This is a genomic window from Dermacoccus sp. MPR-E5, assembly GCF_058809565.1.
In genome coordinates, this window is sequence record NZ_JBXASS010000013.1 from 1 (window position 1) to 57,671 (window position 57,671).

The 57,671-nt window shown below is 70.2% G+C and carries 45 protein-coding genes, 1 pseudogene and 1 riboswitch (1 of these 47 running past the window's edge); of the genes and pseudogenes, 33 read left to right on the forward strand and 13 right to left on the reverse strand.

Features of this window, described 5'->3' with window-relative positions:
• The 11 genes from AC1RS9_RS10820 to AC1RS9_RS10870 all read left to right on the forward strand — a co-directional run.
• Positions 1 to 803: rod shape-determining protein (locus AC1RS9_RS10820; RefSeq protein WP_492921462.1), on the forward strand; the 803-nt coding region annotated here is incomplete at its 5' end.
• Positions 804 to 949: 146 nt separating this feature from the next.
• Complete coding sequence (gene mreC / locus AC1RS9_RS10825; protein ID WP_062257513.1) at positions 950 to 1,708, forward strand: rod shape-determining protein MreC; 759 nt, start codon at positions 950 to 952, stop codon at positions 1,706 to 1,708.
• Positions 1,705 to 2,268: a hypothetical protein gene (locus AC1RS9_RS10830; protein WP_062257515.1), complete on the forward strand. Its 564-nt coding sequence runs from the start codon at positions 1,705 to 1,707 to the stop codon at positions 2,266 to 2,268. Before mreC ends, AC1RS9_RS10830 begins: the two co-directional genes overlap by 4 nt.
• Positions 2,265 to 4,433 carry a penicillin-binding transpeptidase domain-containing protein gene (locus AC1RS9_RS10835; protein ID WP_492921464.1) on the forward strand — a complete coding sequence of 723 codons (2,169 nt, stop codon included), beginning with the start codon at positions 2,265 to 2,267 and terminating at the stop codon, positions 4,431 to 4,433. Before AC1RS9_RS10830 ends, AC1RS9_RS10835 begins: the two co-directional genes overlap by 4 nt.
• Positions 4,408 to 4,839, forward strand: coding sequence for a hypothetical protein (locus AC1RS9_RS10840; protein WP_062257519.1), 432 nt, complete (start codon positions 4,408 to 4,410; stop codon positions 4,837 to 4,839). The genes AC1RS9_RS10835 and AC1RS9_RS10840 overlap by 26 nt, the downstream gene beginning before the upstream one ends.
• A 181-nt stretch (positions 4,840 to 5,020) precedes the next feature.
• Positions 5,021 to 5,290, forward strand: coding sequence for a 30S ribosomal protein S15 (gene rpsO, locus AC1RS9_RS10845; protein WP_006946370.1), 270 nt, complete (start codon positions 5,021 to 5,023; stop codon positions 5,288 to 5,290).
• A 170-nt stretch (positions 5,291 to 5,460) separates the two neighbouring features.
• Positions 5,461 to 7,941 carry a polyribonucleotide nucleotidyltransferase gene (locus AC1RS9_RS10850; protein WP_492921467.1) on the forward strand — a complete coding sequence of 827 codons (2,481 nt, stop codon included), beginning with the start codon at positions 5,461 to 5,463 and terminating at the stop codon, positions 7,939 to 7,941.
• 135 nt (positions 7,942 to 8,076) lie between these two features.
• Positions 8,077 to 9,183, forward strand: a complete 1,107-nt coding sequence (locus AC1RS9_RS10855) for a YihY/virulence factor BrkB family protein (protein ID WP_006946358.1) — start codon at positions 8,077 to 8,079, stop codon at positions 9,181 to 9,183.
• 41 nt (positions 9,184 to 9,224) lie between these two features.
• Positions 9,225 to 10,967 (forward strand): alkaline phosphatase D family protein, encoded by a 1,743-nt coding sequence (locus AC1RS9_RS10860; RefSeq protein WP_115297073.1) that lies wholly within the window; start codon positions 9,225 to 9,227, stop codon positions 10,965 to 10,967.
• Between the two features lie 10 nt (positions 10,968 to 10,977).
• Positions 10,978 to 11,724 (forward strand): 4-hydroxy-tetrahydrodipicolinate reductase, encoded by a 747-nt coding sequence (gene dapB, locus AC1RS9_RS10865; protein WP_006946352.1) that lies wholly within the window; start codon positions 10,978 to 10,980, stop codon positions 11,722 to 11,724.
• Between the two features lie 155 nt (positions 11,725 to 11,879).
• On the forward strand, positions 11,880 to 12,557 hold the full coding sequence (locus AC1RS9_RS10870; protein WP_074046024.1) for a DedA family protein: 678 nt from the start codon (positions 11,880 to 11,882) through the stop codon (positions 12,555 to 12,557).
• Here AC1RS9_RS10870 and AC1RS9_RS10875 read toward each other — a convergent pair.
• From AC1RS9_RS10875 to AC1RS9_RS10885, 3 genes are read right to left on the reverse strand one after another with little or no spacing between them, the layout of a single operon-like run.
• Positions 12,544 to 13,263 carry a LutC/YkgG family protein gene (locus AC1RS9_RS10875; protein ID WP_115296382.1) on the reverse strand — a complete coding sequence of 240 codons (720 nt, stop codon included), beginning with the start codon at positions 13,261 to 13,263 and terminating at the stop codon, positions 12,544 to 12,546. The two genes, AC1RS9_RS10870 and AC1RS9_RS10875, sit on opposite strands and share 14 nt — an antisense overlap.
• Positions 13,260 to 14,900, reverse strand: a complete 1,641-nt coding sequence (locus AC1RS9_RS10880) for a LutB/LldF family L-lactate oxidation iron-sulfur protein (RefSeq protein WP_313490004.1) — start codon at positions 14,898 to 14,900, stop codon at positions 13,260 to 13,262. Before AC1RS9_RS10880 ends, AC1RS9_RS10875 begins: the two co-directional genes overlap by 4 nt.
• A complete protein-coding gene (locus AC1RS9_RS10885) occupies positions 14,897 to 15,694 on the reverse strand; it encodes a (Fe-S)-binding protein (protein ID WP_492921470.1) in 798 nt (265 codons plus the stop codon). Before AC1RS9_RS10885 ends, AC1RS9_RS10880 begins: the two co-directional genes overlap by 4 nt.
• Before the next feature lie 60 nt (positions 15,695 to 15,754).
• Here AC1RS9_RS10885 and AC1RS9_RS10890 point away from each other — a divergent pair, with 60 nt between their 5' ends.
• A complete protein-coding gene (locus tag AC1RS9_RS10890) occupies positions 15,755 to 16,651 on the forward strand; it encodes a FadR/GntR family transcriptional regulator (protein WP_083607271.1) in 897 nt (298 codons plus the stop codon).
• A 110-nt stretch (positions 16,652 to 16,761) separates the two neighbouring features.
• Here AC1RS9_RS10890 and trhA read toward each other — a convergent pair whose 3' ends face one another.
• Both trhA and AC1RS9_RS10900 read right to left on the reverse strand, forming a co-directional pair.
• On the reverse strand, positions 16,762 to 17,586 hold the full coding sequence (gene trhA, locus AC1RS9_RS10895; protein ID WP_074046021.1) for a PAQR family membrane homeostasis protein TrhA: 825 nt from the start codon (positions 17,584 to 17,586) through the stop codon (positions 16,762 to 16,764).
• A complete protein-coding gene (locus AC1RS9_RS10900; RefSeq protein ID WP_074046020.1) occupies positions 17,583 to 18,731 on the reverse strand; it encodes a PucR-like N-terminal domain-containing protein in 1,149 nt (382 codons plus the stop codon). The genes trhA and AC1RS9_RS10900 overlap by 4 nt, the downstream gene beginning before the upstream one ends.
• An 85-nt stretch (positions 18,732 to 18,816) precedes the next feature.
• Between AC1RS9_RS10900 and AC1RS9_RS10905 the strand changes: the two genes are divergently transcribed.
• From AC1RS9_RS10905 to AC1RS9_RS10920, 4 genes and pseudogenes are all read left to right on the forward strand, one after another.
• Entirely contained in the window at positions 18,817 to 19,965 is a 1,149-nt protein-coding gene (locus AC1RS9_RS10905) for a ferredoxin reductase (protein WP_006946368.1), read from the forward strand.
• 147 nt (positions 19,966 to 20,112) lie between these two features.
• Positions 20,113 to 21,276, forward strand: a complete 1,164-nt coding sequence (locus AC1RS9_RS10910; RefSeq protein ID WP_040014897.1) for a fatty acid desaturase family protein — start codon at positions 20,113 to 20,115, stop codon at positions 21,274 to 21,276.
• A gap of 75 nt (positions 21,277 to 21,351) precedes the next feature.
• Positions 21,352 to 21,441, forward strand: a pseudogene (locus AC1RS9_RS10915) (FitA-like ribbon-helix-helix domain-containing protein); the annotation flags it as partial.
• A gap of 113 nt (positions 21,442 to 21,554) precedes the next feature.
• The gene (locus AC1RS9_RS10920) at positions 21,555 to 21,677 is read left to right on the forward strand and encodes a PIN domain-containing protein (RefSeq protein WP_143181531.1); all 123 of its coding nucleotides are present in this window, start codon (positions 21,555 to 21,557) and stop codon (positions 21,675 to 21,677) included.
• A 48-nt stretch (positions 21,678 to 21,725) separates the two neighbouring features.
• Here AC1RS9_RS10920 and AC1RS9_RS10925 read toward each other — a convergent pair whose 3' ends face one another.
• The 4 genes from AC1RS9_RS10925 to AC1RS9_RS10940 are packed head-to-tail and all read right to left on the reverse strand — an operon-like array spanning position 21,726 to position 24,221.
• Positions 21,726 to 22,031 carry an AzlD domain-containing protein gene (locus tag AC1RS9_RS10925; RefSeq protein WP_006946360.1) on the reverse strand — a complete coding sequence of 102 codons (306 nt, stop codon included), beginning with the start codon at positions 22,029 to 22,031 and terminating at the stop codon, positions 21,726 to 21,728.
• Positions 22,028 to 22,936, reverse strand: a complete 909-nt coding sequence (locus AC1RS9_RS10930; RefSeq protein WP_492921474.1) for an AzlC family ABC transporter permease — start codon at positions 22,934 to 22,936, stop codon at positions 22,028 to 22,030. Before AC1RS9_RS10930 ends, AC1RS9_RS10925 begins: the two co-directional genes overlap by 4 nt.
• Entirely contained in the window at positions 22,933 to 23,430 is a 498-nt protein-coding gene (locus tag AC1RS9_RS10935) for a dihydrofolate reductase (RefSeq protein ID WP_492921476.1), read from the reverse strand. The genes AC1RS9_RS10930 and AC1RS9_RS10935 overlap by 4 nt, the downstream gene beginning before the upstream one ends.
• Positions 23,427 to 24,221 (reverse strand): thymidylate synthase, encoded by a 795-nt coding sequence (locus AC1RS9_RS10940; RefSeq protein ID WP_115296376.1) that lies wholly within the window; start codon positions 24,219 to 24,221, stop codon positions 23,427 to 23,429. Before AC1RS9_RS10940 ends, AC1RS9_RS10935 begins: the two co-directional genes overlap by 4 nt.
• A gap of 130 nt (positions 24,222 to 24,351) precedes the next feature.
• On the opposite strand from AC1RS9_RS10940, the gene dapA reads away from it, so the two are divergent.
• Together dapA and AC1RS9_RS10950 are read left to right on the forward strand one after the other, a co-directional pair.
• Positions 24,352 to 25,242, forward strand: a complete 891-nt coding sequence (dapA, locus tag AC1RS9_RS10945; RefSeq protein WP_074040532.1) for a 4-hydroxy-tetrahydrodipicolinate synthase — start codon at positions 24,352 to 24,354, stop codon at positions 25,240 to 25,242.
• Positions 25,242 to 26,921, forward strand: coding sequence for a ribonuclease J (locus AC1RS9_RS10950; RefSeq protein WP_040014892.1), 1,680 nt, complete (start codon positions 25,242 to 25,244; stop codon positions 26,919 to 26,921). Before dapA ends, AC1RS9_RS10950 begins: the two co-directional genes overlap by 1 nt.
• A gap of 282 nt (positions 26,922 to 27,203) precedes the next feature.
• Here the strand turns inward: AC1RS9_RS10950 and AC1RS9_RS10955 are convergent, their stop codons facing one another.
• On the reverse strand, positions 27,204 to 28,778 hold the full coding sequence (locus AC1RS9_RS10955) for an aminotransferase class V-fold PLP-dependent enzyme (protein ID WP_115296374.1): 1,575 nt from the start codon (positions 28,776 to 28,778) through the stop codon (positions 27,204 to 27,206).
• 43 nt (positions 28,779 to 28,821) lie between these two features.
• A riboswitch (SAM riboswitch) is annotated at positions 28,822 to 28,936 on the reverse strand.
• 319 nt (positions 28,937 to 29,255) lie between these two features.
• On the opposite strand from AC1RS9_RS10955, the gene AC1RS9_RS10960 reads away from it, so the two are divergent.
• Entirely contained in the window at positions 29,256 to 32,483 is a 3,228-nt protein-coding gene (locus tag AC1RS9_RS10960) for an FtsK/SpoIIIE family DNA translocase (RefSeq protein WP_492921479.1), read from the forward strand.
• 266 nt (positions 32,484 to 32,749) lie between these two features.
• Here AC1RS9_RS10960 and AC1RS9_RS10965 read toward each other — a convergent pair whose 3' ends face one another.
• Positions 32,750 to 34,507: a TlpA family protein disulfide reductase gene (locus AC1RS9_RS10965; protein WP_492921481.1), complete on the reverse strand. Its 1,758-nt coding sequence runs from the start codon at positions 34,505 to 34,507 to the stop codon at positions 32,750 to 32,752.
• A 68-nt stretch (positions 34,508 to 34,575) separates the two neighbouring features.
• Between AC1RS9_RS10965 and rimO the strand changes: the two genes are divergently transcribed.
• The 4 genes from rimO to AC1RS9_RS10985 all read left to right on the forward strand — a co-directional run bounded on the left by rimO (position 34,576) and on the right by AC1RS9_RS10985 (position 37,692).
• Entirely contained in the window at positions 34,576 to 36,057 is a 1,482-nt protein-coding gene (gene rimO / locus AC1RS9_RS10970; RefSeq protein ID WP_492921483.1) for a 30S ribosomal protein S12 methylthiotransferase RimO, read from the forward strand.
• 1 nt (position 36,058) lies between these two features.
• Positions 36,059 to 36,751 carry a CDP-diacylglycerol--glycerol-3-phosphate 3-phosphatidyltransferase gene (gene pgsA / locus AC1RS9_RS10975; protein WP_492921485.1) on the forward strand — a complete coding sequence of 231 codons (693 nt, stop codon included), beginning with the start codon at positions 36,059 to 36,061 and terminating at the stop codon, positions 36,749 to 36,751.
• Positions 36,748 to 37,248, forward strand: coding sequence for a CinA family protein (locus AC1RS9_RS10980; protein ID WP_131940801.1), 501 nt, complete (start codon positions 36,748 to 36,750; stop codon positions 37,246 to 37,248). The genes pgsA and AC1RS9_RS10980 overlap by 4 nt, the downstream gene beginning before the upstream one ends.
• A gap of 150 nt (positions 37,249 to 37,398) precedes the next feature.
• Positions 37,399 to 37,692 carry a helix-turn-helix domain-containing protein gene (locus AC1RS9_RS10985; RefSeq protein ID WP_038567666.1) on the forward strand — a complete coding sequence of 98 codons (294 nt, stop codon included), beginning with the start codon at positions 37,399 to 37,401 and terminating at the stop codon, positions 37,690 to 37,692.
• A 49-nt stretch (positions 37,693 to 37,741) separates the two neighbouring features.
• On the opposite strand, the gene AC1RS9_RS10990 is transcribed toward AC1RS9_RS10985, so the two are convergent.
• Positions 37,742 to 43,135, reverse strand: coding sequence for a DEAD/DEAH box helicase (locus AC1RS9_RS10990; protein ID WP_492921488.1), 5,394 nt, complete (start codon positions 43,133 to 43,135; stop codon positions 37,742 to 37,744).
• A 98-nt stretch (positions 43,136 to 43,233) separates the two neighbouring features.
• On the opposite strand from AC1RS9_RS10990, the gene AC1RS9_RS10995 reads away from it, so the two are divergent.
• The 7 genes from AC1RS9_RS10995 (at position 43,234) to dapF (ending at position 50,727) form a co-directional block, all read left to right on the forward strand.
• Entirely contained in the window at positions 43,234 to 43,467 is a 234-nt protein-coding gene (locus tag AC1RS9_RS10995) for a DUF3046 domain-containing protein (protein ID WP_038567672.1), read from the forward strand.
• A 405-nt stretch (positions 43,468 to 43,872) separates the two neighbouring features.
• Positions 43,873 to 44,898: a recombinase RecA gene (recA, locus tag AC1RS9_RS11000; protein WP_369815079.1), complete on the forward strand. Its 1,026-nt coding sequence runs from the start codon at positions 43,873 to 43,875 to the stop codon at positions 44,896 to 44,898.
• Between the two features lie 81 nt (positions 44,899 to 44,979).
• Positions 44,980 to 45,900, forward strand: a complete 921-nt coding sequence (locus AC1RS9_RS11005) for a regulatory protein RecX (protein WP_241725568.1) — start codon at positions 44,980 to 44,982, stop codon at positions 45,898 to 45,900.
• A 69-nt stretch (positions 45,901 to 45,969) separates the two neighbouring features.
• Entirely contained in the window at positions 45,970 to 47,502 is a 1,533-nt protein-coding gene (gene miaB, locus AC1RS9_RS11010) for a tRNA (N6-isopentenyl adenosine(37)-C2)-methylthiotransferase MiaB (protein ID WP_241725569.1), read from the forward strand.
• A 46-nt stretch (positions 47,503 to 47,548) separates the two neighbouring features.
• The gene (locus tag AC1RS9_RS11015) at positions 47,549 to 48,877 is read left to right on the forward strand and encodes an MFS transporter (RefSeq protein WP_241725570.1); all 1,329 of its coding nucleotides are present in this window, start codon (positions 47,549 to 47,551) and stop codon (positions 48,875 to 48,877) included.
• The gene (gene miaA / locus AC1RS9_RS11020; RefSeq protein WP_051805768.1) at positions 48,865 to 49,842 is read left to right on the forward strand and encodes a tRNA (adenosine(37)-N6)-dimethylallyltransferase MiaA; all 978 of its coding nucleotides are present in this window, start codon (positions 48,865 to 48,867) and stop codon (positions 49,840 to 49,842) included. Before AC1RS9_RS11015 ends, miaA begins: the two co-directional genes overlap by 13 nt.
• Before the next feature lie 12 nt (positions 49,843 to 49,854).
• Positions 49,855 to 50,727, forward strand: a complete 873-nt coding sequence (gene dapF / locus AC1RS9_RS11025) for a diaminopimelate epimerase (protein ID WP_038567677.1) — start codon at positions 49,855 to 49,857, stop codon at positions 50,725 to 50,727.
• A gap of 23 nt (positions 50,728 to 50,750) precedes the next feature.
• Here the strand turns inward: dapF and AC1RS9_RS11030 are convergent, their stop codons facing one another.
• The gene (locus AC1RS9_RS11030) at positions 50,751 to 51,416 is read right to left on the reverse strand and encodes a class I SAM-dependent methyltransferase (RefSeq protein ID WP_038567680.1); all 666 of its coding nucleotides are present in this window, start codon (positions 51,414 to 51,416) and stop codon (positions 50,751 to 50,753) included.
• A 173-nt stretch (positions 51,417 to 51,589) separates the two neighbouring features.
• Between AC1RS9_RS11030 and hflX the strand changes: the two genes are divergently transcribed.
• The 3 genes from hflX to AC1RS9_RS11045 all read left to right on the forward strand — a co-directional run.
• The gene (gene hflX, locus AC1RS9_RS11035; protein WP_338812999.1) at positions 51,590 to 53,116 is read left to right on the forward strand and encodes a GTPase HflX; all 1,527 of its coding nucleotides are present in this window, start codon (positions 51,590 to 51,592) and stop codon (positions 53,114 to 53,116) included.
• Positions 53,117 to 53,269: 153 nt separating this feature from the next.
• A complete protein-coding gene (locus AC1RS9_RS11040) occupies positions 53,270 to 56,002 on the forward strand; it encodes an MGH1-like glycoside hydrolase domain-containing protein (protein WP_492921493.1) in 2,733 nt (910 codons plus the stop codon).
• A gap of 117 nt (positions 56,003 to 56,119) precedes the next feature.
• Positions 56,120 to 57,671: the 5' portion of an ATP-dependent DNA helicase gene (locus tag AC1RS9_RS11045; protein ID WP_492921495.1), read on the forward strand. 806 nt of this gene lie beyond the right edge of the window; 1,552 of the gene's 2,358 nt are visible here — the first part of the coding sequence; it begins with the start codon at positions 56,120 to 56,122; the stop codon falls past the right edge of the window.

A 57,671-nucleotide genomic window follows, 5' to 3' on the forward strand; every position in this document is an offset into this window, starting at 1 on the left:
CCGGCGCGTCGAAGCCGGTGAGCATCATGTCCTTGACGATGACGATCTCGAGCGGGTCGTCCGCGTTCTTCATCCGCCCACGCGTCGTCGTCTGCGTCCCCTCGGAGGTGACCGGCGTCGAACGCCGCGCCCTCGAGGACGCCGCGATGCGCGCCGGCGCGCGCCACGTCGACGTCATCGAAGAAGCCGTCGCCGCCGCAGTCGGCGCCGGGCTCAACGTGCAGGCCACGCAGGCGTCGATGGTCGTCGACATCGGCGGCGGCACGAGCGACGTCGCCGTCACGAGCCTCGGCGGGGTCGTGCGCTCACGCTCCGTCCGCCTCGGCGGCCACGAACTCGACGACGCGATCGCAGCCCACCTGAAGAACGAATACGCGCTGCTGCTCGGCGAACGCACCGCCGAACGCATCAAGCTCGACGTCGGCAGCGCCTTCCCGCTCACCGAGGAACTGACGTGCGAGGTGCGCGGACGCGACCTCATCGGTGGGCTGCCGCGCAGCGTCACCGTGACGAGCGTCGAGATCCGGCGCGCGCTGGAACCGACCCTGCTCGCGATCTGCGACACCGTCCGCGCCACCCTCGACGCATGCCCGCCGGAGCTGGCCGGCGACATCCTCGACACCGGCATCGTCCTGACCGGCGGGGGAGCGCAGCTGCGCGGGCTCGACGTGCGCCTGCACCACGAACTCGCCGTTCCCGTCCGCGTCGCCGCCGACCCGGCGAACGCCGTCGTCCTCGGCGCCGGTGCGTGCGTCGAGAACTACGACCTCATGCGTGGGCTGCTCATGCCCGTGACGCGGTGAAGAACCCGCGCCGGGCGCGAACAAGGTCGACGTCGTCACCGACGGCGAGATCCGGGCGCGGGGGGCGATCGGTTCGGCGGTCGTCGGGTGAATTCGGTGCTGCCCCGCCGCGACGCGACCCGCACCGCCGCGGCCGACTCGTCGCGGTGGCCGTGCTCGCCGTCCTGCTGCTCGCGCTCACCGCCTCACCCGCGCTGCGCGCACGGGGTCAGCACTTGACCTCGGGTGCGCTCGGTGCGATCGCCGGCTGGGTGACCCCCCGCGACGACGCGTTGCGCGAGGCGAAGGAAGCGCGCATCCGCGCCGAGGCGCGGGCCGCCGCCGTCAGCGACGCCGACCACGTCGTCGACGAGGCTTCGAAGCTGTCGCGCTCGTTCGCCGCGTCAGGACGCGACGTCGTGACAGCGCGCGTCGTCGCGTTCACGCCCGCGACGGCGGCCGGTGACGCCCGGCGCGTCCAGATCGACGCGGGCCGGGACGCCGGGCTCGAGACGGCGCAGGCCGTCGTCGCGGCCGGCGGGCTCGTCGGACGGGTCACGGCGGTCGACGAGCACGCCGCGACGGTCACGCTCATCACTGACCCGGCGAGCGTCGTCGGAGCGCGCCTCGAACCGGGCGGCACGCTGGCCCGCGTCAGCGGAGCGGCGCCCGACGGGGTGGCCGCGCGCGCCGAGGGATCCGTCAGTCTCGTTCTCGCGGCGGGCGGTTCGGCGACGAAGGGAGCCCGCGTCGTCACCGCCGGCAGCCCCCAGGGCCGGCCGTACCCGGCGGGGTTGCGCATCGGGACGGTCACCTCGATCGACCCCGACCGTGGCCGCCTGGAGCGCAGCGCCACCGTCCGCCCCGCCGTCGACCTCAGCAGCCTCGACGTCGTCGGCGTGCTGCGCCCGCGGGCGTCGCGATGACGAGCGCCGAACAGCGCGTCCTCTTCGCGCCCGAACCGCTGCGCGAGCCCGCGACGATCCTCGCGCGCCCGTCCGCGCTCGCCGCGACGCGGGCTCTGTGGACGCTCGGCGCGGGCGTCGTCGCCGTCCTGCTGCCCCCGCACCTGGGCCAATGGGTGGCGTGGCTGGGCGCGCCGCTCGCGGTGAGTGTCGTGCTCGACGCGGGGGCGCTCGCCGCGCTCGGCTGGCTGCTCGCCGGGCTCGTGCTCTCCGTCGTGCTGCCGCCCGGCGGCGTCGACATCGTCGCGCATGCGGCGGCGATCATCGCGACCGTGCTCGTCCTGCGACGCCTGCGGGTGGCCGCGACGGTGAGTGCCTGGTCGGCTGCGGCGCTAGCCGCTGTCGCCGTCCTCGTGCACGACCTGACGCTCGTCGCGCTCGCCGCGGCCCAGAGCGGACGCGTCGGCGTCGCCGTCCTGCCGCTGCTCGTGCGTGTGGTAGTCGGCGGCGTCATCGGCCTCGCCGTCGTCGGGCGCTGGAACCGCTGGGCTGCGCGTGAACGAGCGCGAGGCCGGGCATGAGGCGGCTCGCGCGGCTCCGTCGTCGCGTCGGCTCGAGGCCGGAGCGACGTGCCTCTCGTGGCCATGCCGAGCCCGGGCGCCGCCGTCAGGCCAGCCGGCCACGAACCGGTTCGCGTGCCGCGGGTGGCCGACGCGCCACGCTGGGGCCGTTTCTCCTGCCGGAACGCATCGGTTCTCGGCGAGGTACGGGTGGCACCTCGGCGGCCCAACGGCGCCTCGCGATCTACCTCGTCCTGACGTTCGTCGCCGCGATCGTGCTCGTCGGACGCCTGGCCCAACTGCAGCTCGTCGACGCTCGGGCGAGCCGCGCGGCCGCCGATGCGATGACGACGCGGGCCGTCGTCGTCCCCGCCGTGCGCGGACGCATCCTTGCCGCGGACGGCAGTGTGCTCGTCGGCAACGGCTCCACGACGACGCTGACGATCACGCCCGACCAACTGCGCCGTCCGGAGAACGCGCATCGCATCCTGAGCCGCGTCGCGCACGCCATCGACCGCCCCGTCGCCGACCTCGAACGGCGCACCGCGACCTGCGGCACGAAAGGCGCCGCGCCGGCACCGGTGTGTTTCTCCGGTCAGCCGTTCGAGCCCGTGCCGATCGCCTCGGACGTCCCGACGGAGGCCGTCAGCGGCATCCTCGAACAGCCGGAGCGCTACCCGGGCGTCGCGGCGACGACCCGCCCCACACGCACGTACGGCCCGAGCGGCAGCTCGCTCGCGCAGGTGCTCGGCTATCTCACGACGACGACGGCGGACGACGTCACCGCCGCGCGCGAGGCCGGCCGCGAAGCTCCCGCGACGACGGCGCTGCTCGGGCGCGCGGGCCTGGAGCAGCAGTACGACACGCAACTGCGCGGCCGCGACGGACGCCGCGTCGTGAGCATCACGCCGACGGGGGAGGCCGAGCGCGTCGTGGCGGACGAGGCGCCGACGAACGGCGCCGATGTGCGCACGAGCCTCGACCCCGGGCTGCAGAAGTCCGCGGCCGACGCGCTCACGAAGGGGATCGCCGCGGCCCGTAAGGGCGGGTCGAAGGCCGATTCGGGTTCCGTCGTCGTCATGGATGCCGATTCGGGTCAGGTGGCGGCGCTGACGAACCAGCCCACCTACGACCCGAGCGTCTGGAACGGCGGCATCACCCAGGCCGAGTGGGACACGTTGACGCGCGGCGGCTCCGACCCGCTCTCGAACCGTGCGGTGACGGTGGCAGGGCCGCCGGCGTCGACGTTCAAGGCGGTGTCGCTGTTCGGGGCGGCCGCGGCTGGTGTCGACCCGAAGGGGACGTACGACTGCCCGAGTTCGCTGCGCATCGGCAACCGCACGTTCACCAACTTCGAGTCGGAGGCGCACGGTCGCATCGACATCCCGACGGCCCTCGAGGTTTCCTGCGACACCGTCTTCTACCGCTGGGCCTACCGCAGCTGGCTCGACGCAGGCGGGGCGAAAGCCTCCGTCGACGCACCCGACGCGTTCGCCGCAGCCGCCCGCACGTTCGGCTTCGGTGCCCGCACCGGCGTCGACCTGCCCGGCGAGGCGAGCGGCGCCGTCACCGACCGGGCGCAGAAGCGACGCGACTGGGAGGCGACGCGCGCCCAGAGCTGCGAGCGCGCGAAGCGCGGCTACCCCGAGGTCACGGACAAGGCGCGGGCGGCTTACCTGAAGCAGGTGGCGCAGGAGAACTGCACGAGCGGGTACGTGCTGCACGCCGGTGACGCGGTCAACCTCGCGATCGGTCAAGGCGACGTCAGCGCAACGCCACTGCAGATGGCGGCGACGTACGCCGCGGTGGCGACGGGCGGCACACGCGTGACGCCGACGCTCGTGCCCAACGCGACGTCCGCGCAGACGGAGACCACGAGCCTGCACCTCGACCCCGCGATGCTGGCCGTCGAGCGCGACGGTCTCGCCCGCGTCCTGCGCTCGGGGACGGCGTCGGACGCCTTCGCCGGGTTCGACCTCGCCCGCTTCCCGATCAGCGGCAAGACCGGCACCGCCGAGGTGTACGGCAAGCAGGCGACCGCGTGGTTCGCCTCTTACATGCCCGAGCCAGTCGCGGGGCACCGCTACGTCGTCGTCGTGCGCGTCGACCAGGGCGGCGAGGGCGGACGCGTGGCGGCACCCATCGGGCGCGCTGTGTGGGATGCCATCGCACGTCGGGGCGCCTGAGGCGGGCGCGGGGTTCGGTTTCGCGCTCGGCGCGACGAGCATGTTCGCCTCGGCGATCCTGACGGCCGGCATCGGCCCGTGGCTGCCTTACCAGATGCTCGGTGCGAGCTGGGTCGCGCTCGGTGCCGGCCTGTTGCCGTGGCGGCGCGGGCTGCGCTGGCCCGCCGAGCTCGCGCTGCTGTGCGGCTACACGGCGTTCGCGTCACTCGCGTACGGCTTCGTCCTCAACATGTCGTTCTGGCCGTTCTCGACGACCGGCGACCCCGGCATCAGCCCCGTCCCGGGGCGCAGCTTGCGACAAACCTCGCGCACTTCGTCGCGTTCAGCCTCGCCACGTCGCTGGGCTGGGATCTGGGGCGCGTCATCACGAACGTCGCCCTCGTCCTGGCCGTCGGCCGGCCCGTGATGACGGCGCTGCGACGCGCGTCGCGCCGGGCCGCGTTCGAGGCCCGGGGCGAGTTCGTCGATTAGGCCGCCACCTCCTGCCGCTGATAGCCTGAACGAAGCCGTAGACCGGCCGCGGATCGAGAGCGCCCCAGTGAACAGGCCTGGGAGCACCGCGCAGCGAGAGTTCAAAGGAGTCAGGTATGCCCCTGGACGTTGAAACGAAGAAGAAGATCATCGCCGAGTACGGCACGTCCGAAGGCGACACCGGCTCGCCCGAGGTTCAGATCGCCCTGCTGACGCAGCGCATCAAGGACCTGACGGAGCACTCGCGCACGCACAAGCACGACCACCACAGCCGTCGTGGTCTGCTCCTGCTCGTCGGTCAGCGCAAGCGCATGCTGCGTTACCTCGAGTCGGTCGACATCGAGCGTTACCGCTCGCTGATCAAGCGTCTCGGCCTGCGCCGTTGATCGCATTGATCACCATGATCTGACGCCGAGTGGCGGTCATCCCTGAAAGGGTGGCCGCCTCTCGGTGTTTTCGAGGCACGCGCCGCGTCGCCTCGAAGCAGCAAGAAACGGGCCGCGCACAACGACGATGCGCGTCCCGAGACGAAGATGAAACAAGAAGGAGGCCCCACATGGAGGGTCCCGAGATCCAGTTCGCCGAAGCCGTCATCGACAACGGCTCGTTCGGCACCCGCACCGTCCGCTTCGAGACGGGCCGCCTGGCCAAGCAGGCCAATGGCGCCGTCATGGCGTACCTCGACGACGACACGTGCCTGCTGTCGACGACGACGGCCAGCAAGCAGCCGAAGGAGCACTTCGACTTCTTCCCGCTGACGGTCGATGTCGAGGAGCGCAGCTACGCCGCCGGCAAGATCCCCGGCTCGTTCTTCCGCCGCGAGGGTCGCCCCTCGACGGACGCCATCCTCACCTGCCGTCTCATCGACCGCCCGCTGCGCCCGGCCTTCAAGAAGGGTCTGCGCAACGAGGTCCAGGTCGTCATCACCGTGCTCGCGCAGAACCCGGACGTGCAGTACGACGTCCTCGCGATCAACGGTGCGTCCGCGTCGACGCAGATCTCCGGTCTGCCGTTCACGGGCCCGATCGGTGGCGTCCGCGTCTCCCTCATCGACGGCCAGTGGGTCGCCTTCCCGAACTTCTCCGACATCGAGCGCTCGGCGTTCGACATGGTCGTCGCCGGCCGCATCGTGGGTGATGATGTCGCCATCATGATGGTCGAGGCGGAGTCGACGGAGTCGACGTGGAACCTCGTGAAGAACGGCACACAGGCCCCGACCGAAGAGGTCGTCGCCGAGGGCCTCGAGGCCGCGAAGAAGTTCATCCGCGTCCTGTGCGAGGCCCAGATGGAGCTCGCGAAGCAGGCGGCCAAGGAGGTCCAGGACTTCCCGGTCTTCCTCGACTACCAGGACGACGTGTACGAGGCCGTCGCGAAGGACGGCACCGACCAGACGGCCGCCGCGATGACGATCGCGGGCAAGGCCGAGCGCGAGAGCAAGCTCGACGAGATCAAGGACGCGCTCAAGGCCGAGCTGGCCGGCGAGGGCAAGCCGTTCGAGGGCCGCGAGTCCGAGGTCTCCGCCGCGTTCCGCTCGCTGCAGAAGCAGCTCGTGCGCGAGCGCATCCTGCGCGACAAGGTCCGTATCGACGGCCGCGGCCTCGCCGACATCCGCGCGCTCTCGGCCGAGGTCGAGGTGCTGCCGCGCGTGCACGGTTCCGCGATCTTCGAGCGCGGCGAGACGCAGATCATGGGCGTCACGACGCTCAACATGCTGCGCATGGAGCAGCAGATCGACTCGCTGTCGCCGACGACGCGCAAGCGTTACATGCACCACTACAACTTCCCGCCGTTCTCGACGGGTGAGACGGGTCGCGTCGGTTCGCCGAAGCGTCGCGAGATCGGCCACGGCGCGCTCGCCGAGCGTGCGCTCATGCCGGTGCTGCCGACGCGTGAGGAGTTCCCGTACGCCATCCGTCAGGTCTCCGAGGCACTCGGCTCGAACGGTTCGACGTCGATGGGTTCGGTCTGCGCCTCGACGCTGTCGCTGCTCAACGCCGGTGTGCCGCTGCGCGCGCCCGTCGCCGGTATCGCGATGGGTCTCGTCTCCGCCGAGATCGACGGTGAGACGCAGTACGCCGCGCTCACCGACATCCTCGGCGCCGAGGACGCGTTCGGGGACATGGACTTCAAGGTCGCCGGTACGCGCGAGTTCGTCACGGCCATCCAGCTCGACACGAAGCTCGACGGCATCCCCGCGCAGGTGCTCGCCGGCGCGCTGACGCAGGCCCGCGACGCGCGTCTGCACATCCTCGACGTCATGAACGAGGCGATCGACGCTCCCGACGAGATGTCGCCGTTCGCTCCGCGCGTGCTCGCCGTCAAGATCCCCGTCGACAAGATCGGTGAGGTCATCGGCCCGAAGGGCAAGATGATCAACCAGATCCAGGAGGACACCGGCGCCGACCTGTCGATCGAGGACGACGGCACGGTCTACATCGGTGCGACGGACGGCCCGAGCGCCGAGGCTGCGCGCAACGCCGTCAACGCCATCGCGAACCCGCAGATGCCGGAGGTCGGCGAGCGCTTCCTCGGCACCGTCGTCAAGACGACGACGTTCGGCGCGTTCGTCTCGCTCCTGCCGGGCAAGGACGGCCTGCTGCACATCTCCGAGGTGCGCAAGCTCATCGGCGGCAAGCGCATCGACGCCGTCGAGGACGTCCTCAAGATCGGCCGGAAGGTCCAGGTCGAGCTCAAGGAGATCGACCCGCGCGGCAAGCTGTCGCTCGGTGTCGTCGAGGAGGCCAAGGCCGACGACGCGCCCGAGGCGCCGAACGAGACGACGCCGGCCGCTCCGGCCGACGTCGACGCCGACAGCGCTGACGCCGCCGCGAAGATCGCCGACGCTGCGGGCCACATGGACTCCGGTCACGCGAGCGATGAGGACGGCGAGCGCAAGCCGCGTCAGCGTCGTCGTGGCGGCCGTGGCCGTGGCCGCGGCAACGACGCTGCCGAGGGCCGCGGTGACGCCGCGTCCGACCAGCTCGTCGACGCCGGTGACGACGACCAGGCGGCATCCGCGACGTCCGAGGACGCCTGAGCCGCTCACGTGAGGGAGCGCGCCCACCGTTGAGGTGAGCTGCTCCGTCCGACGAACCCGCCCCCGATCCGCGACCCGCGGCTCGGGGGCGGGTTCGTCATCTCACCCGTGTGGGGCGCATGGGATGATGCGCAGGTGAACTCAGTGGAGCGTGCCGACGGGTTCCAGCGTCGACATCCGGCGCTGGGCTACCCGATCGGTGTCATCTACAAGTTCGTCGACGACCAGGGCGCCTACCTCGCGGCGCTGATCACGTACTACGGGTTCCTGTCGATCTTTCCGCTCCTGCTGTTGCTGCAGTCGGTTCTCGGCTTCGTCATCGACGGTGACGACCGGTTGCGTCAGCAGATCCTCGACTCGGTGCTCGCGCAGATCCCGGTGCTCGGGCCGTCGCTGCACTCCGCGTCGATCGAGTCGCTGACGGGCAGCGTGTCGGCCATCGTCATCGGCGCGATCGTGGCGCTCTACGGTGGCCTCGGTGTGGCGCAGGCGATCCAGCACACGAGCAACCACTGCTGGGCGGTGCCGCGCAACAGCCGCCCGAACCCGATCCTCATGCGCGTGCGCAGTGGCGCCATCATCATGTTCCTCGGGGCGGCGCTCATCGCCATCGGCATCCTGCCGACGCTGTGGAAGCCGTTGCAGAGCTGGGCGTGGTTGCTCAACGTCGTGTTCGGCACGGGCATCTTCCTGCTGCTCATGAAGATGACGAACGCGCGCGGAGAGGGCTGGGGGCGTCTCGCGCCGGGCGCGTTCTTCATCAGTTTCGCCTGGCAGTTCTTCGTCGCGAACAGCACGACCTTCACGAACATCTTCGGGGCCCGTTCGACAGGCACGTACGGCACCTATGGCGGCATCCTGACGCTGCTGCTCGCCAGTTACCTCATGTCGTTGTCGTTCGTCATCGGCACCGAGATCAACGTCGTGCTGCACAAGCATCTGTACCCGCGTTCCCTCATGACACAGTTCACCGACGACGTCGAGCTGACGCTCGCCGACCAGCAGGCGTACGCGGGGCAGGCGCAGATGCAACGGTTCAAGAACTACGAATCCATCGACGTGGTCTTCGACAAGGACGGCGACGGTCTCGCCGATCAGCCCTCGGATCTCGACGTGCGATGGAAGGACGCGGTGCGGGCCCACGACGACTGGTTGCAGACTCGCCACCCGATGCGCCCGAGCGGCATGTGGGGCCTGAACGCCGAGAACGAGGATCGCAGCAGCGCGGACGGGAGCGAATGATGGGGGAGCAGACCATGGTGACGAACGAGAATGACACGGTGATGCAGACCAGCGACGAGCCGATCGTCCTGGGGCCGATGGTGCGCTACACCAGTGAATGCGAAGCGTCGATGTGGGTCGAGACCCGCGACGCCGGGGAGGTCGCCGTCATCACCGACGGTGGGCGCTGGAGCGCGCGCACGTTCGGCGCGCACGGGCATCACTACGCCCTCGTGATCCTGGACGGTCTCGAGCCGGGGCAGACGTACGGCTACCGCGTCGAGGTGAACGGCGAACAGGCGTGGCCCCTGGCGGACTCGCCGTTCCCCGACCCGTTCTTCAAGACGCTGCTGCACTCACGCCCCACGAAGATGGCGTTCGGCAGCTGCCGCACGAGCGAACCGCACGATGCGAAGAGCAACCGCAAGAACGGCATCGACTCGCTGCGCGCCGTCGCGCACGAGATCGCCCGCGACCCTCACGACGAGCGGTGGCCCGACCTCGTCGTGCTGCTCGGCGACCAGGTCTACGCCGACGAGACGTCGGAGGCGATGCAGGAGTACATCGAGGCGCGCCGCGGGCTCGACGCGCCGCCCGGCGAGGAGCTCAAGGACTACGTCGAGTACGCGCACCTGTACCGCCTCGCCTACAGCGAACCGGCGGTGAGGTGGCTGCTGTCGACGCTGCCGAGCGCGATGATCTTCGACGACCACGACGTGCGTGACGACTGGAACACGTCGCAGACGTGGCACGAGAAGATGAACGCGACGCCCTGGTGGCACGAGCGCATCGTCGGCGCACTCGGGTCGTACTGGGTCTATCAGCACTGTGGCAACCTCTCGCCCGAGGCGCTCGCCGATGACGAGCTGTGGCAGCTCATCACGTCGCACACCGGGGACGACGAGCTCGACATCACCGCCGCCGTCGACGCGTTTGCCGAGCGGGTTGACGAGGACCCGACGACGTACCGCTTCTCCTACACCCGTGATCTGGGCGAGTCGAAGCTCATCGTCGTCGACTCGCGGGCGGCGCGCGACCTACGTCCCGATCACCGCGCGATGCTCGACGCGGACGAACTGCGCTGGCTCGATGACGAGTTGCGCGGCGACGTCGAGCACCTGTTCATCGGCACCTCGCTGCCGTTCTTCATGCCCGAGGGCCTGCACATGCTCGAGGCGCTCGACGAGGCCGCGGCCGAGGGGACGTGGGGCCGTCCGGCGGCGTTCTTGGGGGAGAAGCTGCGTCAGGTCGTCGACCTCGAGCACTGGGCGGCGTTCAGCGACACGTTCTTCAAGGTCAGCGACATGCTGTTCGAGGTCGCGCGTGGTGAGCGTGGCCGAGCGCCGAGGACGATCACGTTCCTGTCGGGCGACATCCACAACTCGTTCCTGTCGGAGGTCAACGGCGGCGAGGAGCTGACGTCGCGCATCTTCCAGGCCGTCTGCTCGCCGATCCGTAACCCGCTGCCGCGCCACGTGCGCGCGCTGCAGGCGATGATCGGCAAGGGCCTCGCGTTCCCGCTGCGCGCCGTCGTCGAGCGCACGAGCGTGCGCACGCCGTCGTTCCGCTGGCGCACGACGCACGGGCCGTGGTTCGACAACAACCTCGCAGTCGTCGAGGTGACGGGCGACGGTCTCGACTTCCGCTGGCTGACCGGCGAGATCCGCGACGGCGACCTCGAGCACCCGCACACGCGGGTCGTCAGCGACATCCGCATCGAGGGTGACGGTGAGTCGAAGCGTCTCGACACGTGGCAGCCACTCGGCATTCGGATCCTGACGCGCGTGGCGCACCTTCGTCGATAGGGTCGCGTCCATGAGCGAGACGATCAAGGTTGCAGTCATCGGTGCCGCCGGGCGCATGGGCAGCGAGGCGGTCAAGGCCGTCGAGGCCGCGGACGACATGACGTTCGTCGGTGGCTTCGACGCCGGGGACGACCTGGGCGACCTCGGGGGTGCCGACGTCGCGATCGAGCTGACGGTGCCCGCCTCGTCCCCGACGAACGTCGCGCAGTGCATCGAGCGCGGCGTCAGCGTCGTCGTCGGCACGACGGGGTGGGACGACGCGAAGCTCGCGACGCTGCGGGCGCAGCTCGACGCGGCGCCCGGCGTCGGTGTGCTCATCGCGCCGAACTTCTCGATCGGTGCGCTGCTCATGATGAAGTTCGCCCGCGAGGCGGCGAAGTTCTACGAGAGCGTCGAGGTCGTCGAGATCCACCACCCGAACAAGGTCGACGCGCCGTCCGGCACGGCCGCGCACACGGCGCGCGCCATCGCCGAGGCACGTGAGCAGGCGGGGCTGGGGCCGGTGCCAGACGCGACGGAATCCGACCCCGACGGCGCGCGCGGCGCCCGCGTCGACGGCATCCCGGTGCACGCGATCCGCATGCGCGGGCGCGTCGCGCACCAGGAGGTGCAGTTCGGCGCCGAGGGTGAGGCCCTGACGATCCGTCACGACAGCTTCGAGCGCGTGAGCTTCATGCCGGGCGTGCTGACGGGCGTGCGCGGCGTCGTCACGACCCCGGGGCTCACGGTGGGCCTGGAAAACTTCCTCGGGCTCTGAGCTCGGATGCTCCGTCTGGGCCTGAGGTCCGCCCGGGCGGTGCGCCGACAGCGTCCGTCCGCGTGAACGTCGAAGGCCCGGACGGTCGCGCTGGCGTCGCCTGCCGGACACCTGGGCGTCAGGTCGGGGCCACGTCGCGCGGCTAGCGTTCTGGAATGCTCGATGCCGTGCTCGCGCCGCTCGAACACCTCATGACGTCGTGGTGGATCTACCCGGCGCTCTTCGGCCTGTGCACGCTCGATGCGTTCGTGCCTGTTTTTCCCAGCGAAGCCCCGCTCATCCTCGCCGGGGTGTACGCCGCGTCCGATCCGAACGGGCCGCAGCTCGTGCTCGTCGTGCTCGTGGCCACGCTGGGGGCGGCACTGGGCGATCACCTCTCCTACGGCATCGGCCGGGTCGTCGGTGCGCGCTCGCTCGGGGCGCACGGTTCGCGGCGTGCTCGCACGTTCGAGAAGGTCTCGCGCGTGCTGCACGAACGAGGGTCGTGGGCGTTGCTCGTCGTGCGCTTCATCCCGGGCGGACGCAGCGTCGGCACGATGTCGCTCGGCGCTGCACGCTACCCGCTCCTGCGGCAGTTCACGCCGTACGACCTGCTCGCGACGCTGCTGTGGGCCCTGCACGGTTGCCTCATCGGCTACATCGGCGGCCGTGCGTTCGGCGACAACCACCTCGCGGGCATCCTCACCGGCATGGGGCTCGCGATGGCGGTCGCGGCGCTGCTCGAAGGCGTGCGCCACGTCCGAACGAAACGCCGCATGACGCGCGAAAGCCACGCCGCGAGTGGTGATTCCACCCGAGACGCGGCGTCGTCCGTCGAGGTCAGTCAGTCGTGACGATGACGTGCAGGCGCCGCGGGCCGTGCACCCCTTCGACGCGGTCGAGCTCGATGTCGCTCGTCGCGCTCGGACCGGAGATCCACGTCAGCGGATGCCCCGCCTCGACGCTCGCGCGCAGGGCGCTGACGGCGGCCGGCACGTCCGCGTGGATCTGGTCGGCCCGCACGAGACAGACGTGCAGATCGGGCACGAGCGTCAGCGCACGACGCCCCTGCCCCGCAGTGTGATCGAGGACGATCGTGCCCGTCTCGGCGATGGCCGCGGCACACGTCGTGACGACCGCCTCGATGGCGTCGAGACCGTCGGGCGTGCCCGGGTCTTCGCGCGCCATCGACGCATCGACCGCGCCGACGACTGCCTCGGGCAGCCCGGCCGGCAGCAGGACGCCGTTCGCGCCCTCGAGCGCCGCGGCGACACGCGCGCCGGCGTCAGCTGCCGAGGCACGTTCGACGACCGCCTTGTAGTCCTCGGTGCGCTCGACGAACAGGTCGACGAGGTCGGGCGACCCCGCCGCGGGGGTGACGTCGGCCGCAGCACGCGAACCGTCCGCATCAGGTGACGTCGCCTGGGCGCCGGCGCTGCCCGACGACGAATCCCGCTGCGTCGTCGCCGAATCGGCCCGCTGCGACGACGTGCTCGTCACCCCGGCGTTCGCGTTGGCCGTCCGGATGCGCTGCAGGATCTCCTCGCGTGCGCTGCTCATGCCTCGTCCTCGCTGTCGCTGGTGGGGTGGGGGAGCCCGGCGTCGCGGGCGCTCGTGCCGTAGTGGCCCTCGACGTCGACTCCGGCGCGGTTCGGACGCGACCCCGCTGCGGCCTGGCCGCTCTCGTCGAGCCGGCCGCCGTCGGTGCGCGCGAACCACTCGCGGAACGTCTCGGTCGGGGGAGCGGGGATGTCACGCGCTGCGCTCCACGGCGCGAGGGGCCCGGGAATCGCGCCGAGGTAGGAGACGTCCTCACGCTTGAAGACCTTGCCGGCCACCGTCGCGAGCGTCTGCAGACGCCCCATGCGCTTGCCGGAGGCGAGCGCCCATTCGGCGCCCGCGATGGCGGTGCGCTCGAAGCTCGGGACGCGCGAGGCGGCGCGCTTCTTCTCGACGACCTGCGTGCGCAGTTCGACGAGGATCTTCGGAAAGTCGATCTTGACGGGGCACACCTCGCTGCACGCGCCGCACAGTGACGACGCGAAGGGCAGCGCCTTGTCGCGATCGGAGTCGAGGCCGCGCATCTGCGGGGTGAGGATGGCGCCGATCGGTCCGGGGTAGACGCTCGTGTAGGCGTGCCCGCCCGCGCGTTCGTAGACGGGGCAGACGTTGAGGCACGCCGAGCAGCGGATGCAGCGCAGCGCCTCGCGCCCGACGGTGTCCGACAACACGCGCGTGCGGCCGTTGTCGACGAGCACGACGTGGACGTCCTGCGGGCCGTCGGCCTCGCTCGACCCCGTCCACATCGACGTGTAGGGATTCATGCGCTCACCGGTCGACGAACGTGGCAGCAGTTCGAGCATGACGGCGAGGTCGTCCCACGTCGGCAGCACCTTCTCGATGCCGACGACGGAGATGAGCGTCTCCGGCAGCGTCAGGCACATGCGTCCGTTGCCCTCGGACTCGACGACGGTGAGCGTGCCCGTCTCCGCGACGGCGAAGTTGGCGCCCGAGATCGCGACCTTGGCGCGCAGGAACTTCTCGCGCAGGTGACGACGGGCAGCGTCGGCGAGCGCGGCGGGATCGTCGCTCAGGTTCTCGGGGGCCGGGCGGCCGACCTCGCCCATCTCGGTGCGGAAGATGTCGCGGATCTCGCTGCGGTTCTTGTGGATCGCGGGCACGAGGATGTGCGACGGGCGGTCGTGGCCGAGCTGGACGATGAGCTCGGCGAGGTCGGTCTCCCACGCGTCGATGCCCGCGGCTTCGAGGGCCTCGTTGAGCTCGATCTCCTGCGTCGCCATCGACTTGACCTTGACGACTTCCTGCGTGCCTGTCGCCTTGACGAGGTCGACGACGATGCGGTTGGCCTCCTCGGCGTCACGCGCCCAGTGGACCGTCGCGCCGGCGCGCGTCAGCGACTCCTCGAGCGTGACGAGCAGCGTGTCGAGGTCGGCGAGCACGTCGTCCTTGACGGCGGCGCCGCGCGTGCGCAGTTGCTGCCAGTCGTCGACCTCGCCGACGACCTCGGCGCGCTTGGCGCGGATCGTGCCGGTCGCGTGACGCAGGTTGGCGCGCAGTTGGGCGTCGTCGAGGGCGTGCTTCGCCTCGTGCGGGAAGGCCGGCATCCCGACGAACGTCGCGGTCGTCGTGCCGACGGGCAGACCCGCGTCGGCGGCGGTGCGGGGCTGGCAGCTCATGCGGGGTCCTGTTCGGTCGAGGCGAGCACTTCGGCGAGGTGGATGGTCTTGACGCCGGTGCGTCCGCGGTGCAGCAGACCGCCGATGTGGGCGAGGCACGAGTTGTCGCCGGCGACGACGTACTCCGCGCCCGTCTCGACGACGTGGCGCGCCTTGTCGTTTCCCATGGCGACGGAGACGTCGGGGTTCTTGACGCTGAACGTGCCCCCGAAACCGCAGCACTGCTCGGCGTCGGGCAACTCGCGCAGGTCGGCACCGGCGACCGCGCGCAGCAGCTGCAGCGGACGGTCGCCGACGCCGAGCATGCGCAAGCTGTGGCAGGTGGGGTGGTAGGTGATGCGGTGCGGGAAGTAGGCGCCGACGTCAGTGACGCCGAGCACGTCGACGAGGAATTCGGACAGTTCGAGCACCCGCGGGGCGAGCGCGTCGACCTCGCGGGCGAGGCCCTGGTCGCCGACCCGCTCGGCGATCATCTCGTGCTGCTCGCGGACGGATCCGGTGCAGGAGCCGGAGGGGGCGACGACGTAGTCGAACGCGTCGAACGTGTCGACGAACCCGCGCACGAGGCCCTTAGCGTCGTTCGCGTACCCGGTGTTGGTGAACATCTGGCCGCAGCAGGTCTGCTCGGTGGGGAACTCGACGTCGACCCCGAGGCGGCGTAGGAGCTTCACCGTCGCGATCGGCGCCTTGGGAAACATCGTGTCGTTGAAGCAGGTCGCGAAGATCGCGACGCGTGGGCGGGTGGGGGCGATCGTCACGACGGCATCCTTAATGGTCTGACCAATGTGCTGCATCTCACTCTAGAAGCATGACCCCCGACGGTCAAGAAGTCGAGGCCGCGTAGCATGCCGCCCATGACCCACCCCTGCGCGCCCGCCTCGCCCGAACCGGGCCCGCCGCCCGCAGCCGAGGAATCCGGTCTGTCGAACCCGGGGCAGCCGGCGTCGGAACCGGCCCCCGCGCCGGACGCGACGCCCGTCCAGGTCGAGACTCCGGCTGGCGCGCAGGGTGCCAACCCGGTCGCGTCACGATCGGGGCGTGCCTACGAGGGTGTCGTGCAGTGGGTCGAGGACGGCATCGTCTCGGGCCGTCTGCGTGTCGGCGACGTGCTGCCCGCCGAGCGTGACCTTGCCGCGCAACTCGCCGTCAGCCGTGCCGTGGTGCGTGAGGGCGTGCGCGCCTTGCACGCCATCGGGGTCGTCGACTCGCGCGTCGGAGCCGGTGCGGCCGGCGGCACCGTCATCACGGCCGTGCCGACAGAGGCGCTCAACCGGTTCTTGCGCATGCACGTGGCGCTCGCGCAGTTCAGCCTCCTCGACGTCGTCGACGTGCGCTGCAGCCTCGAGGGCCTGTCGGCGCGGCTGGCCGCGCGCAACGCGACCGACGCCGACCATGCGCGCCTCGCCGACCTGATCACCGCGATGCGTGACGACGACCTGCCGCCCGATGTCTTCAACGCGTGCGACACCGATTTCCACGTCGCCATCGCGCGGGCCGCGGGCAACGCGCTCGCCACCGACCTCACCGTCGCCATCCGCGAATCCATGCGCAGCCCCATCCGTCATGGCATGAACCGCGTCGACGACTGGCCGGCTGTGCGCGCGCGGTTGCGCGAGGAGCACGAGGCCATCGCCGCGGCGCTCGCGGACGGCGACGGCTCGCGCGCCGCCGATCTGCTCGACGCGCACATCCGACGCGCGAGCGAGCAACTCCTCGGGGACGGCGCGCAGGCAGCCGGCGACACCGCCTGACGGGACGACTTGCGCCGGTCGGTGCTTGCGTGGCGGAGACGAGGCCCACGGTGGCGATCCTGTGGCCCGCGCCGACGCCGAGGCGGGCAGCGCACGCGGGGAGGCCGCCGTCAGCGCGTGAGGACGATGGCCGCCGCGATGAAGTGGGCGATGAACGCGGCGACGGTGCAGGCGTGGAAGATCTCGTGGAAGCCGAACACGCGCGGCCACGGATCAGGGCGTTGGAAGCCGTAGACGACGGCCCCGAGCGTGTAGAGGATGCCGCCGGTGGCAATGAGCGTCATGACGAGCGTGCCGCCCGCGGCGTGCAACGGCCCGGCGTAGAAGATCGCGACCCAGCCGAGCGCGACGTAGATCGGCGTGTAGAGCCAACGCGGCGCATGCACCCAGAACGTGCGGAAAGCGACGCCGAGCAGCGCGCCGACCCACACGATGACGAGCAGACTCACCCGCTGCCGGCCCTCGAGCAGCGTCAGCGCGAACGGCGTGTACGTGCCGGCGATGATGAGGTAGATGTTCGAGTGGTCGAGGCGGCGCAGGATCGTGTCGGCGCGCGGGCTCCAGTATCGGCGGTGATACAGCGCCGACGTGCCGAACAGCATCGTCGCCGTAGCACCGAGGACGAGCGCCCCGACGCGCGCCGGGGTCGTGTCGGCGAGCAGGGCGAGCACGAGACAACCGATGAGGCACAGGGGCGCGAGGACGAGGTGCAGCCACCCGCGCAGCAGGGGTTTCATCGCCACCGCCAGGGCCTCGCCCGCGGGGTGCTCACCATGTTCGCCGTGCCCAGTGGACTCGCCGTGCCCGTCAGGCAGAGCCGACCGTGTGGGTTCATGGATCATCGGGTCGAGGGTCATGGCGTCGGGGTTCGTGTTGTCGGCGTTCGTCGGTTCGGCTGCTGCGGGTTGCGGACGGTCGGTTGCGGGGGTGTTCACTGCGGGGTCCTCGATCGGTCGGCGATCAGCCCGAGCGTCAGCTCCAGGCCGGTGCGGGCGTCGGTGAGCGTGTCACCGTAGTGTTCGCGCAGGGTGCCCAGGCGGTAGCGCACCGTCTGGGGGTGGACGTGGAGGGCCTCGGCGACCTCCTCGCGGCGTCCGTGGTGCAGCAGCCAGGCGAGCAGCGTCTCGGCGAGCACGGCCCGCTTGGCCTCCGAGACGTCGGCAAGCGGCGCCAGGGCGCGCTCGCGCAGCATCTGCGCGATGAGCGGGTCGGCGTCGAGGATCAGTTCGGGCAGCAGCGTGTCGGCGTCCGCCGGTTCACTCACCCGGGCGAATCGCAGCGCGCGTCGGGCGCGCGTCACCGATTCGGCGGCGCGGCTCCAGGCGAGCGTCGGCCCGAGGGCTGCTGTGGTCGTAGCGCAGGCAGCGAGGACGCGCGCGCGGTTGCCGGGTGGGAGGTCGGGCACGAGGACGAGCGGCGAGCCGTCCGGGGTGCGCGACCACAGGGCCTTCTCACCGACGGCGCTCGCGACGGCCGCCGGGGCGTCGCCCGTCAGTGCCAGCGCCGTGAGGGTGCGCGGCGGGTTCCAGTGAGCCCGTTCGGCGAGATGCTCGAGCGTGTCGGGCTGGTCGCCCGCGACGAGTGCCGCCGCCAGCTGGTCGCGTCGGCGCGCGAGCTCACGGGTGCGGGCCGTCATGGCCGCGGTGTGGCCGGCGAGGCTCTCGACGGACAACTCGTCGATGAACGCGAACGTGCCCGCAGCGAGGCTCGCGATGCTCGCGGCCGACTCGCCCTGCGCGACGGCGCGTTCGGCGAAGTGCGTCCACGCCTCGCGGGCGCCGACGCGGTAGGCCGTGAGCAGCGCGTCGCTCGAGCGCCCCGTCTCCGCCTCGCCCTGGCCGAGGCGGTAGGCGCCGGTGCGCATGGCCGTGGCGGACGTCGTGTCGCCGTCGTCACCGAGGGTGTCGAGGAAGGCCGCGAGGGCCATCGCGACGGCCGCCTCGATGTTCGCGCGCAGTGTGTCGCCGAACTCGCGGTCGTAGCCGGGCACCTCTCGGATGATGGCCTCGACGCACCCGCTGGCCGTGTTCGGCAGGTGCTCTCGCAGGGTGGCAATGGTGTCTTGCCGCAGAGTCGACATGTTCACACTCTACGAACAAATCCTGAAAAGATCATGTGAGGTCGCGGTCAAGAATTATCAGCTGTGCGCCAAATACGCTGGTCGCATGCCGCACGCTGTCTCCTCATCAACCACGATGGCCCGCTCGTCGGACGAGCGGCGGGCCTCCGCCCGCCTGAAGCATCTCGCCTGGAACGCCGTGCGCACCCTGACGACGCCGCTGCTGCCCGACGACTACCTCGACCTCGTCGACCCGCTGCGCAGCCCCCGCTACCTGCGCGCCCGCGTCGTCGACGTGCACCCCGAGACGGCGGACGCCGCGACCGTCACGCTGCAGCCGGGCCTCGGTTGGGCAGGGCACGTGCCGGGGCAGTTCATCCGCGTCGGCGTCGACGTCGACGGGGTGCGCCTGTGGCGCGCGTACTCGGTGACGTCGGGGCCGCGCGACGACGGGCGCATCACGATCACCGTCAAGTCGCTCTCCGGCGGGCTCGTCAGCTCCCACCTGCACGAGTCGTTGCGCTCCGGCCAGATCGTGCACCTCGAACAGGCGAGCGGCGAGTTCGTCTGGACGGGAGGTGTCGAGCCGACGCTGTACGTCACCGGCGGCTCCGGCATCACCCCCGTCATGGGCATGCTGCGCCACCGTCTCGCCGCCGAGGGCGAGCGTTCCGACGGCGAACGCACGCACGACATCGTCGTCGTGCACTCGGCCGGCCACCCCGAGGACGTCATCTTCGCCGACGAGCTGCGCGGGCTGCACGAGCGTGGCGCCATCACCCTCGTCGAGCGCCACACACGCCTCGAGGGCCGGCTCGAACCGGCCGAGCTCGACCATCTCGTACCCGACTGGCGCGATCGTGAGGTGTACGCGTGCGGCCCCGCCGGGATGCTGCGGATGCTGCGCGAGTTCGCCGAACTCAATGGCGTCGAGGACAAGCTGCACACCGAGAACTTCGTCGTCGAGCTCGCCGAACCGGGGGAGGGCGGCACCGCGACCATCGTCATGGGCACGACGACGCGGGAGGTCGCCGTCAGCGGCGAGACGTCGATCCTCGACGCGGCCGAGGCCGCCGACATCCTCGTGCCGAGCGGGTGCCGCATGGGCATCTGTTACGGCTGCGTGCTGCCGCTGCGTTCCGGCGCGGTGCGCGACATGCGCACCGGCGAGGTGGCGAGCGGCACTGACGGCGACGGCGTCATGGTGCAGACCTGCATCTCCTCCGCCGCCGGGGACTGCACGATCGGACGCTGAACTCGACGCCTGTGCAGGGCGCCGGCCGGGCGCGAGATCGGCTCGGGGCGCCTCACGACGAACCACGACCACGACGAACCACGACCACGACGAACCACGACCATGACGAACCGCACGACGAGAACGACGAAGAAGGATGGTTGTCGCATGACCGCACTGCAGAAGAAGGACCACAACCCGATCGCTCACCTGAGCCGCGCCGACGTCGAGCGTCTCGGTGAGGAGCTCGACGCGGTGCGTGCACGGGTGGTCGAGAGCCGGGGCGAGAAGGACGCGGCGTACATCCGTCGTGTCATCCAGGTGCAGCGTGGCCTCGAGATGGGGTCGCGGGCACTGTTGTTGTTCTCGAAGAAGAAGCCGGCGTTCGTCATCGGGACGGCGGGGCTCGCCGTGGCGAAGATCCTAGAGAACATGGAGATCGGCCACAACGTCATGCACGGCCAGTGGGATTGGATGCGCGACCCGAAGATCCACTCGAGCACGTGGGAGTGGGACAACGCCTCGCCCGCCGACCTGTGGAAGCACAGCCACAACGAGCTGCACCACACGTACACGAACGTCATCGGGCGCGACAACGACCTCGGGTTCGGCATCATGCGCGTCGACGAGGATCAGAAGTGGGTGCCGTTCTACCTCGCACAGCCGATGTGGAACTTCATCAACGCGTGCTTCTTCGAGTACGGCATCGCCGCGTACGACCTGGAGATCGGCAAGTACCTCAAGGGGCGCAAGGACAAGGACGTATTCGCCCGCGACGGTCGCAAGGTGCTGCACAAGATCCGTGAGCAGGTGACGAAGGACTACATTGCGCACCCGCTGCTCTCGGCGCTGACGGGGTCGGGCAAGCAGACGATCAAGGCGAACTTCATCGCGAACCTCACGCGCAACCTCTGGACACACTCGGTCATCATGTGCGGGCACTTCCCGAGTGGTGTCGAGACGTTCACGAAGAAGTCGATCGTCGGGGAGACGCGCGGCGACTGGTACCTGCGCCAGATGCTCGGTTCGGCGAACATCAGCGGTTCGCGGGCCATGCACATCGCGACGGGCAACCTGAGCTACCAGATCGAGCACCACATGTTCCCCGACCTGCCGAGCAACCGGTACGCGGAGATCAGCGAGCAGGTGCAGGACATCGCTCGCCGCTACGGGTTGTCCTACGTGACGGGGCCGCTGCCGAAGCAGATCGCGTCGGCCTGGTGGGCGATCATCCGCCTGTCGCTGCCGAACGAGTACGCCGCGAAGCTCGAGCGGAAGCCCCAGAACGTCACGCAGCTCGTGCAGCGGCAGGTGCAGCCCCAAGCCGCCTGAGTCTCGCCATGGGCTGACGAGCACCTCCTTGCTCGCTTTGCTGCCGAGGAGGTGCTCGTCTTGGCCACTCTGAGGATGCCAGATGTCGATGAGGTCGTCCACGAGCGCCTGCGCCGTCAGGCTGCGGAGCCTGGACGTTCCGTCGAGGCCGAGGTGCGGGCGATTCTCGCGGCAGCGACCCACGTGCCGGAGAAGAATTTCTTGCAGACGCTGCGTGAGCGCACGCGACCGCCCACGTTCTCGCGAGTGGCACGTCGGTCGGGCGGGTCATGGGAACGGTGGATGCCCAGATCGCCGGTATCGCTCTGGCCGCCGGCTCTGCACTCGCCACGCGCAACGCGAACGATTTCGTCGGGGTCGGCGGGCCGCGCCTCATCGATCCCCTCGAAAGCTCGTCCTGAGGTCTCACTCCACCAGAGGGAGCGAGACATGAATCCAGGAGCGTCGGCTCAGAACAACCGGATGATCGCGGCCGTCGCGGCCACGACGATGACGACGACGATGAATGGCGCGCGCAGAACCAGGGCGATGATCGCTGCGACGGCCGCCGCTGCGCGCGCGTCGATGACGACCCGGCCGCCGTCGCCGACGAACGCCTGGACACACACGAGGCCGGTGAGCAACGCCACCGGTAGCAGCGCGACGATGTTGGACGTCCGCTTGCCCTCGAGGTAGCGCGGCGGCACGAGATAGCCGATGAACTTGAGCACGAACGACAACGCGCTCGCGAGCAGAACCGTCGTCCATGTGCTCATGTCGTCGATCCGATCCGGCCGGCGTCGGACGGGCCACCGCGCGTCGCGCCGTCACCGGGCGCATCGGCGCGAGACGTCTCGACGCCGGGAACGTCGGCGCTCGACTCGCAGTCGGCCGAGGGGGAATCGTGCCGTGTCGAGTACCACCAGCCGACGACGACGGCCGCGACGACCGTCGCGAGAACGGGCACGCCGGCCTGCGTGAGCGGCGACAACCCGAGCGCGATGCACGCGGCGAGCGCCGCCGTCACCTTGCCCTGCAGCGTGCCGAGGCGCGGCCACAGCAGCGCCATGAAGGCGCCGACGGCGGCGGCGTCGAGGCCGTACTTCTTCGGGTCGCCCATCGCGTTGCCGGCGACTGTGCCGACGAACGTCATCGTGTTCCACATGACGTAGACGCCCAGGCCCGTCCACCAGAATCCGGTGCGTGACAACTGTTCGGTGGGGCGCCCGACCGACATGGTGGCCGACTCGTCGATCGTCACCTGCGCGGCGAGGAGGCGTCGCAGCCCGCGCGGGCGCAGGAACTGGTTGATCTGCAGACCATAGATGCCGTTGCGCACGCCGAGCAGTGACGACGTCGCGACGGCCGACGCTCCCGACCCACCGCCACCGAGCACCCCGACGACGGCGAACTGCGAACCGCCGGAGAACAACAGCAGCGACAGCGCCATCGTCTGCCAGGTCGTGAGGCCCGCAGCGATGGCGAGCGCGCCGAAGCTGACGCCGTACACGCCCGTCGCGATCGCGAGGGAGACCGAGTCCTTCTTGACGGCCGCGGCATCCTCGTGGAGGGCGTCGGGATGGTCGTGGTCGGAGTGGTCGCCAGGGGTGTGCGCCGTCCGGTGATGACGGACGTCGACGGGCGCGTCACCTCCCGACGTCTCGCGCCGGGCGTCGCTCACGAGGTGCGGCGTTCGTACATGACGAGCGTGAACCCGTCGCGCGGTGCGCGCTGCGTCTCGACCCACACGGTCGGGTCGATCGTGGGGAAGTGGGCGTCGCCCTCAGGCGCGAGGGGGATCTCGCTGATGAGCAGACGGGTGACGCGGTCCATCGTCGCGGCGTAGATCTGCGCGCCGCCGACGACGAACGCGTCCTGGCCGGCGACCTGTTCGAGGGCTTCGTCGACAGAGTGAACGACGGTGACGGACGTGTCGTCACGCGCCGGCTGTGCGGGGGCGAACTCGGGATCGTGCGTCACGACGATCGAGCGGCGCCCGGGCAGGGTGCCCATCGTCGCGAACGTCGTGCGCCCCATGATCATGGGGTGAGCCATCGTCGTCGCCTTGAAGTGCGCGAAGTCGGCGGGGATGTTCCACGCCATGTCGCCGCCCGTGCCGATGACGCCGTTCTCGGCGACAGCGGCGATGCTCGTCAGCTGGGGCGCATCGCTCATACCGCCACCTGGGCCTTGATCGCGGGGTCGGCCTCGTAACCGTCGAGGCGGATGTCGTCGAGCTCGAACGCGTCGAGCGCCGTCACGTCGGGGTTGAGCACGAGCGTCGGCAGCTGCTTCGGCGTACGTGTCAGCTGGAGGCGCGCCTGGTCGAGGTGATTGACGTAGAGGTGCGCATCGCCGAGCGTGTGGACGAAATCGCCCACCGCGAGGCCCGTGACCTGCGCGACCATGTGGGTCAGGAGGGCATACGAGGCGATGTTGAACGGGACGCCGAGGAAGACGTCACCACTGCGCTGGTAGAGCTGGCACGACAGCTTTCCGTCGGCGACGTAGAACTGGAACATCGTGTGGCACGGCGGCAGCGCCATGTCGTCGACGTCGGCGACGTTCCACGCCGAGACGATGTGACGACGGCTGTCGGGGTTCGTGCGAATCGACTCGACGACGCGCGCGATCTGGTCGATCGTCTCGCCGTTCGGCGTCGGCCACGAGCGCCACTGGTGGCCGTAGATCGGCCCGAGGTCACCGTCGGGGTCGGCCCATTCGTCCCAGATCGAGATCTTGCGCTCGTGCAGCCATGCGACGTTCGTGTCGCCGCGCAGGAACCACAGCAGTTCGCCGAAGATCGAGCGCAGGTGCAGCTTCTTCGTCGTGAGAACGGGAAACCCCTGGGACAGGTCGAAGCGCATCTGATGACCGAAGACGCTGAGCGTCCCCGTGCCCGTGCGGTCGTCCTTGCGGGTGCCCTCGTCGAGAATGCGCCTCAGCAGTGCGTGATATTGCTCCACGCGCCTCACTGTAGGACGCGCCGGTGACAAGGCGCCTGCGGCGTCCGCTTCGTGGTGGCGAGTTGGTGGTGGCGACGTCGCGCGCGGCGGGCGTCCGCACACGTGGACGCTCGTGCACTAACCTGGGCGCATGACGACGACGACACCTTTCGGGCGCATGGTCACGGCCATGGTGACGCCCATGAAACCGGACGGCTCGATCGACTACGACGGAGTGAAGAAGCTCGCCGAGCACCTCGTCGCGAACGGGCACGACGGCCTCGTCGTCAACGGCACGACGGGGGAGTCGGCGACGACGACCGACGAGGAGAACATCGAGACGGTGCGCGCCGTCGCCGACGCCGTCAAGGGCCGCACAGCGATCACCGCCGGGGTCGGTACGAACGACACCGCGCACTCGGTACGCGCCGCCAAGGCACTCGCGGACGCTGGGGCGGACGCCGTCCTCGTCGTCACGCCGTACTACAACAAGCCGACGCAGGCGGGCATCGTCGAGCACTTCAAGGCCGTCGTCGGCGCCACCGACCTGCCGGCCATGGCCTACGACATCCCCGGGCGCTCGGGGACGGCGCTCGCGAGCGACACGATCCGTCAGCTCGCGACGATCGACCAGGTGCGCGCGGTCAAGGATGCCAAGGGCGACTTCTTCGAGGCGACGAAGCTCATGGACGAGACCGACCTGCTGTGGTACTCGGGCGACGACGTCGTCAACCTCGCGTGGCTCGCGCTCGGCGCCGTCGGCGTCGTCTCCGTCGTCGGCCACGTGGCGGGCAACGAGTTCCGCGCGATGATCGACGCCGTCGACGCGGGCGACCTCGCGACGGCGCGCGCCATCCACACCAAGCTCATCCCCGCGATCGACGCGCTGATGAACACCTCCCAGGGCGCCATCATGGTGAAGGCCGCCCTCAAGGAGCAGGGCGTCATCGACTCCGACGCCATCCGCCTGCCGCTGCTGCCCGCGGACGAGGCGATGTACGCCGTCCTGCGTGACGGCCTGACGAAGGCGGGGCTGCTGTGATGGAGAGTTCGCTCGAACTCGGCCCGCCGCCCGCGCTGGCGAAGAACGGTGCGCGCGTCATCGCGCTCGGCGGTCTCGGCGAGGTCGGCCGCAACATGACGGTCGTCGAGTACGGCGGACGCCTGCTCATCATCGACTGTGGTGTCCTCTTCCCCGAGGATCACCCGGGCGTCGATCTCATCCTGCCCGACTTCGACTACCTCAAGGATCGCCTCGACGACATCGAGGCCATCGTCCTGACGCACGGTCACGAGGACCACATCGGCGCGGTGCCGTACCTGCTGCGCATGAAGAACGACATCCCGCTCATCGGCTCGACGCTGACGCTCGCGCTCATCGAGGCGAAGCTCAAGGAGCACCGCATCCGCCCGTACACGATGGCGGTGAAGGAGGGCCAGCTCGAGAAGATCGGCCCGTTCGACTGCGAGTTCGTCGCCGTCAACCACTCGATCCCCGACGCGCTCGCCGTCTTCGTCCGCACGCCCGCAGGCAACCTGCTGTGCACCGGCGACTTCAAGATGGACCAGCTTCCGCTCGACGGCCGCATCACCGACCTGCGCGCGTTCGCGCGGCTCGGTGAGGAGGGCGTCGACCTGTTCCTCACCGACTCGACGAACGCCGAGGTGCCCGGCTTCACGACGCCGGAGAAGGACATCACGCCCGCGATCGAGCGCGTCTTCGAGAAGGCGGAGCGACGCATCATCGTCGCCTGCTTCTCCTCGCACGTGCACCGCGTGCAGCAGGTGCTCGACGCCGCCGAGGCCCACGGGCGCAAGGTCGCGATGGTCGGGCGCTCGATGGTGCGCAACATGACGATCGCCGCCGACCTCGGCTACCTGAAGGTGCCCGACAACGTGCTCGTCGACATCAAGAAGCTCGAGCAGATGCCCGAGGACAAGCAGGTGCTCATCTGCACCGGCTCGCAGGGTGAGCCGATGGCGGCGCTCGCGCGCATGGCGAACCGCGACCACCGTATCGACGTGGGGGAGGGCGACACCATCCTCATGGCGAGCTCGCTCATCCCGGGCAACGAGAACGCCGTCTACGGCCTCATCAACGGCCTCATGCGTCTCGGCGCCAATGTCGTGCACAAGGGCAACGCGATGGTGCACGTCTCGGGCCACGCCTCCGCCGGCGAGCTGCTGTACTGCTACAACGTCGTCAAGCCGAAGAACGTCATGCCGATCCACGGCGAGTGGCGTCACCTCGTCGCCAACGGCAAGCTCGCCGCCGCGACGGGTGTGCCGAGCGACCAGGTGCTGCTCGCGGAGAACGGCGTCGTCGTCGACCTCGTCAACGGCAAGGCTGCCATCACGGGCGCGGTGCCGGTCGGGTACGTCTACGTCGACGGTTCGCTCGTCGGTACGACCGACGAGGACATGCTCAAGGACCGTCGCATCCTGCGTGACGAGGGCTTCGTCACCGTCATCGTCGTGCGCGACGCGAAGACGGGCGCGATCCTCGCCGGCCCCGACATCCGCACGCGCGGCTTCGCCGAGGGCGACGAGGTGTTCGACCGCGTCCGGCCGAAGATCGAGCAGGCGCTGCTCGAGGCGCGCAACAAGGGTGTCAAGGACAGTCGCCAACTGCAGCAGGTCATCCGCCGCGCAGTCGGCGGTTTCGTCGGCGGCAAGCTGCGCCGCCGACCGATGATCATCCCGGTGGTCATCGACGCCTGACGCCTCGGGGGTATGTCAGGGGGTTGTGTGAGGCGGCTGAGATCGCCTCTGGCTGCCATCTCGGATGAATGAAGGGTGCGACGCGTGTGACGCGTCCCACCCTTCGTCCGTTGGGGTGCAACGGGATTCGAAATGGACGTCGAGGTTTGTTATTGAGCGTGGTCAAAAAACTCGCATCAGCGCGCGAGCGGGCCCTTCGACAGGAGCCACCGCGTCGGCATCCCGTATCTGACGAAATGCGGCGGTGAGCCCCTCGCTGGGGCCCACCGCCGCTCGTTCTCCTCACCAGGGGCGGGGCTCTGAGAGGTCGCGTCGGTCGGTGACGGGGCTCCATCCGAGGCCCGGGGTGTGGGTGTAGTCGAAGGCGGGCCCATGGGTGACGAGAGCACGCACGGCGTCGACGAGGCGTCGTGCGTGCTCTGTCGTCGTGGCGAGACCGATCGAGGCGCGCACTGCCGTCGCGCCCTCGCCGAGGCGCGCGTCGCAGAGCAGGTGAGCGCAGAATCGCCCGTCGCGCACAGCGATGCCGTGCTCGTCTGCGAGCACCTGAGCGACGAGCGTCGGGTCGTACCCGGCGACGGTGAACGTCGTGACGCCGACGTTGTCGCTCGCATTCCGCCTTGGCGCGCCATCGTCGAGGTGAGCGTCCGCGGCATTCTGCTCGTCGAAGAGTTCGACGATCCTCACGCCGTCGATCGAGGCGAGACCGTCGCGGACGATGGCGTGGATCTTCTCCTCGCGCGCCTCGGCTTCGCCGCGCTGCGCGGACAGCGTCGAGGCTGCGGCCGCGAGCGCGATGGCCCCGACCGCGTTCGGGGTGCCGCCCTCGTGGCGTGCGGGCGCGGGCGCCCAAGCGACGTCGCCGGCGCCTGATGCATCTTCGCTGACGCGGTGGCTCGCGCCGCCGGCGCGGAAGTACGGAGGGGCGGTGTCGAGCCAGTCGCGGCGCCCGACGAGGGCTCCTGAACCGTACGGCGCGTAGGCCTTGTGGCCGGACAGAGCGACGTAGTCGATGCCCCAGGCGTCGATGTCGACGCGGCGGTGCGGGGCGAGCTGCGCGGCGTCGAGAGCCGTCCGCGCCTCATGCCGGCGGGCGACGGCGGCGAGGCGCTCGATGGGCCACACCTCGCCCGTCACGTTGCAGGCGCCGGTGATGAGGACCAACACGGGAGCATCGTTGTGGGCGCGGAATTCCGCCAGAGCGACGTCGAGGTAACCCTCAGCCTCGGCGTGAGAGTGAGGGATCGGCAGCCGCGTCGTCCGCTCGTCCGCCCACGGCAGCAGCGCCGCGTGGTGCATCGAGCGGAACACGAAGACCTGCGTCTGTTGCGGCAGACAGTGGGCCAACAGGTTGAGCGCGTCCGAGGTGTTGCGCGTGAAGACGGTGACGTCGTCCTCGCGCGCGCCCACGAACGCGGCGACCTCCTGCCGAGCCTCCTCGTACCACCGGGTCGTCAGCTGCGACGCCCGTCCCGCACCGCGATGCACCGAACCGTACGTGCGCAGGGTCGTGTCGACGGCCCGTGCGACGGCCTGCAGCGCGGGAGCCGTCGCGCCATGGTCGAAGTTCGCGTGCTCGACGACGCGCCCGTCGAGCGTCGCGACGCCGAGATCGGCGCCGATCGTGGCCAGGGAGGCATTGGCCTGCTGCGGCGCGTCCGCGCGATGATGGGTAGTTGCGGGCGTCTCGCGACGGGACCCGCCGGGGTGCGCGGGCTGGGTGTGGTGACGCTCGGGGTCCGCGACGGGAGCCCCGGGGGTTACGGCGTGAGCGGGGCGGCTCGTGTGGCTCGTGTGGCTCGCAGCGTGGCGGCGCGCGTCGGAGTCAAGGATCGAGAGAATGGCAGAACGGGGCATCGAGGCTCCTCGAGTCAGGGGCCTCGCCGTCGCCAGATGGCTCGGCCCGCGCTTGCCGACACCGGTGCTGGTGGCGGCCAGGTCGTCACCCGGAGCACCCCACCGCGGTGGAGGGTTGCCGTCCAGCAAGCCGGGGCTGTGCGCTGAAACTCATGACCTACGTGAACGCTCGCACCCGGCCCTCCGCCGCGTCCACCGACGTGCGGCCAGAGGTTCGCATCGTGAGATCAACTGTGGCATCGCGGATGGCGAGCGCCGCGCGCAAGAGTCGGCGTCTCGCGGTAGGTGTGCCCGTGGTCCCCGGGCAGCTGGCGGCGCCTCCGACAAGGGTCAGGGCGCTGTCGGATGCGAGCGCGTCAACGCGCCAGCGCATCGGGACGCGGATTCGAAGGTGTCGAGCCGACCCGCCGTCACCATTGGACCCGTGTCACGGCGTGGGTCCGCGAAAACGGCCGGAACCCCCACTAGCCTTGCGGGGTGGCGACCCGAAACAGACCAGCGAACGACAGCGTCCTCGTCGCGAAGAAGGCCTCTTCGCAGCCGCGCGCCAAGAGCTCGCGCCCGGCCGGCGCATCTGCGGCCTCGACGACGCGCGCCCGCACGACCCCGCCGAAGTCGAGCGCACCACGTTCGGGCGGCACGACGAAGAATGCACCCGCGCGCAAGACCGGCTCGTCGAGCTCGTCGCGAGGGGCTGCTGAAGCGCGTCCCTCCGCGTCCGGTCGCGCTGCTCGTGGCGCGTGGATGGGTGTTTCGCACGTCGCCGGCGGCACCGTCCGCCGCGTCGGCGCCGCCGCTTCTGACCTCGAACCCGAACACCGTCGCGACGGGCTCGGTTTCGCCCTCCTCGCCCTCGGCATCGTCGTCGCTGCGCGGGAGTGGTGGGGGCTGCCCGGCATGTTCGGGGACGTCGTCCACGCCGTCGCGGCCGGCACGTTCGGCGTCATCGCCTACGTCCTGCCCGTCGTCCTCACCGGCATGGCCATCCACATGTTCCGCCACCCGCGGGGGCACCAGCCGACCAACCGCATGACGATCGGGCTGACGATCCTCGCGCTCGGCTCGACGGGGATCGCCCACCTCGTCGGCGGGCGTCCGTCGACAGGGGATTCGACCGCGGTGCGCGGCGCAGGCGGCATCCTCGGCGTCATCACGGGAGGGCCGCTGTCTGCCGCGCTCACGGTGTGGGGCGCGGGCATCATCCTCGCGCTCGTGTCGTTCTTCGGTTTCCTCGTGCTGACGCGCACGCCCGTCAATCGCATCCCGCAGCGCATCCGCGAGGTCGAGGCGCAGATCTTCGGCCACCCCCTCGATGAACGCGACGACGAGGGCGAGCTGCTTCAGCGTGACGCCGTCGCCGACGACCTGCACGGCGCCGACATCGGCAACCGCGCGCGGGGCGGCTCGCGTCGCGGCGCGGGTGACGACGCCCGGCGCGGCGATGAGCCCTACGAGCAGGCCGCCGAGGTCGTCGGCAAGGGACCGCGCGGCAAGGGCCGTGGCACATCACGCAACCCGCTCAACCGCCGTCGCGGTGAGCAGCAGATCTACGACATCGACACGATCGACGGCGCCCCGGCGGGCGTCGATCAGACGCGAGAGATGCCCGACGGCGGCTCTGACGACGAGCGCGCCGGCGACGCGAGCGCCGCTGCGCTCGCGCGAGCCCGGGCATCGCGCTCCGGAGCGTCGCCGGCAGGGGAGGCGGCAGGTGGGGCAGCGCGCCGCTCCGCACCCATGGATTCCGTCGACGATGCCGTCGTCGACCAGGCCTCCGCACGTGCGGCGCAGGCGTCGCGCCCGGCGTCGGCACAGCGGCCGGGGGAGTCGCCGAAGGCCGCGGCGGCCCGTCAGGATGCCGGTGCCACGCGCGTCGAGCAGGCTGCGCCGGCCGCAGCCGTCCCTCAACGTCAGGTGGAGGCTCAGCCCACCGAACAGCTTCCACCTCGTGTCGAGCAGCTCGCAATGGGCGGCGACGTCACGTACACGCTGCCCGATTCGAACGTCCTCGAACAGGGGACCCCGCCCAAGGAGCGTTCCGCCGCGAACGACCGCGTCGTCGACGCGCTGACCGAGGTACTCGAGCAGTTCGGTATCGACGCCGTCGTCAGCGGGTTCACGCGCGGCCCGACGGTGACGCGCTACGAGGTCGAACTCGGCCCCGGCGTCAAGGTCGACCGTGTGACGGGGTTGAGCAAGAACATCTCGTACGCCGTCGCGAGCGCCGACGTGCGCATCCTGTCGCCGATCCCCGGCAAGAAGGCCATCGGTATCGAGATCCCGAACGCCGACAAGGAACTCGTCAGCCTCGGCGACGTGCTGCGCAGCCAGGCGGCGCGCAACAACACGCACCCGATGGTCATGGGTGTCGGCAAGGACGTCGAGGGCGGCTACGTCGTCGCGAACCTCGCGAAGATGCCGCACATGCTCGTCGCGGGTGCGACGGGCGCCGGTAAGTCGAGCTTCGTCAACTCGATGATCACGTCGTTGCTCATGCGGGCCACGCCCGAAGAGGTGCGCATGGTGCTCGTCGACCCCAAGCGCGTCGAACTGACGGCGTATGAGGGCATCCCGCACCTCATCACGCCGATCATCACGAACCCGAAGAAGGCCGCCGAGGCACTCGAGTGGGTCGTGCGCGAGATGGACGCACGCTATGACGACCTGGCCGCGTTCGGCTACAAGCACATCGATGAGTTCAACAAGGCGGTGCGCGCGGGCAAGGTGCAGCTGCCGCCCGACAGCAAGCGCAAGCTCGCGCCGTACCCCTACCTGCTCGTCGTCGTCGACGAGCTCGCCGACCTCATGCTCGTCGCGCCGCGCGACGTCGAGGCGTCGATTCAGCGCATCACGCAGCTCGCGCGTGCCGCGGGCATTCACCTCATCCTCGCGACGCAGCGCCCGTCCGTCGACGTCGTCACCGGCATCATCAAGGCCAACGTGCCGTCGCGCCTGGCGTTCGCGACGTCGTCGCTCGCCGACAGCCGCGTCGTGCTCGACCAGCCCGGTGCCGAGAAGCTGCTCGGTCAGGGTGACGCGCTGTTCCTGCCGATGGGTGCGAGCAAGCCGATGCGCGTGCAGGGCGCATGGGTCAACGAATCCGAGATCCACGCCGTCGTCGCGCACGTCAAGAGCCAGCTCGCGCCGAACTACCGCGAGGACGTCGCGCAGGTCGCGCCGAAGAAGGAGATCGACGACGACATCGGCGACGACCTCGACGTGCTGCTGCAGGCCGCCGAACTCGTCGTCACGACACAGTTCGGATCGACCTCGATGCTGCAGCGCAAGCTGCGCGTCGGATTCGCGAAGGCCGGGCGCCTCATGGACCTGCTCGAATCGCGCGCCATCGTCGGCCCGTCCGAGGGGTCGAAGGCGCGCGACGTGCTCGTCAAGCCCGACGACTTGCCGCAGACGCTCGCGTTGCTCAAGGGCGAGGACGTGCCCGATGCGTCGGGTGGCGACGGTTTCGCGGATGCTGACGAGGACGACGCCCTCGGCGGTAGGGGTTCGGGCGGCTCCGGGGGTTCCACGGGTGCACCCGGCTCGATGGGTGCGGGCGGTTCGATGGGAGCGGGGCCGATCGACCTCGTCGCGCAGTCGCAGGCCGACCTCGCCGAGCCGGGCGAGCAGTACTACGACGGGCACGACTCGTCCGATGACGACGGTTCTGAGGACGCCTGGAACCTCACGAGCAACGCCCGCTGACCCGCTCGTCCGCCCGCCGCTGACCCGCCCGCCGGCGGCTCGGGCGCGTCCTCATCTGCGATTCCCGTCCCCATCGGCGAATCACATCCACATGTGCGATTCCCGTCCACATTCGCGATTCTTGGTCACTTCCATGAAGGTGGCCAAGAATCGCCGTTGTGGACAGGAATCGCGAAGGTGGACGCCGTTCGCAGAAGAGGACGGGAATCGCGAACGTGGACGTAAATCGCCGATGGGGACGGCTGCGAGGGGACAGGACGGGTGCGTCAGGAGTGAGCCGGGCGGGCAGCGGCGACCTCGGTGAGGATGTCCTGCATCGTCGCCTCGATGGCATCGAATCCCGAGACGGGGCCGGCGATGAGTTCCTGCGTCGGGCCGACGGCGAACAGCGTCGGCGTGCCGACCCGCATCATCTGTGAGATGGCGAGCGGCTCGTCGATCATGACACGGGCCGGGTCGGTGCCGCGCTCGACGATGACGTCCGCCTGCGGCTGCGTCGTGACGACGTAGTGGATCGGCAGGGCACCGAGCTGTTCCTGCCACGCCGGCGCTGCGTCCATGACGTGCAGACACGACCCACACGACGGTGAGACGTAGAGAAAGATCGCTGGGCCCATCGCGCCAATCTGTCGCAGTGACGTCGTCGCGCCCGTCGCGTCCTCGAACATCATGAACGGCGTCGGCGTCGGCACGTAGTCGAGCAGATCATCGTCGCTCGCCTCTGAGGGGTCCGAGACGTTGTGAACGCCCGCGGCTTGAGGCGCTTGGTTGACGGAGGCGGCCGGAGATTCAGGGGCATCACCGGCGCGAGTGCCATCAGGGGCGACGGGCGTCTCAGCGGTGAGGGCGTCAACCCCGTGAGACTCGACGGCGCTCGACGCGGCGGCGTCGGCGGCCGGGGCGCCACTCGCGTGAGGCTTCGGAGGGTTCGGGGCCGCGGCGCCGGTGGCCGGGGCAACTGCGGGGTCCAATGGCGCGGCGTCCGAAACCCCCACGGTTGAGGTGTCGGCGGGGTTCTCGTTCGGCGCGGCACCGAGCTGGTCGGCGATGTCACCCATGAGAGCGATGACGTCCTTCGTGCCGCCCACCGGCCCGCCGGCGAGCTTGCCGTCGGCGCCGAGCAGCACGGCCGAGGGAGTGCCGACGCCGAACAGCCGCGCGATGGCGTACGTCTCGTCGAAGAGCAGGTCGAAGTCGTCGGCGTCGTCGAGGCCCGGCACGACCTCGCGCGGCGCCATCGGCAGCACGAGGCTCGTGCGCAGCGCCGGCATGGTGCGCTGCCAGGTGCGCGCGTGCTCGATGACGTCGATGCACGAGCCGCACGTCGGTGACACCAAGAGCAGCAGAACGGCTTCACGCGCCGCGAGATCGCGCAGGGTCACGCTCTGCCCGCCCGGCGTCGTGACGGCGGCGAAGGGGACGGGGACGCGCAGGTAGTCGTCCTCGTCGCCGCCGCCCGCGGTGGCCACCGGGCCCGAGACCGCAGAAGCCACCGAGTCGTCGCCGCGGTGGCCAGCGATGAGCCACGTCAGCAGCACCGCGCCCAACACGCCCGCGAGCCAGGCCCACTCGCCGCCGTCGAAATCACGCAGGCGCGCCAGGACGCCGTCACCACGCGCCGCGTCGAACAGCGACAGCGCCGCGAGCGCGACGAGGACGACGTTGCGTACCGCAGTGAGTCGGTCGACGAAGCCGAGGCCGAGCTTGCCGAAGCACGAGCACGTGACGGGCTCGCCGAAGCCCAGCGCGCGCACGATGACGACGAGGTAGGCGACGAACAGCAGCACGGCCGCTACGTTGACCACGGCCGCGAGCCACCCCGACGTCACGATGAGCGCGATCGCGAGCACGATCTCGGCGACCGGCAGCAGCGTCGGCACCTTCCACCGCATGAGAAATCGCGGCAGGCGCAGGCTCGTGAAGGCCTGGGCGGCGGTCTCGAGATCCGCGAGCTTCGCGACGCCGGAGACGAGGAGCACGAACGCGAGGAGGACGGCCGGGACGATCAGAGGGGCGTCATACACGCGCCAATGATAGGTCGCTCGGCGTGGGCCGAACCTTGGGCGAGGGCGGCGCCACTAGACTTTCGAGCATGACTTCCGCCCCCACCCGCAGCGTCGCCGTCATCACCCTCGGATGCGCGCGCAACGAGGTCGACTCCGAAGAGCTCGCAGGGCGTCTGTCCGCGGAGGGTTGGACGCTCGTCGACGATGCCGCAGAGGCGGACGTCGCCGTCGTCAACACGTGCGGGTTCGTCGAGCAGGCGAAGAAGGACTCGATCGACGCGCTGCTCGAGGCGAACGAACTCAAGGAATCCGGGCGGACGCAGGCCGTTGTCGCCGTCGGCTGCCTCGCCGAGCGCTACGGCAAGCAGCTCGCCGATCAGCTGCCCGAGGCCGACGCGGTGCTCGGTTTCGATTCCTACACCGACATGTCGACGCACCTGACGTCGGTGCTCAACGGCCACAAGCCCGAGGCGCACATGCCAGGCGACCGCCGCAAGCTACTGCCGATCTCGCCCGCGAAGCGGCAGGAGGGCGCCGGCGGTCTCGCGCTGCCCGGCCACGGTGCGCCGGTCAGCGAGCCGTCGGACGTCGAGGTGGCCTCGCCCGTCGCGACGCCGCGCGTCATCCGTGCCCGCCTCGACGGCCGTCCGTGGGCGCCGCTCAAGATCGCGAGCGGCTGCGACCGACGTTGCGCTTTCTGCGCGATTCCCGCGTTCCGCGGCGCGTTCATCTCGCGTCGCCCCGCCGACGTCCTCGCGGAGGCGCGCTGGCTCGGTGAGCACGACGTCAAGGAGGTCTTCCTCGTCTCGGAGAACTCGACCTCCTACGGCAAGGACCTCGGTGACCTGCGCCTGCTCGACACGATGCTGCCCGAGCTCGTCGCCGTGGACGGCATCGAACGTGTGCGCGTGTCGTACCTGCAGCCCGCGGAGATCCGGCCCGACCTGCTCGATGTCATGGCGAACACGCCTGGTATCGCGCCGTACTTCGACATCTCGTTCCAGCACGCCTCCGGCCCGTTGCTGCGCACGATGCGGCGCTTCGGCGATCGCGAGTCCTTCCTCGGCCTGCTCGACGACGTGCGGCGCCGCGTGCCGAACGCGGGCATCCGTTCGAACGTCATCGTCGGGTTCCCGGGCGAGAGTGAGAAGGACCTCGACGAACTCGAACAGTTCCTCGTCGCGGCGCGCCTCGACGTCGTCGGTGTCTTCGGCTACTCCGACGAGGACGGCACCGAGGCCGAGACCTATGCCGACAAGCTGCCGCAGGACGAGATCGACGCGCGCCTCGAGCACTTCCGCACCCTGACCGAGGAGCTCAACCTGCAGCGCGCCGAGGAGCGCATTGGGGAGCGTCTCGAGGTGCTCATCGAGGCCACCGAGTCGGACGACGAGGACGACCCCGAGGCCGCCGTTCGCCATGTCGGCCGCGCCGGGCAGCAGGGCCCGGACGTCGACGGCATGACCTACGTCGAGGCCCCCGACGGGCGCGAACTGCGCGTCGGCGACATCGTCGAGGTCGAGGTCGTCGCCACCGAAGGAATCGACCTCGTCGGGGAGCTGCGCTGACGTGGCGCATCGTGCGACTCAGGGCCACACGCCCGAGGCGACCGAGGGTGGCGTGACGGACGACGCAGCCTGCGAGCCTGCGGCCCCCGTCGACGCGCCTGCGGGCCGCGAGACCGTCAGCGACTGGAACATTGCGAACGCCTTGACGATGGGTCGCATCGCGCTCGTGCCGTTCTTCGGCTGGTTCCTCGTCGCTCGCGGCGGGCACGACGACACGTTCCGCATCATCGCGTTCGTGCTGTTCGCCGTCGCGGCGATCACCGACCGCATCGACGGCGACATCGCCCGCAAGCGTGGACTCGTCACCGACTTCGGCAAGCTGATGGACCCGATCGCCGACAAGGCCCTCACCGGCATGGCGTTCGTCGGCCTGTCACTCATCAACGTCGTGCCGTGGTGGGCGACCGTGCTCATCCTCGCGCGCGAGATCGCCGTCACCGCACTGCGATTCGTCGTCATCCGCCGCAGCCACCGCGTCATGCCGGCCAGCCGCGGCGGCAAGATCAAGACGGCGCTGCAGGCACTCGCAGCCGGCCTGTTCGTGCTGCCGCTGCCGTGGGTCGGGCACGCGCTGGCGTGGGCGATTCTCGCGGGCGCGATCGTCGTCACCGTCGTCACCGGCGTCGACTACTTCGTCCAGGCGGCGCGGCTCAACCGCCGTCATGGGGGGCGCGGGACGGAAGGGTCGGCATGAGCGTGGGAGCGTCCGAGACGGCTCAGCGGCTCGTCGAGGATTTCACCCGTCGCGGGCTGAGGTTCGCCTGCGCAGAATCGCTGACGGCGGGGCTCGTCAGCGCGGGGATCGCCGACGTCCCCGGCGCCAGCCGTGTGCTGCGCGGCGCGGCCGTCACCTATGCGACGGAGGCGAAAGCCGCCGTCCTCGGGGTGGACGACGCTCTGCTCGCCGAACGCGGAGCCGTCGATGCCGAGGTCGCCACCCAGATGGCGCGCGGTGCGCTACGTCTCTTCGAAGCCGACGTGGCCGCCGCGACGACGGGCGTTGCCGGGCCGAGCGAACAGGACGGTCAACCTGTCGGACGCTGCTACGTGGCGATCGCGGTCGTGGACCGGGAATCCGAGCCCGACGGTGTGCGTTGTCACGTTCAAGAGTTCACCTTCAGCGGTGATCGTGCGGCGATCCGTCGGGCTGCGAGCGAAGCAGCATGGCGGATGAGCCTCGACCAGGCGTGAGGGCTCGCACGATCCGTATGGAACACGCCGCCGACGAAACCGTCGTCGGCGGCCCGTCCACGGCGGCCCTCGGAGGGTTGTCACCCGTCGCCGCTACAGTGAGAGCAACCAAAACTGGCACGCACGTGCCATCGTCACCAGGAGATACGCATGATCTTGCTTCGCGAAGAGCTCGGTGACGTGCTGCGCTCCCAGCGTCAGGCGCAGGGGCGCACCCTGCGCGAGGTCTCGAAGGCGGCGCGCGTCTCGCTCGGTTACCTGAGCGAGATCGAGCGCGGCGAGAAGGAAGCCTCGTCCGAGCTGCTCGCCGCCGTCTGCGAGGCGCTCGAGCTGCCGATGTCGCAGACGCTGCACCTCGTCGCCCAGAACGTCGCGCGCGCCGAGGCTGCGCACGCACCCGTCGTCCTGCACCCCAACCGTGCGGCGGTCGCCAAGGCTGCGTGACGGCCCTCGGCTGAGCGGCGCCGTCGCGGGGAGCCCGCCGCGGTGATGCTCAGCGTCGCTTGCGGATGCCGTGCGGCCCGGCGACGAACCCCGCGTCCATCAGCGCCCTCACGATCGGCTCGTCCGAGGTGAGGGCGCTGATCCCGTTCACCGTCTTGATGCTGAGCGAGTCGACCTGGCCGCCGCTGACGAGCCCCGCCAATCGTGCGCCCACCTCCGGCCAGACGGCGTCCTCGGCCGTCCAGGTGAGGGCCGTGCGGCCGCCGCGTTCCACGTAGGCGACGAGAGCGCCGTCGGCGATGACGACGAGCGCGCCCGCCTTGCGCCCGGGACGGTGACCGGCGTGCTCGTCACGGGCAGGAGGCCACGGCAGCGCCGCACCGAACGGGTTGGCGGGGTCGCAGGCCGCGAGCACGAGACACTCGACGGGCCGCGCACCCCACGGATCGGGCTCCGGCGCGCGCGTCGCGCGCAGCGCATCGACGGCGACCGACGCCCCGAACTGCGAGGCACCGAGACCTTCGACGAAGTAGCCGCGCCGAACGAGCCCGCGCTCCTCGGCGCCGGCGAGCACCTTGTAGACGGCGGCGAATCCACCGACGACGTCCTCGTCGACGACGGCGCCGCGCGTCACGATGCCGTGGCGGGCGAGCAGCCCCTCGGCCCGCGTGAACGTGCGTTCGGTGAGATCATCCTCGGCTGCGGGCAGAAGGCGCCATCGTCCGACGGCGGTCGGAGGGGTCCTGCCGGCGGCCGCTGCGCTGGGGCGGCCGGCACGCGACGACAACGACGGCCCCCGCAGGCGGGCATACCGCGAGCCGCGCGCCGTCGACACCCGCGGCTTGTGCGCACTCGCGCCGCCGGTGAGCAGAGCGCGCACGGGCGCGAACGTGTCGCCGCTGACGTGACCGTTCCACACCGCGTCCCACAGCGCGCTCGTGAGAGCCGAGTCGTCCGCCGTTGCCAGGCGAGTGCGCAGATCGGCGAACAGGTGGCTGCCACCGACCCCGAGGGCTCGCGCCACTGCGGCGCCGATGAGGGGCGAACGCCCGTTCTGCGTCCCGGTCTGAGTGGGCGCTGCCGTCCTGTCGTCGCGGGACTCAAGGGTCGCGCCGTGCGCACCTGAGTCAGCCGTCATCGGGGCGGCGGCACCCGCCACCTCGGCGAGTTGGTCGGCGGGTGGTTCGCTCACACCCGAGCCATTGACGTCGGCATCGTCGGTGTTACCGACAACGCCAGAGGCTGCCGCGTCGGATGTCTGCGCATCTGGCTCGGCGTCAGATCGGGCGGCACCAGATCTCGCAATCTCGGACGTTGCGGCAGCGGCCGTCGACCGCTCTTCTGCGGGCGCCTCACGGCCGGGGGCGTCGAGCTCACTCGGAAGGGCGTGCGCGGCCAGCGTCAGGGGAGCGGTGTCGGGGAAGTGGAAGCTGATCCAACCGTCGTCGGCGGAGATGCTGCCGTGCCCCTGCCACAGCAGTTCACCGGCGGCGAGCAGCTCGTCGAGGTCGGAGGGGCGGTAGTTCGTCACGCGGGCCGGCAGGATGAGGCTCTCGATCGCGGACGCGGGCAGCGGCACCCCGACGAGCGGTTCGAGGGCGGCGAGCACACCGTCGGGCCCACGCAACCCCCCACCCACCTGCTGCCAGCGCGGCAGGAAACGGGCGTACTGCTCCGCGGCGACCGGTTCGATCTCCGCGCGCAATGACGCCAGCGACATGCGTCGCAGCGTGCGCAAAACGCCCGGGTCGCAGAACTCCCCGTCACGATCGCCGCCGCCGAGCGAATCGGGTAGCAGAGATCCGTGAACGAGGCGCGAGTCGTGCGCGAGCCGCGTCAGCGCACTCGTGACGACGGCGACGCCGAGGCCGTAGTGTCGCGCCGCGCGGGCCGCGGTGAACGGGGCGTGGCTCGCCGCGTACCGCAGCAGCAGATCGTCGAGCGGCGCCGTCACGGGTTCGAGATACGCCTGTGCAACGCCGGGCGGCAGCGCGACACCGAGCGCATCCCGCAGACGCGACGCGTCCTCGATCGCGCCGAGGCGCACGTCACCGCCCCAACGCACCTCGATGGCGCGCCGGGCCGCGACGAGTTCGCGCCACCACGGCTCGACGTCGCGGGCCTCGGCACCGGGAGGTGGGTCGAGCTCCGACTCATGGTTCGCGGCGCCCGACCCCACGTCGTCAGCCGTCACGTCCGTCGAGGTCGCCTCCACAGCGTCGTCGCCGGTCTCCGCCAGCTCACCTGCCGCCGTCGGCGCCGGACCGGATGACTCCGCCTGCGATACCACCGGGTCGGCCGACGATGTCGAGGCAGGCACAGCCCTTGCGGCGATCTCCTCGAGCGTCAGCGGGCCAAGGGCGCGCAGGGCATCGGCGAGATCCTCGGCATGGCGCAGACGCCGGTCGGGCGCGAGCCGCTGGGTGCGCGACTCGAACAACCGCACGACGTCGGGGTCGAGCAGGTCGGCGACGGACAGTCCGCCGGCGGACCCGAGCAGGTCGGCGAGCAACTCCGGGTCGAGCGACAACGCGGCGGCGCGCCGCTCCGCGAGCGGGGAATCGCCCTCGTAGAGGAACTGCGCGACATAGCTGAACAGCATCGCCTTGGCGTACGGGCTCGGCGACGTCGTCTGCGTGTGCACGACACGCACCTCGCGCTTGGCGATGGAACGCATGAGATTCACGAGGCCGGGCACGTCGTAGACGTCCTGCAGCACCTCACGCACCGCCTCGAGGACGATCGGGAAGCTGGGGTAGGCGCTCGCGACCTCGAGCAGCTGCGCGGCCCGCTGACGTTGCTGCCACAGCGCCTGACGCTTGCCCGGGTTACCGCGCGGCAGCAGCAGCGCACGCGCGGCGCACTCGCGGAATCGCGCCGCGAACAGGGGCGTGCCGCCGACCTGATGGGTGACGATGTCGGCCACGTCGTCCGGGTCGAGCACGATCGCCTCGATGAGCGCGTTCGTCAGGGTGTCGTCATCGCCCTCGGTCTCGAGCAGGCGGAAGACCAGCCCGTCATCGGTGTGCATGGCCTGCACCTCGACGCCGAACCGCTCCGCCATCCGGGCGCTGACGGCGAGCGCCCACGGTGCGTGCACGGACGCGCCGAAGGGGGAGTGCACGACGATGCGCCAGTCGCCCATCTCGTCGCGGAAGCGTTCGATCACGACGGTGCGGTCGGTCGGCATGTGCCCGACGGCTTCCTGTTGCTCACGCAGGTAGGTGAGCAGGTTGCGGGCGGCGAGTTCGTCGAGCCCGAGTTCGCGGGCGCGCGTGAGGGCGTCCTCGTCGCTCGTCTCGGCCATCTGCCGGGTGAACGCACCGATCGCCTCACCGAGTTCGAGGGGTCGCGACAGTGCGTCACCCTTCCAGAACGGCAACCGGGCCACCTGCCCCGGCGCGGGGGTGACGAGCACCTGATCGCGCGTGATGTCCTCGATGCGCCACGTGCTCGTGCCGAGGGTGAACACGTCGCCGATGCGGCTCTCGTAGACCATCTCCTCGTCGAGTTCGCCGACGCGGCGCCCCGGCCCGTCGCCGCCCGCGAGGAAGACGCCGTACAGGCCGCGGTCGGGGATGGTGCCGCCGGAGGTGACGGCCAGTCGTTGCGCGCCGGGGCGCGAACGCAGCACGTCGTCGCTGCGATCCCAGACGATGCGGGCGCGCAGCTCACGGAAGGTGTCGCTCGGATACAGCCCCGACAGCATGTCGAGGACGGAGTCGAGGACGCTGCCCGTCAGACCAGCGAACGACGCCGCGCGACGCAGCACCCGTTCGAGGTCATCGCGGCGCCACTCGTCCATCGCAACCATCGCGACAACCTGTTGCGCGAGAACGTCGAGGGGGTTGGCCGGAACCGCGATCGACTCGATGAGGCCGCGCCGCATGCGGTCGACGACGACGGCGGCGCTCAGCAGATCGCCGCGGTACTTGGGGAAGAGCACACCGTGGCTCGTCGCCCCGACCTGGTGACCCGCACGGCCGATGCGCTGCAGCCCGCTCGCCACGCTCGGTGGCGATTCGACCTGCACGACGAGATCGATCGCGCCCATGTCGATGCCGAGTTCCAACGAACTCGTCGCGACGACGGCGGGCAGGCGCCCCGCCTTGAGCTGGCCCTCGATCTCCGCCCGCACGTCCTTGCTCACCGACCCGTGGTGAGCGCGCGCGATGACGGCCGGCGTGCCCGCCGACGTCCCGGCACCGCCGATGAGCGCCGCAGGTGGGGTCGAGGCGCGCGCGTCATACCCAGGCATGACCTGGTCGCGGGTCGCCCGGCCATCTCCGGCGCGAGCCTCGTCAGCCCGGGCAGCGACCGTCATGGCGTCGCCGACGGGGCCTGTGGCCCACGGGTCGACAGGGGAGCTCGACGATGCCTGCGCTGGGTTGTCCGCGTCTGCGTCGATCGCGTCGTCATCGTTCAGATCGGCCTCGTCGAGGTCGATGTCGTCTGCCCCGGCTGAGCTGCCGAGCGCTTCCGCCTGCGCCGCCGCGTCGAGGCGGTCGGCCCAGATCTCGTTGAGGCGCGCCGTCAGACGCTCGGCGAGTCGCCGCGAGTTGGCGAACACGAGCGTCGAGGTGTGCGCGGCGATGAGGTCGACGATGCGTTCCTCGACGTGGGGCCAGATCGACGCCGTCCGCTCCGGGGCGTGATCGTCGAACGAGGCGTCGTCGTCCCGCGGGCTGGAGGCGAGGTCGGCCATGTCCTCGACGGGGACGACGACGTCGAGCTCCCACGTCTTCGTGATCGGCGGCGCGACCGTCGTGACGGGGCGCCCGCCGGCGAGATAGCGCTCGACCTCGCTGATCGGGCGGACGGTGGCCGACAGGCCGATGCGCTGCGCGGGGGAGTCGAGCAACTCGTCGAGTCGTTCGAGCGTGACGGCGAGGTGCGCACCACGCTTGGTGCCCGCGACGGCGTGGATCTCGTCGATGATGACGTATTGCACGCCCTTCAGCCGCTCGCGCGCGTTGCTCGTCAGAAGCAGGAACAGCGACTCCGGGGTCGTGATGAGGACATCGGCACCCTTGCTCGCGAAGTCGCGCCGCTCCTTCGGAGTCGTGTCGCCGGAACGCACCGCCACCGAGACCTCGGGCTCGCTCAGGCCGAGGCGCGTCGCCGCGTGACGGATGCCGACGAGGGGGGAGCGCAGGTTGCGTTCGACGTCGACGGCGAGGGCCTTCATCGGCGAGACGTACAGGACCCGGCAGCGGTGGTCGGCGTCGGGCTGTGCGTCGTCGCCTGCGTGCATGACCTGGTCGAGCCCCCACAGGAAGGCGCTCAGGGTCTTGCCCGAACCGGTCGGGGCGACGACAAGCGTGTGCTGCCCCTCACTGATCGCTTCCCACGCGCCCTCCTGAGCGGGGGTGGGTGCGCCGAACGTGCCCGTGAACCACTCACGGGTGGCCGGCCAGAAGCGTTCGACGACAGGGCTGTTCATGCGCCCAAGCGTGCCACGCGGCGCCGACAACCCCGTCGTTTCGCGGTTTTAGCCCCGTCAGGTTGCCCCCGCGGTGGCCCGTGGGCGAAGGTGGCGGGGTGCGAGAGAGTGAGTTCAACCGCCTCATGGCCGACGAGTTCGGCGACGCCTACGGCTCGATGGTGGCGAGCAGCCACGTCTTTGGGGCGCTCGACGGGCGCACGGCGAACGAGGCGCTCGCGGCCGGCGTCCCCGCCCGACGGGTTTGGCTGGCTGTGTGCGACGCCTTCGACATCCCCGAGGAGCGCCGCCTGGGCCGCGACCGGCCCGTCATCGACCACCCGTTCGAGTGAGGTCGTCTCGGTTCCGATGAGCCGGGCGGGTCGTCCCGGCAGTGGGTAGGGGTGAGCGAAACGGATGGCGGGTGCCGCCGTCGCGGGTCTGAGGTGGCTCGTCGACCGCACGCGGACACGCCACGCGACGATGTTCGAACGCGTGTTCTATTTCGTGTAACGTGGTCCACAGATGCGACGCCGGGGAACCCTCCTCCACAGCGTGCTTAGCCCGTGATTCCGGTGTTGTCGGTGGTCGCATCTAGCGTCTGATTTGACACGAGGTCACCCAGCACGTCGGCCTCCTCGTCGATCGCCGGTAGGCGCGACCACCCACGATTTCGAAGGAGAACGGCCATGGCCAAGGCACCCACCACCCCCAACCCGTCAGCATCGGGCGACAAGATCAAGTCGCTCGACACCGTGATGGCTCAGATCGAGAAGGCCCACGGCAAGGGCTCGATCATGCGCCTCGGCGAGGACGTGCGTCCTCCGATCGAGGTCATCCCCACCAGCTCGATCGCGCTGGACGTCGCGCTCGGCATCGGTGGCCTGCCCCGTGGCCGCGTCGTCGAGATCTACGGCCCGGAATCGTCGGGTAAGACGACGGTCGCGCTCCACGCCGTCGCCAATGCGCAAAAGGCCGGCGGCATCGCGGCCTTCATCGACGCCGAGCACGCGCTCGACCCGGAGTACGCCCGCAAGCTCGGTGTCGACACCGACTCGCTGCTCGTCAGCCAGCCCGACACGGGTGAGCAGGCGCTCGAGATCGCGGACATGCTGATCCGTTCCGGTTCGCTCGACATCATCGTCATCGACTCGGTCGCTGCGCTCGTGCCCCGCGCCGAGATCGAGGGCGAGATGGGTGACAGCCACGTCGGTCTGCAGGCGCGCCTCATGTCGCAGGCGCTGCGCAAGATCACCGGTGCGCTCAACTCGACCGGCACGACGGCGATCTTCATCAACCAGCTGCGCGAGAAGATCGGTGTCATGTTCGGCTCCCCGGAGACGACGACCGGTGGTAAGGCCCTCAAGTTCTACGCGTCCGTTCGCATCGACGTGCGCCGCATCGAGACGCTCAAGGACGGTTCGGAGCCGGTCGGCAACCGCACTCGCGCCAAGATCGTCAAGAACAAGGTGGCGCCGCCGTTCAAGCAGGCGGAGTTCGACATCCTCTACGGCCAGGGCATCTCGCGCGAGGGTGGCCTCATCGACATGGGTGTCGAGCAGGGCTTCGTCCGCAAGTCGGGTGCCTGGTACACGTACGAGGGCGACCAGTTGGGGCAAGGCAAGGAGAACGCCCGCACCTTCCTCAAGGACAACCCGCAGCTCACCGATGAACTCGAGCTCAAGATCAAGAAGAAGCTCGGCATCATCCCGGACGACGACGCGGTGCTCGAGGGCCTCGACCCGGACGCGCCCATCGACGCCGAGGTCATGGTCGACTTCTGATCGACGCCAGACGCGGCGGTGACGCCCCTGCTCCGACCGGGGATCGACGTCGCCGCGTGTGGGAGACGGTGAGCGCGACACATGCCTTCACGACCTGACGACGTCAGGCAGTCTCTGGGGCTGCCCGACTTCGTCGACCCCGTCGACGTCGGCGAGGCGAGCCTCGCCGCGTCACAGACGTGGGGCGACGAGCGACCGGCCACGGCGCGCGGCTTGTCGACCGGCGACCCTGCCGCCGGAGTCGCTCGTCCCTTCGGCTCGGTGGGCCACGAAAGCCGCTTCGCCGGTGACGACAGTGGCGACAACGCCAGTGCCCGGCCCGGCCGCGCCGGGCGCCGGCGCCAGGGCGGTTCGGCGTCCGGATACGGCCAATCATCGTTCGGTACGTCGTCCTTCGGCGCCTCGTCCTCGGGCGTAGGCGCGCGCTCAGGCGCCAAGCGCAAGGCCAAGAAGCAGCTGACGTGGGCCGAGAAAGCCGAGCGGCGCGAGAAGCGGGCAGCGGCGCGACGGGAAGCCGAGGCGATCGAGCGGGAGAAGGACCCGATCGGGTACGCGCGCGAGATCGTCCTCACGCAGCTCACGGCGATGCCGCGCAGCCGCTCGCAGCTCGCCGACAAGCTGCGTGAGAAGGAGGTGAGCGAGGACGTCATCGACGTCGTCCTCGACCGCATGGAGGACGTCGGGCTCGTCGACGACGAGGCCTATGCCGCCATGCTCGTGCGTTCGAAGCTCGCCTCCCGGGGGCTCGCCCGTCGCGCCCTGCGTCAGGAGCTCAAGCGCAAGGGTATCGACGACGACGTCGCGACCGTCGCGCTCGAACAGGTCGACGACGATGTCGAACGCGAGCAAGCTCTCGTCCTGGCGCGCAAGAAGATGGTGACGATGAGCCGGCTTGACGAGCCGACGCAGACGCGCCGCCTCGCCGGGCTGCTCGCCCGCAAGGGATACTCGGGCGAGCTCGTGTGGTCCGTCATCCGTCAGGTGCAGGAAGAAGCGTCATGAGCGAGCACGAATCAGGCCCCGTAGCGCCCCGGAACCCGATCACTCCGACCGGCGTAGACTTGGACGGCCATGGCTAAGACGTATGAGGTGCGCACCCACGGGTGCCAGATGAATGTCCACGACTCCGAGCGCATCTCGGGGCTGCTCGAACAGGCCGGTTACACCGACTTCTCGGCGCTTCCGGAGACTGAGCGCTCCGAGAACCCCGATCTCGTCGTGTTCAACACGTGCGCCGTCCGCGAGAACGCGGCGAACAAGCTCTACGGCAACCTCGGGCACCTGCGTCCGACGAAGGACGCGACGCCGGGCATGCAGATCGCCGTCGGCGGCTGCCTCGCGCAGAAGGACCGCGCGACGATCGTCGAGCGTGCGCCGTGGGTCGACGTCGTCTTCGGTACCCACAACGTCGGCTCGCTGCCCGCCCTGCTCGATCGTGCCCGTCACAACGCCGAGGCACAGGTGGAGATCCTCGAGAGCCTCGAGGTCTTCCCCTCGACGCTCCCGACGCGTCGCGACTCCGCCTATTCCGGCTGGGTGTCGATCTCCGTCGGCTGCAACAACACGTGCACGTTCTGCATCGTGCCGGCGCTGCGCGGCAAGGAGAAGGATCGTCGCCCCGGTGAGATCCTCGCCGAGGTGAAGGCTCTCGTCGCGCAGGGCGTGGTCGAGATCACGCTGCTCGGGCAGAACGTCAACACCTACGGCGTCGAGTTCGGCGATCGTCAGGCGTTCAGCAAGCTGCTGCGCGCGTGCGGCGAGATCGAGGGCCTCGAGCGGGTGCGCTTCACGAGCCCGCACCCCGCGGCGTTCACCGACGACGTCATCGACGCGATGGCGGAGACGCCGAACGTCATGCCGAGCCTGCACATGCCGCTGCAGTCGGGCAGCGACAAGGTGCTCAAGGACATGCGCCGCAGCTACCGCAGCAAGAAGTTCCTCGGCATCATCGAGAAGGTCCGCGAGAGGATGCCGGACGCCGCGATCACGACCGACATCATCGTCGGTTTCCCCGGCGAAACGGAGGAGGACTTCCAGGGCACCCTCGACGTCGTCGAGGCCTCCCGCTTCAGCTCGGCGTTCACGTTCCAGTACTCGATCCGCCCTGGCACGCCGGCCGCGACGATGGGCGACCAGATCCCCAAGGAGGTCGTCCAGGAGCGTTTCGAGCGCCTCATCGAGCTGCAGGAACGCGTCTCCTGGGCGGGCAACCGCGAGCAGGAGGGGCGCACCGTCGAGGTGCTCGTCGCGCCGAGCGAGGGCCGCAAGGACGCCGAGACGCACCGCATGTCGGGCCGGGCGCGGGACAACCGTCTCGTCCACTTCGCCGTGCCGGAGGGCGCCGAGCGTCCGCGCCCCGGTGACATGGTGACGGTCGACGTCACGTACGGCGCGCCGCACCACCTCGTCGCCGACTCCGGTCTCGACGGCGGCACGTACAGCGTGCGCCGCACCCGCGGTGGTGATGCCTGGCAGGCGTTGCAGGACGCGGCGGCCGACGGTACGCCGACCGGCGCCGCGAAGCCCGCCGTCAGCCTCGGCATGCCGTCGATCGGGCAGCCGCAGACGCCCGTCGCGACGGCGCCCGCCTGCGCCGCGAACTGAACCTCGCGCGGCAGCGACGGTGGCGCTGACCATCGAGCCGCCGCGCGTGAGGCACCCACGTCGGCTCGTCCGGCGATATCGTCATGACAGGAGCAGGATTCCCACGAGTGCGCAGCTGACGCCGCAGGCGCCGCGCGGTTATCGGCGCGGCACCAACGGCTACACCCGGATCACGACCGCGCTGTTCGCGGCGGGGATGGCGACGTTCATCTCGATGTACTCGGCGCAGGCCGTCCTGCCGCAGCTCGCTCGCGAGTTCGACGTCTCCCCGGCGACGTCGGCGCTCGCCGTCAGCGCGACGACGGGCGTGCTGGCCTTCGCGATCGTGCCGGCGAGCATCCTGTCGGAGCGGTTCGGGCGCATCCGTGTCATGGCAGCGTCGGCTCTGGTCTCCGCGCTCATCGGCCTGCTCATCCCGCTCGCGCACGATCTCGGGGTCGTGCTCGCCGGTCGCGCGCTGCAGGGTCTGACGCTCGCGGGCGTGCCGGCCGTCGCGATGGCGTACCTCGCGGAGGAGGTCGACGGGCGCGATCTGGGCGCCGCGATGGGCCGTTATATCGCGGGCACGACGATCGGTGGGCTGTCGGGGCGCCTCGTCGCGGGGCTGGCCCTCGACGTCGTCAGTTGGCGGTGGGCGATGGAGGCGGCAGCCGTCATGGCCCTCGTCTTCACGGCCGTCTTCGTGCGCCTCGCGCCGCCGAGCCGGTTCTTCGCGGCCAAACCGATCGGTGTTCGAGCATCGATGCACAACGTCGCGACGCATCTGCGCAACGCACGCGTCATGGCGCTCGTGGCGATTGCGTTCCTGCTCATGGGCGGGTTCGTGTCGCTCTACAACATCCTCGGCTTCCGTCTGCTCGACGAGCCGTTCGCGCTGCCGCAGGCGCTCGTCAGCCTCGTGTTCGTCATGTACCTGTCGGGGACGGTGACGTCGGCGTGGGCGGGGCGGCTCGCCGACCGGTTCGGCCGCGGCCGGGTGCTGCTCGCGTCGATCGCGTTCATGCTCGTCGGTCTCGCCCTCGCGTGGGTCGACTGGTTGCCCGGCGTGCTCGTCGGCATGCTCGTGTTCACGGGCGCGTTCTTCGCCGCCCATTCGAGCGCTAGCGGTTGGGTGAGCGCCATGGCCGACGAGCACCGCGCGGAGGCCAGTTCCCTCTACCTGTTCGGTTACTACACGGGCTCGTCCGTCGTCGGGGCGCTCGTCGGGCTGCCGTTCTCCCGCTCCGGCTGGGCGGGCGCGAGCCTCTTCGTCGGCGCGCTCGTCGTTCTGGCGTCGCTCATCGCGGCTTGGCTGGTCGCCGTCACGCGACGGACGCAGGCCGCGGCCACGCCGGGCGCCTCAGGACCGGCGCATCCGCCACAATGGATGCCGTGAACGGCACTCCCGCGCCCCTTGAGGTCGTCGCGCTCGTCGGCCCGACGGCGACGGGCAAAAGCGACCTGTCGCTCGACCTCGCCGAGCGTCTCGGCGGCGAGATCGTCAACGCCGACGCCTCCCAGTTCTACCGCGGCATGGACGTCGGGACGGCCAAGCTCGCGCCGCACGAGCGTCGGGGCATCCCGCATCACCAGATCGACACGCTCGACATCCTTGACGAGGCGACGATCGCTCGCTTCCAGGAGGGGGCGCGCGCCGACATCGCCGCCATCCTCGCGCGCGGCCGGCGCCCCATCGTCGTCGGCGGTTCGGGCCTGTACGTGCGCGCCGCGCTCGACGTCCTCGACATCCCGCCGACGGATCCGCTGGTGCGCGCCCACTTCGAACAACGCGCGGTGGCCGAGGGTTCCGGCGTCCTGCATCGCGAGCTGGCCGGAAAGGATCCGCAGGCAGCACGCGACATCCTCGCAAGCAACGTGCGGCGGGTCGTGCGGGCCCTCGAGGTCATCGAGATCACCGGACGTCCGTTCAGTGCGAGCGCGCCGTCCAAGACCTTCCTGCGCCCCACGATCGTCCTCGGCCTGCAGGCACACCCGGACGTCCTCGTTGCCCGCATCGAACGCCGCGTCGACCTCATGTGGGCCGCCGGCATGCTCGACGAGGTGCGCGCCCTCGACGCCCGCGGCCTGCGTCAGGGCCGCACGGCGAGCCGCGCGATCGGTTACAGCCAGGCGCTGCGCCAGCTCGACGGCGACCTCGAAGAGGCCGCAGCGAAGGCCGAGACGGCCATCGCGACGCGCCAGTTCGCCCGCCGTCAGCGCGCCTGGTTCCGGCCCGATCCGCGGCCGGTGTGGCTGCCGTTCGACGCTCCCGATCTGCTCGATCGTGCGCTCGCGGAGATCGTCGCCTACGCGCCGGAGCGGCACGGCGCGGTGGCGAAACCTGACGCCGACGCGGTGTGACACGATGAGCGCGTGACGCGCATCCACTTCACCAAGGGCCACGGCACGCAGAACGACTTCGTCCTCGTTCCTGACGAATCCGGCGAGCTCGACCTGACGCACGAGCAGGTCGCCTACCTGTGCCACCGCCACGCCGGCATCGGCGCCGATGGCGTCATCCGTGTCGTACGCACGGCGAACGTGCCCGAGGTCGCCCACCTCGCGCCGCAGGCGACGTGGTTCATGGACTACCGCAACGCTGACGGCTCGCTGGCCGAGATGTGCGGAAACGGCACGCGCGTCTTCGCCGAGTACCTGCGTTCCCGCGGTCTCGTGAGCGGTGACGAGGGGGCGCCGTTCGTGATCGCCACGCGTGCCGGGCTCAAGGAGATGGTGGCCGTGCCGCACGGCTGGGCCGTCGACCTAGGCCAGTGGCGCCTCGCCCGCGCCGAGGAGGCCGAGCGGCGGGGGATGGACTCGGTCGTCCAGGTTCACGGGTCACCGGACCCGCTGCCCGCCCTGAGCCTCGACCTCGGCAACCCGCACACCGTCGTCGCGCTGCCGCCGTCGGTGCACCTGTCGGCCCTCGACCTGAGCGACGCTCCGCACATCGACCCGCACCCCGAGTACGGCTCGAACGTCGAGTTCGTCCGCGCCGTCGAGCACGCGCACATCGGCATGCGCGTCCACGAGCGCGGCTCGGGGGAGACCCGCTCGTGCGGCACCGGCGCGGCTGCCGCGGCGCTCGCGACGTGGTGGTGGGGCGGCCAGCCAGCCGATCAGGTCGACTGGCGCGTCGACGTGCTCGGGGGCACGCTCGGCGTGCACATCAAGGGCACCGAGGTCGCGCTGTCCGGCCCCGCTGTGCTCGTCGCCGACGGCGAGATCGACCTGTCGCAGCTGTGAGGCTGCCTCTGTGACCGCTCGCGTCAGGCGTCGCTGCTGCGGCTGACGTCGTCGGACGCCGGCAGCGGCAGCGGCCCGCCGTCGTCGAGGCGTTCGATCGCGAGGATGCGGAATCCCTTGACGCTCGTCAGCCGCTCGATCGCATACGACGAGCCGAGCTGCTCGGCGAGCCACTTCTGCAGCGAGTCCGAGCCGAGGTTGCGCTGCACGACGAGATAGGCGTGCCCGCCGACGACGAGGCGCGGCAGCCATGTCAGCAACAGCTCGTGCAGCACCTTCTTGCCGACCCGGATCGGCGGGTTCGACCAGATGAGGTCGAACCGGACGTCGTCCGGCACCTGCGACGGCTGCGCGACGGTGACGTTCGAACACCCCTGCGCCGCAACGTTGTCGGCACACAGGTCGAGCGCACGACGGTTGACGTCGACGCCCCAGACCTGCGCTGACGGGGAGCGCAGCGCGAGCGTCGTCGTGATCGGGCCCCACCCGCAACCGACGTCGAGGAACGTCCCGCCCGGCGGCGGCGTCGGAGCGTGGTTGAGCAGGACGGCGGTACCGGCGTCGAGGCGATCGGGGCAGAAGACGCCGGGTGCTGTCGTCATCGAGACCGCGCGGTCGGCGAGGCGGAGCGTGAGGGTGCGCCGCTCGTCGGCGGAGGCGGGCTCGGCGCTGAAGTAGTGGTCGTTCATCAGGGCCCAGCCTACGGCGTGTCCGTGGGGCATCCGGAAGCCGCAACCAGGCAGCCACCCGAGGCGATCAGCCCCGACGACCGGCCGCTGCCTCCACGCGCGACGGGACTAAATCGGTGGCCCCGGACGTTCTCTCCTGCGACGATGCTGGTGCGGCTCTCGCTTGCGAGACAATGAACCGCACCGCAACGAACGACTATCTTCGACGTGAGGATCCAGCCCTGAACGAGCGCAACCCCGCCGACTTCCTGTCCCGCCGAGCCCAGGCTCTCGCCGACAGTGACGACGCGACCCCCACCTACGACGAGCGCGGCTTCGTCGTCGACGCCTATGACGGCGACCAGTTCGAGCGCGAAGAACGCGCGGCGCTTCGACGTGTCCACGGTCTGTCGACCGAGCTGGAGGACGTCTCCGAGGTCGAGTATCGCCAGCTGCGCCTGGAGAAGGTCGTCCTCGCGGGCGTCTGGAGCGAGGGCGGCGCCGAGGACGCGGAGAACTCGCTGCGCGAGCTCGCCGCGCTCGCCGAGACGGCCGGTTCCGAGGTGCTCGCCGGCGTCGTGCAGCGCCGGCTGCGACCCGACCCCGGCACGTGGCTCGGCAAGGGCAAGGCCGAGGAACTGAAGGAGATCGTCATCGCCGAGGGCGCCGACACCGTCATCGCCGACGGCGAGCTGGCGCCCAGCCAGCGACGCGCGCTCGAGGACGTCGTCAAGGTCAAGGTCATCGACCGCACCGCGCTCATCCTCGACATCTTCGCCCAGCACGCGAAGAGCAAGGAGGGCAAGGCCCAGGTCGAGCTCGCCCAGATGCAGTACCTGCTGCCGCGTCTTCGCGGTTGGGGTGAGTCGATGTCGCGTCAGGCCGGCGGTCAGGCCGCGGGCGGTCAGGGCATGGGTTCGCGCGGTCCGGGTGAGACGAAGATCGAACTCGACCGTCGTCGCATCAACACGCGCATGGCGAAGCTGCGCCGCGAGATCGCCGAGATGAAGACGACGCGCGACACCAAGCGCAGCGGCCGACGTCACAACAACGTGCCGAGCGTCGCCATCGCGGGGTACACGAACGCCGGCAAGAGCTCGATCCTCAACCGCCTCACCAACGCGGGCGTGCTCGTGCAGAACCAGCTGTTCGCGACGCTCGATCCGACGGTGCGTCGCGCCGAGACGGCTGACGGGCGGGCCTACACCCTCGCCGACACCGTCGGGTTCGTGCGCGACCTGCCGCACCAGCTCGTCGAGGCGTTCCGTTCGACGCTCGAGGAGGTCGCGGACGCCGACCTGCTCCTGCACGTCGTCGACGGTTCGCACCCCGACCCCGCATCTCAGATCTCCGCGGTGCGCGAGGTGCTCGCCGACGTCGATGCGAGCGACGTCAAGGAGATCATCGTCATCAACAAGGCCGATGTCGCCGACCCCGACGTCATCGATCGGCTCATGCGCCACGAGAAGTACGCGATCGCGGTGTCGGCGCGCACCGGCGCGGGCCTGCCCGAGCTGCTCCAGCTCATCGCCGACGAGCTGCCGAAGCCAGAGCGCCGTGTCGACGTCCTGCTGCCGTACGAGCGCGGCGACCTGCTCAGCCGCCTCCACGCGGACGCGGAGGTCCTCTCGATCGAGCACCGCGGCGAGGGCACCTACGTCCACGCCAAGGTGATGCCGGAGCTCGAGGGTGAACTCCAGGCGTACCTGACGAACGCCTGAAGCCACGCTGTCGCGAGTCCAGCGACGGCCGACGACGAGCCACCACTGTCACGCTCCCGTGAGGGTGGTGGCTCGTCGGCGCCCACGCGGGTGAGGTGGCTCACCTGTCAGACGGCGCGCTGGTGTGTCCCACACTTCACCTAAAATGCGGGGGTGTCATCGACTTCCCGCCCTACCGCCACCGCGGAGCACCGCCGTCTCGCCCAGGCGCCGAAGGACAGCGACCCCTGGCGGCTGTGGGGGCCGTACATGGCGTCGCGGCAGTGGGGGACGGTGCGCGAGGACTACTCGGCCGACGGCAACGCGTGGGCGTATCTGCCGTTCGACCAGGCGCACCAGCGCGCCTACCGCTGGGGCGAGGACGGCCTCGCAGGCTTGTGCGACCGGTTCGGTTTCTTCAACGTCTCCCTCGCCATGTGGAACGGCAAGGACGACCGCCTCAAGGAACGCCTGTTCGGGTTGACGAACAACGAGGGCAATCACGGCGAGGACGTCAAGGAGGTCTGGTGGCCGACGGACGCGACGCCGACGCACTCGTGGGCGAGCTGGCTCTACCGCTACCCACAGGCCAAATTCCCCTACAACCATCTGCGGGCCGAGGCGGCGCAGCGTTCGCGAACCGACGACGAGTACGAGCTGATCGACACGGGTGTCTTCACCGAGAACCGCTTCTTCGACGTCGAGGTCAAGCACGCGAAGGCGAACCCCACCGACCTGTGCCTCGAGTACACCGTCACCAACCACGGGCCCGATGCTGCACCGCTCGACCTCGTCCCGCAGGCCTGGTACCGCAACACCTGGTCGTGGGGGCGCGACGACCGGGAGCCGTCGATCTCACTCGTCGACGCGAACACCGTGCGCGCCGAGCACGGCTGGCTCGGCGACTACGAGCTGCATGCCAACGGCAGCCCGCGCATCATCTTCTGCGACAACGAGACGAACGAAGGTGCCGTCTTCGGCCACGAGTTCAACCGTCGCGAGCTGACCAAGGACGGCTTCGACGCCCGCATCGTGCACGGTGACAGCGAGGCGATCCGCCTCGACTACGGCACGAAGGTCGGGTTCTGGTACCACTTCGACGACATCGGCCCGGGCGAGAGCGTCACCGTCAGGCTGCGGATGCGCGGGGTGGGCCGTTCCACCGCGCACCATCCGAAGGGCACCGCCCACCAGGAGCCGCCGCCCGGCGATCCCGCATTCGGTGAGGGTTTCGACATCGTCATGCGCACGCGCCGCGACGAGGCCGACGAGTTCTACGACGCCGTCATCCCCACCTCCGCCTCGCCCGACGACCGGCACATCGCGCGTCGTGCCTTCGCGGGTCTGCTGTGGGGCAAGCAGCTCTACCGCTACTACGTCGACGAGTGGCTCGCCGGCGACCCGGCCGGCGAGGCGCCGCCGCTGTCGCGCGTCACCGGCCTCGACGGCCGCCCGGGGCGCAACGTCGGATGGCGGCACCTGGCGCTCGCGGACGTCATCTCGATGCCGGACGAGTGGGAGTACCCGTGGTTCGCCGCGTGGGATCTGGCGTTCCACACGGTGCCGCTCGCGCACATCGACCCCGAGTTCGCCAAGCATCAACTCGTCCTCATGTGCCGCGAGTGGGCGCAGCACCCGAACGGCCAACTGCCCGCGTACGAGTGGGCGTTCGAGGACGTCAACCCGCCCGTCCACGCCTGGGCGTGCTGGCAGGTGTACGCCATCGACGGCGGCCAGGATCAGTCCTTCCTCATCCAGGTGTTCAACAAGCTGCTGCTCAACTTCTCGTGGTGGGTCAACCGCAAGGACGCCGACGGGACGTACCTGTTCGAGGGCGGCTTCCTCGGCATGGACAACATCACACTCTTCGACCGCTCCACCGACGTGCCGCCCGGCTACAAGCTCGAACAGTCGGACGCGACGAGCTGGATGGCGTTCTTCTCCCAGTCGATGCTGCGGATGGCGCTCGAGCTCGCGCGGCGCGAGCGCGGCTACGACAACGCCGCGACGACGTTCCTGCAGTACTTCATCAACCTCGCCCGGGCGATGGACCGCACGAGCCCCGACGTCGTCTCCAGCCTGTGGAACGAGGAGGACGGCTTCTTCTACGACGCCCTGTCCGACCCGGCAGGCCACATCACGCAGCTTCGCGTGCGTTCGATGGTGGGGTTGTTGCCGCTCATGGCCGTGCTCATCGCGCCGAGCTGGGTGCAGCACGAGCTGCCCGACTTCGTCCGTGAGGTCGAGTGGATGATGGAGCGCGAGCCCGCGATGATGAAGGCGATCGCGCAGGCCGAGCACGACTCGGGCGGTGAGAAGCTGACGCTGTCGCTCATCTCCAAGCGCCGACGGGATCTGCTGCTCAAGCGATTGTTCGACGAGGAGGAGTTCCTCTCCGAATACGGCATCCGTTCGCTGTCGGCCGCCTACCGCGAGGAGTACACCGCCCAGATCGGCGGGCGGGAGATGTCGATCCACTACACGCCGGGCGAGTCCGACATCGACCTGTTCGGCGGTAACTCGAACTGGCGTGGGCCTGTGTGGTTTCCCGTCAACTTCCTCGTCGTCGACGCGCTGCGCCTCTACGCGGCCTCGACGCCTGGCGACACCGAGTACGAATACCCGACGAACTCGGGCCGGTTCATGAAGCTGTCCGACATCGTCCTCGACCTCGAGGATCGCCTGACGAACCTGTTCCGTCTCGGGCCGAACGGACGCCCGGGCGATCAGCGCGAGTACCCCGAGGGCCCGCTGTGGCACGAGCACGTGACGTTCAGCGAGTACTTCCACGGTGACACCGGCGTCGGCCTCGGCGCCGCACACCAGACGGGCTGGACCGCGCTCGTCGCACACTACATCTGCTCCGACCATGCGCCGGCGCTGCCCGGTTTACTGCCGGGGGAGTGACGTCGTCGTCCCCAGTCGTGACGGCTGTGGGCGCCGTCAGGGTGGCGGCGCAGGCTGATCCACAGCCCCGGCGCGCTCGAGTCGGTGCCGCGGTACGCGCTGGCCTAGGGTTGGGGCATGCCCGAACTGCCCTCCCTCGATGAGCTCATGTCTGCCGCCGTCAGTGGGGTGGGTGGGGTGCCGCGCCCCGGCCAGGCGAAGATGGCGCAGGCCGTCGAGCACGCCATCGAGACGGGCGAGCACCTGCTCGTCCAGGCGGGCACCGGCACCGGAAAGTCGCTCGCCTACCTCGTTCCCGCGATCCGGCACGCGTTCGACGTCAACAAGCCGGCCGTCGTCGCGACAGCGACGCTCGCGCTGCAGGCGCAGATCGTCGACCGCGACATGCCACGCCTCGCCGATGCCCTCGAGCCGCTGCTCGGGCGGCGTCCGACGTACGCGCTCGTCAAGGGCAGGCGCAACTACCTGTGCCAGCACAAGCTGACGGGCGGCTACCCCGACGACGACGCCGACACGCTGCTCGGTGTCGGCCAGGTCGACGCCGACGCGGGTCGCACGGGCCGCGAGGTCGTCCGGCTGCGCGAGTGGGCGAACGAGACCGACTCGGGGGATCGTGACGAGCTCGTGCCCGGCGTCTCGGAGAAGGCATGGCGGCAGGTGTCGGTCTCCAGCCACGAATGCCTCGGCAGCAAGTGCCCCGTCGTCGAGGAGTGCTTCGTCGAGCTGGCGCGTGCCGACGCGAAAGAGGTCGACGTCGTCGTCACGAACCATTCGTTCATGGCGATCGATGCGTTCGAGGGCCGCCAGATGCTGCCCGAGCACGACGTCGTCGTCGTCGACGAGGCGCACGAACTCGTCGATCGGGTGACGGCGACGATCACCGACGAGCTGACGACGGGCACGATCAGCGCCGCCGCGAAACGGTGCGGGCGCCTCGCCGACACCGACGACCTCAAGCGCTCGGCCGACCTGCTCAAGGACGCCCTCGAACAACACCAGGAAGGGCGGCTGCTCGGGCTGTCCGACCCGCTCGAGATGGCGATCCGCGCCATCCTCGACGCGGCACGCTCGATCGCGAGCGAGCTCAAGCCCAAGAACCCGCAGGACAACGACGGCGTGCGTCAGATGGCGCGCGCGGCGATCGACGACATCTTCTCCACCTGCGAGCGCATCCTCGAAGAACGCGAACTCGACGTGCTGTGGATCTCCCACAATGCGCGCGCGAACATCACGGCGCTGAGGGTCGCGCCGATGAGCGTCGCGATGCTCATGCGCGACAAGATCTTCGGCGAGCGGACCGTCGTCATGACGTCGGCGACCCTCGAACTGGGCGGCAGTTTCGACGCTGTCGCCGGCACGCTCGGCCTGCGCGGCACGCTCGGCCTGCGCGGCGCGGGTGGCCCGGCGTGGAACGGCCTGGACGTCGGCTCACCGTTCGACTACCCCAAGCAGGGCATCGCCTACGTCGCGCAGCACCTGCCCGCGCCGGGGCGCGACGGCATGTCCGAGCAGGCGTTCGACGAGATCGAGACGCTGATCCGCGCCGCGGGCGGGCGCACGCTCGGGCTGTTCTCCTCGATGCGCGCTGCGCAGAGCGCCGCCGAGGCGATGCGCGAACGCCTCGGCGACGACTTCCCCGTCCTGTGCCAGGGCGAGGACCAGATGGGCA

What these genes read in the sequence shown, in the direction of transcription:
- AC1RS9_RS10830 (WP_062257515.1), top strand. Translation starts at nt 1,705, where the DNA reads ATGACGAGCGCCGAACAGCGCGTCCTCTTCGCGCCCGAACCGCTGCGC.
- AC1RS9_RS10835 (WP_492921464.1), top strand. Translation starts at nt 2,265, where the DNA reads ATGAGGCGGCTCGCGCGGCTCCGTCGTCGCGTCGGCTCGAGGCCGGAG.
- AC1RS9_RS10840 (WP_062257519.1), top strand. Translation starts at nt 4,408, where the DNA reads ATGCCATCGCACGTCGGGGCGCCTGAGGCGGGCGCGGGGTTCGGTTTC.
- rpsO (WP_006946370.1), top strand. Translation starts at nt 5,021, where the DNA reads ATGCCCCTGGACGTTGAAACGAAGAAGAAGATCATCGCCGAGTACGGC.
- AC1RS9_RS10850 (WP_492921467.1), top strand. Translation starts at nt 5,461, where the DNA reads ATGGAGGGTCCCGAGATCCAGTTCGCCGAAGCCGTCATCGACAACGGC.
- AC1RS9_RS10860 (WP_115297073.1), top strand. Translation starts at nt 9,225, where the DNA reads ATGCAGACCAGCGACGAGCCGATCGTCCTGGGGCCGATGGTGCGCTAC.
- dapB (WP_006946352.1), top strand. Translation starts at nt 10,978, where the DNA reads ATGAGCGAGACGATCAAGGTTGCAGTCATCGGTGCCGCCGGGCGCATG.
- AC1RS9_RS10870 (WP_074046024.1), top strand. Translation starts at nt 11,880, where the DNA reads ATGCTCGATGCCGTGCTCGCGCCGCTCGAACACCTCATGACGTCGTGG.
- AC1RS9_RS10875 (WP_115296382.1), bottom strand. Translation starts at nt 13,263, where the DNA reads ATGAGCAGCGCACGCGAGGAGATCCTGCAGCGCATCCGGACGGCCAAC.
- AC1RS9_RS10880 (WP_313490004.1), bottom strand. Translation starts at nt 14,900, where the DNA reads ATGAGCTGCCAGCCCCGCACCGCCGCCGACGCGGGTCTGCCCGTCGGC.
- AC1RS9_RS10885 (WP_492921470.1), bottom strand. Translation starts at nt 15,694, where the DNA reads ATGCAGCACATTGGTCAGACCATTAAGGATGCCGTCGTGACGATCGCC.
- AC1RS9_RS10890 (WP_083607271.1), top strand. Translation starts at nt 15,755, where the DNA reads ATGACCCACCCCTGCGCGCCCGCCTCGCCCGAACCGGGCCCGCCGCCC.
- AC1RS9_RS10900 (WP_074046020.1), bottom strand. Translation starts at nt 18,731, where the DNA reads ATGTCGACTCTGCGGCAAGACACCATTGCCACCCTGCGAGAGCACCTG.
- AC1RS9_RS10905 (WP_006946368.1), top strand. Translation starts at nt 18,817, where the DNA reads ATGCCGCACGCTGTCTCCTCATCAACCACGATGGCCCGCTCGTCGGAC.
- AC1RS9_RS10910 (WP_040014897.1), top strand. Translation starts at nt 20,113, where the DNA reads ATGACCGCACTGCAGAAGAAGGACCACAACCCGATCGCTCACCTGAGC.
- AC1RS9_RS10925 (WP_006946360.1), bottom strand. Translation starts at nt 22,031, where the DNA reads ATGAGCACATGGACGACGGTTCTGCTCGCGAGCGCGTTGTCGTTCGTG.
- AC1RS9_RS10935 (WP_492921476.1), bottom strand. Translation starts at nt 23,430, where the DNA reads ATGAGCGATGCGCCCCAGCTGACGAGCATCGCCGCTGTCGCCGAGAAC.
- dapA (WP_074040532.1), top strand. Translation starts at nt 24,352, where the DNA reads ATGACGACGACGACACCTTTCGGGCGCATGGTCACGGCCATGGTGACG.
- AC1RS9_RS10950 (WP_040014892.1), top strand. Translation starts at nt 25,242, where the DNA reads ATGGAGAGTTCGCTCGAACTCGGCCCGCCGCCCGCGCTGGCGAAGAAC.
- AC1RS9_RS10955 (WP_115296374.1), bottom strand. Translation starts at nt 28,778, where the DNA reads ATGCCCCGTTCTGCCATTCTCTCGATCCTTGACTCCGACGCGCGCCGC.
- rimO (WP_492921483.1), top strand. Translation starts at nt 34,576, where the DNA reads ATGACTTCCGCCCCCACCCGCAGCGTCGCCGTCATCACCCTCGGATGC.
- AC1RS9_RS10980 (WP_131940801.1), top strand. Translation starts at nt 36,748, where the DNA reads ATGAGCGTGGGAGCGTCCGAGACGGCTCAGCGGCTCGTCGAGGATTTC.
- AC1RS9_RS10985 (WP_038567666.1), top strand. Translation starts at nt 37,399, where the DNA reads ATGATCTTGCTTCGCGAAGAGCTCGGTGACGTGCTGCGCTCCCAGCGT.
- AC1RS9_RS10990 (WP_492921488.1), bottom strand. Translation starts at nt 43,135, where the DNA reads ATGAACAGCCCTGTCGTCGAACGCTTCTGGCCGGCCACCCGTGAGTGG.
- recA (WP_369815079.1), top strand. Translation starts at nt 43,873, where the DNA reads ATGGCTCAGATCGAGAAGGCCCACGGCAAGGGCTCGATCATGCGCCTC.
- AC1RS9_RS11005 (WP_241725568.1), top strand. Translation starts at nt 44,980, where the DNA reads ATGCCTTCACGACCTGACGACGTCAGGCAGTCTCTGGGGCTGCCCGAC.
- miaB (WP_241725569.1), top strand. Translation starts at nt 45,970, where the DNA reads ATGGCTAAGACGTATGAGGTGCGCACCCACGGGTGCCAGATGAATGTC.
- miaA (WP_051805768.1), top strand. Translation starts at nt 48,865, where the DNA reads ATGGATGCCGTGAACGGCACTCCCGCGCCCCTTGAGGTCGTCGCGCTC.
- AC1RS9_RS11030 (WP_038567680.1), bottom strand. Translation starts at nt 51,416, where the DNA reads ATGAACGACCACTACTTCAGCGCCGAGCCCGCCTCCGCCGACGAGCGG.
- hflX (WP_338812999.1), top strand. Translation starts at nt 51,590, where the DNA reads ATGAACCGCACCGCAACGAACGACTATCTTCGACGTGAGGATCCAGCC.